The organism is Tabrizicola flagellatus (assembly GCF_046295235.1).
Lineage (GTDB): Bacteria > Pseudomonadota > Alphaproteobacteria > Rhodobacterales > Rhodobacteraceae > Tabrizicola > Tabrizicola flagellata_A.
On the sequence record NZ_JBKBLV010000032.1, the window covers coordinates 1 to 42,273 of the forward strand.

Genomic DNA, 42,273 nt, shown 5'->3' on the forward strand with positions numbered 1-42,273 from the left:
GGCTCTTGCCGACCTCTACGACGCGGGCGATCTGTCGCTGGTCCATGCCGCAGGGCTTCCCGAGGCCACCCGCAGCCATTTCGACGCCGAGGCGCGGATCGAGCGCGGCATCTTCGGCGCCGAGGCCTCGCTCAACGATGCCTCCGGCTGGCTCGGCCGCTGGCTGCGCGCCGTGGCACCGGGCGGCCCGATGCCGGCGCTGGCGGTCGGGGCGGTGCGCCCGGCCAGCCTGATCGGTGCGGATGCCGCGGTGGCCGAGACGCTGGCCGATCTGGTGCTGGCGCAGGGGCACTGGCTGTCCGACCTCCTCCAGCGGCGGCTCGCGACGGGTTTCGGCGCGCATGGCGCCCTGCAACGGCCGATTGCCGATCTGATCGGGCTGTCCGATCTGGTGCGGGGCAGGTTCTGGTCCACCGAGGATCAGGCGCTGCGGACCTATGCCGCAAGTGTCGAATACCCCGAGGGCAATCCCCTGTCCGGCCCGATGATGACCGTGGCGCAGACGGTCAAGGAGGATCTGGGCCTGCGCATCGCCACGGTCGATTTCCCCGGCTGGGACACGCATGTGAACCAGGCCGCCGATTTCCCCGCCCAGGTCGGCGCGCTGTCGCAGGCGCTGATGGCCTTCTGGCGCGATCTCGGGCCCTGGCAGCAGGATGTCTCGGTGGTGGTGATGAGCGAATTCGGCCGCCGGCTGGTCTCGAACTCCAGCGGCGGGACGGATCACGGGCGGGGGGGCGCGATGTTCGTGCTCGGTCCCCAGGCCAGGGGCGGGCGGATGGTCGGGCGCTGGCCGGGCCTCGCAAACGCGGCGCTGGACGAAGGCGCCGACCTTGCTGTGGTGACGGATTACCGGGACGTTCTGTCCGAGTTGCTGACTGGCCACATGCGCGCGGCGGACTTGGGGCCGATATTTCCGGGCCACGCGGCGCGGCCGCTGGGTCTCTGGGGGTGATGCGGCCCGCAGACGAGCCTGCTTGCGGGCACTCAACTTCTGGCAGATAGTCGGCTGGCTGGGGTCGAGGACGCATGAACCAAGCTGGCAAGCCTGAAATCGTGACCGCCGAACCCGCGCGGCTGGAATTCCGCGTGGTCGAGCTGATGAACCGGCTGCTCGACGTCAGTCCCGACACAATGGACCGCGAAATCGACGCGGTACTGCGCGAGATCGGCGAGGCCTTCGGCTTCGACCGCAGCTTCCTGTTCCGCCATGAGGAGTCCAGCGGTTACAGCAATACCCACGAATGGGTTGCAGACGGTGTGCCGGCGCTTAAGCCCGGGTTGCAGGGAAAGCCGGCCGACTGGAACCCGGACTGGCACCGCCAGTTCGTGGCGGGTCGCACCGTGATGGTGAGGGATCGCGACCAGTTGCCGGAGGGGTCGGCCGAGAGGGACTTCCTGATCGGCATCGGGGTGCGATCCACGCTCATGGTGCCCATGATGGACGGCTCGCGCCTTATCGGGGTAATCGGCTTCGACAGCGCCGAGCCGGACCGCGCGATGACCCGGGACGCGGTGTTGCTGCTGCGCTCGATCAGCCGGGCGATATCCTCGGTTCTGATGCGCAGCGATGCGGCTCGCGCCGAGGTCAACAGCCGCATCCACCTTGCCGCCACCCTGAACGCGCTGCCTGATCTGGTGATCGAGTTCGCCCCCAGCGGCGAGATTGTCGCCTGCCACAGCGACAAGCTGCCCTGGCTGTCCAGCCTCGTCCGTGCCGGCATTGGCTGCCCGGTGCACGAGATCCTGCCCGAGCCCCTGGCGAAGGTGCTGAAATCCGAGGTTTTCCAGCCCCTGCCTGAGGACAGCGTCGTGACCCGCCGGGTGGGAATGACAACTCTGGTCACCCCGCACCGATACGAGGTCTCGATCGTGCGAATGCAAAGCGCCAGCAGCGACGGGCGGCCGGGCAACCTGCTGGCTGTGATCCGCGACATCTCGGCGGCTGACCGCTCCAGCGAGATGCTGTCGTTCCGCGAGGGCCAGTTCACCGCCTTCTTCGAGATGAGCCCGCATGCGATTCTGGTCAACGATTTCGACACCGCGCTGGTTCTTGACGGAAACCGCGCCTTCCGCGAGATCTTCGGGCTGGATCCGCAGGCCGGCGGTGATGTCGATGTGCGACGGATCCTGCCGCAGGAAAGTGCCTGGGTGATCGAACAGTCGGTGGCCTCGCTCAAGGCGACCAGCAGCTACGGTCCAGTCGAAGCACGGTTCCGCCGCGCCGATGGAACGGCCTTCCCTGCCATCGTGCGCTGCTTTCTCAGCGTCGATCCCGACGGGCGGCGGCTGGTCTGGTCGCTGATCGAGGACGTGACAGAGGTGCGCGCAAAGGAGGCCGCGCTGCAGGCAGAAAGTCAGGCCCTTGCCGCGACGAAGGCGCGGCTCCTGGCTGCGATCGAGGCGCTCGACGACGGCTTTGCCATCTTCGATGCGGATGACCGGCTGGTCTTGTGGAACACGCCCTATGTCCGGGTGTTCAGCCGCATCGCTGACCTGATCTGCGAAGGCGCGCTTTATGATGACCTGCTGCGTGCCGCCATCGAGCGCGGCGTCTTCGGCGCAGAGGGCGAGCGGGACGAGGAAAACCTGCAACGCCGGTTGAACCGGCCGCTGACCGAGGTCTGGGACAACGAGGACAAGTTTGCAGACGGCCGCCTGATCTGGGTGCGCGAACGCGCCACGCCAGCGCGCGAGACGGTCGGATTGTACGAAGACGTCACCGCCCGCCGCCTGGCCGACCGGCGCCTTCAGCAGGTCGTCGACGGCGGCGAGATAGCGGTCTGGGACTGGGATGCCGGCCAGGGATTCAGCGCGATCAATGACCGTTGGGGCGCGATGCTGGGGCTGGACCAGACCGTGGGTCTCGACGCCCTGATCGACCTCATCCATCCCGAGGACCGGCTTGCAGTCGTCACTGTTCAGCGCCAGGTATTCCTGGAAGGCGACGACGACTTCTCGCTGCGCTGCCGTATGCGGCACGCCAGCGGCCGCTGGATCTGGCTTCTGACCCGAGGCCATGTCGCGCTTCGCTGGACTGATGGCAGCCCGCGCCGGATATCGGGGATCACGCTCGACGTCTCGACTCAGGCCGAGGCCGAACTCCGGCTGAGCCAGGTGATCGATGGCACCCAGGTCGGGACCTGGGAACATGACATGCGGACCGGGATCACCTTTGTCAGCGACCGTTGGGCCGAGATCCTGGGTTACGAGGCGGTCGAACTGAACCCGCTGCCGCTGCAAGGCTGGCTGGACATGCTGCATCCCGAGGATGCGGCGGCGCTGATTGCGCATGAACGCGAATGCTTCGAGACGGGTCAGTGGCAGGTGGAGCACGAGGTGCGCCTGCGGCACCGGCAGGGGCACTGGGTCTGGGTGCTGACCAGGGCGCAGGTGTCCGAATGGGACGAACTCGGCCGCCCGGTTCGTACCAGCGGCATCAACCTTGACATCTCGCCGGCCAAGGCGCTGGAATCCGCGCTGGCTCGCGAACGCGACACGCTCGCGCGCGTGATGGAGGCATCGGTCTCGGGTATCGTGGTGGTGGATGGAAAGGGCTGCGTGCTCTTCACCAACGCTGCCGCCGCCCGTGTCCTCGGGCGCTCTGTAAATGCTGGTGACAGCCTGCTGGCGCTGCTCGATTCGGCAGCGGTCTGCGGATTGTCGGACGAACCGCTGCATCCCGCAGATCTTCCGGTGGCCCGTGCCCTTGCCGGTCAGCCGGGCATGCACGAGTTGCGCCATCGCCTGATCTGGCCTTCTGGAGAAACCCGCTGCGTCGCGGTCACATCGGCCCGACTGTCTGCGGCGGAAACCGACCTTGCCGTGGTCTGCACCTTCACCGACATCACCGACGAGATGGAGGCCGAGGCCCGGCTGCGCGCCGCGATGACCGCTGCCGAGACCGCGAATCGCGCCAAGTCCAACTTCCTGGCCGCAATGAGCCACGAGATCCGCACGCCTCTGAACGGGGTCCTCGGCATGGCGACGGTGCTTTCCGGCCGGCTGTCGGATCCGACCGAACAGGCCATGGTTCGGGTCATCAGCGATTCCGGCGAGCATCTCCTTGGCGTCATCAACGACATTCTGGACCTCGCCAAGATCGAGGCGGGGCGCATGGTGCTGGACCCGCGGCCGATCCGACTGGCCGAGGTGCTGTTCCGCGTCACCGCCCTGCACCAGGTCGCCGCCGACGAAAGGGGTATCCGGCTCCAGGCGCACTGCATCGGGGGATCGGCCGAGGAGATCCGGCTCGGCGACGAGAAGCGGTTGATCCAGATCCTGCACAACCTGATCGGCAATGCGCTGAAGTTCACCGACCGGGGCGCGGTCCGAGTCGAGATCGATTGTACGGACAACGATGCGATCGTGATCCGGGTCAGCGATACCGGCATCGGCATGTCGCAGGCCGAGATCGCCCGCGCCTTCGATGAATTCTCGCAAGGTATGGGTGGATCGAGGCGCAGCCATGTCGGAACCGGCCTCGGCCTGCCCATCGTGCGGCGGCTGGCGCGGCTGATGGGCGGGGACGTGGCGCTGACATCGGTTCAGGGGCAGGGAGTGACCGCCCGCGTCTGGCTGAAGGTTCCCGTCCTCGACCGCTCCGCGGACCGCACTGGCGAGAGCATCGCGCTGCGCCTGCCCGGAGTTCGGGTGCTTGCGGCCGAGGACAACGCCACAAACCGCATCATCCTGCAAAGCATGCTGCAAGCCCTGGGGGTCGAGGCGGTGATCGTCGAAGACGGAACCGAGGCGATCGAGCGCTTCCGGAACGAAGATTTCGATGCCGTGCTTCTCGACATCGCAATGCCCGTGATGGACGGAATCGAAACCCTGGCTGCGCTGACCAGTCTTTCTCGCGCGCTTGGGAAACCCCTGCCACGCGCGGTTGCGGTGACGGCGAACGTGATGACGCATCAGGTCGAGGACTACCTTGGTCGCGGGTTCTCTGCCGTCGTGGCCAAGCCGATCCGGCTGGAAATGCTGGGCGCTGCGCTGGATCGCAGTCTCAAGCCAGCGTTGGGGTAGCGATCCGGCCAGGCCGGTCGCTGCTCAATCCCTGGCCACCGCCCGCGCCAGGGCGCAGAATCCCTCAAGCCCGATCTCCTCGGCCCGGGCAGTCGGCGGGATGCCGACGCCCTCCAGAAGCGTCCCGATTTCGGGGTGCAGGCCCTTCAGGCTGGCGCGCAGCATCTTGCGGCGCTGGTTGAAGGCCATGGCGGTGATCCGTTGCAGCACCCTGAAATCGCAAGGGTATAGCGGTTGGGGCAGGGTGGTCAGCTGCACGACGGCGGAATGGACCTTGGGCGCGGGGGTAAAGGCCTCGGGCGGCAGGGTCATCACGATCCGCGCCTCGCAGCGATACTGGGCCAGAAGAGCCAGCCGCCCGTAATGCTCGGTCCGGGGTCTTGCGACGATGCGCTCGGCCACCTCCTTCTGGAACATCAGCGTCAGGCTGGACCACAGGGGCGGCCAGGTCTCGGGCGTCAGCCAGCGGATCAGGAGTTCCGTGCCCACGTTGTAGGGCAGGTTGGCCACGATCTTGACCGGTGGCGTCAGGTGTTGCGCCAGGTCCAGTTCCAGCGCGTCGCCGTGCAGCACGGTCAGCCGCCCCGGATAGGCCGCCGCGATCTCGGCCAAGGCGGGCAGGGCGCGGGCGTCCTTCTCCACCGCCACCACGCGCCGTGCGCCCTCGGCCAGAAGCCCGCGCGTCAGGCCGCCGGGCCCGGGGCCGACCTCCAGCACGTCGCAGCCCGAAAGATCGCCCGCCGCCCGCGCGATCTTGGCGGTCAGGTTCAGGTCCAGAAGGAAGTTCTGTCCCAGCTGCTTCTTCGCCACCAGGTCATGCGCCCGGATCACCTCGCGCAGGGGCGGCAGCCCGTCGATCGTTCCCAAGTCCAGCCCCCCGCAGCAGTCGTCCTGCCGTCCTACAGCCTGGACCGGGCTTTGCCAATGTTACCCCAGCCAGCGCGCCTCGTTCGCCTCGATGGCGGCGATGCGCTCGTCGGTCCTGGGGTGGCTGAGGAGCCAGGCCGGGATGCCCTCGGCCCGGTTCTGCGTCAGCGCCTCGAGCTTGCGGAACAGGCTCTTCTGCGGCTCGGTGCCGATGCCCGACTTGATGAGAAGCGCCGAAGCCCAGGCATCCGCCTCGAACTCGTCACGCCGCGACAGCCGGGCCATCAGCGCGGTCGAGATCAGGTTGGCGATCCAGATGCCGATGAAGGGCAGGAACCGGTTCAGCACCGCCGACAGCATCACGAAGACCGCGTTCTGCCCGGTGAAGTCGATCATCCGCCGCCGCATGTGGCCCTGGGCGACATGGCCCATCTCGTGCGCGATCACGGATGCCAGCTCCTCGGGCGTCACCTCGCCCCGCGCCTTGCGGTTCAGGAACCCGCGCGTGAGGTAGATCCGCCCGTCCGGCGAGGCGAGGCCGTTGACCGCCTCCACCTCGAAGACGTTGACCTCGATTCCGGGAATGCCCAGCGCCGCGGCCATCCGGTCGGCCAGGCGCGTGATCGAGGGGTCGGTCAGGGGGCGCGAGTTCTGCTCCAGCATCTTCCGGGTGCGCCAGACCGAAAAGCGCAGCATCAGGAGCGCATAGCCGACGACGAGGATCAGGGGGAGAAGAAGCTTGCTCATCGCCGGAATATAGTCAGCCGTTCCGGTCGCGCAAAGCCGCCCGTCCCGGAGCGGAGCCGAACAGCCAGTAGCCCAGCACCACGACCGCCCCCGCGCCCCCGATCATCCCAAGCGCCGAGCCGATCGCCTCGTTCGCCGCTGCTATGTTTCCGGCGAAACCATAGCCCGCACCGACGTACAGGCCCGCCCAGACCGCTTCGCCCGCCATTCCGGCTATCGTGAAGCGCGGCCAGCCATAGCGCGCGGTGCCGGCGACCAGATTGACGTAAGGTCCCAGCGGGCTGAGCAGCCAGCGCGTCAGGAACACAGCGACCAGCCCCCGGCGGTCCATCATCGCATTGGCCCGGGCCAGCAGCCGGTCGCGCGCCGGGTCGGCCCGCAGCCGCGACAGGACCGCCGCCCCGACGCCCCGGCCCGCCCAATAGCCCAGCTGGTCCCCCGCGATCCCCCCGGCCGCGGCCGCCGCGAAGGCCTGCCAAAGCACCAGGTCGCCCGCCGCCGCGAAGCCCCCCGCCGTCAGCATCAGGATCGAGGCCGGGATCGGTAGCGCGAGGCACGACAGGAACGTCGTCGCCGCCAGCAGCCACAGCCCGTATTGCGGCACCAGGCCCAGCAGCCAGTCGGTCATTCGGTCGCCTCTTGCGCCTTCAGCCGGGCAATGGCCGCCTCGACCTCGGCGATCACCTCGGCCACCGGCACGCCGCGTGCCTTGGCGATCTCGGCCAGGGGCTGCGGGTGCCCCTTGACCTCGGGCGGGGGCAGGCCGGCCGCTGCGTCCAGCGCGCGCGGGTCCAGCCCCCAGGACCGCGCGACATAGCCCACGGTCATCCAGCCCTCCACGGGCACCTCGTGATGGGTGGCCCAATAGACGGTGAAGACCGTCAGCCGCCCGGCGAAGAACAGCGTCACCGCGCAGGCCATAAGGAAGGCCGTGCCCAGCACCGGCCGCGCGCGCCACAGGTCCAGAAACCGTTTCATCGCAACTCCCGGATGCCGCGCGCCAGCCCGTCCAGCGTCATCGGTACCATCCGTCCCTCGAAGATCTCGCGGATCAGCGCGGTGGACCGTGTATGGCCCCAGGCCCGCTCCTCGACCGGGTTGATCCACAGGTGATGCGGCCATTGCACGCGCAGCCGGCGCAGCCAGACCTCGCCCGCCTCGCGGTTCCAGTGCTCGTTCGCGCCGCCGGGATGGGTGATCTCGTAGGGCGACATGGCCGCGTCGCCGACGATGATCAGCCGCCAGTCCGCGCCATAGGTGCGGATCACGTCCCATGTCGGGGTCTGGTGGTCCCAGCGGCGGCGGTTGTCGCGCCAGAGGCCCTCGTAGATGCAGTTGTGGAAGTAGAAGACCTCCAGATGGCGGAACTCGGCCTTCGCGGCGGTGAACAACTCCTCCATCACCCGGACATGGGGGTCCATCGACCCGCCGATGTCGAGGAACAAGAGCACCTTCACCGCGTTCCGTCGTTCCGGCCGGGTCTGCACGTCCAGCCAGCCCTGTGCCGCGGTTGCGCGGATCGTTCCGTCGAGGTCCAGCTCCTCGGCCGCCCCCTCGCGCGCCCAGCGGCGCAACCGGCGCAGGGCAAGCTTCATCGTGCGGGTGCCGATCTCGGCATCGCCGTCGAGGTTGCGGAACTCGCGCCGGTCCCAGACCTTGACCGCGCGGCGGTGGCGGCTTTCGTCCTGCCCGATGCGCACGCCCTCGGGGTTGTAGCCCCAGGCGCCGAAAGGCGAGGTCCCGGCCGTGCCGATCCATTTCGAGCCGCCCTGGTGCCGGCCCTTCTGTTCGGCCAGCCGCTGGCGCAGCGTCTCCATCAGCTTGTCGAATCCGCCCAGCGCCTTGATCGCCGCGCGTTCCTCGGCCGACAGATGCCGCTCGGCCAGCTTCTCCAGCCAGTCGCGCGGCAGGTCCAGCGCCGCCAGGACCTGTTCGGTCGTAACCGCCTCGAGCCCCGCGAAGGCGCGGGCGAAGGCCCGATCGAAACGGTCGATGTGGCGTTCGTCCTTGACCAGGGTCAGCCGGGCCAGGTGGTAGAAGCCATCGGGGTCGTAGATCACCAGCCCCGCCGCCATGGCCTCGAGAAAGGACAGGAACTCGCGCAGCGAGACCGGCACCGCTTCCTCCCGCAGGGTCTGGAAGAACGGCAGGAACATGCGCTAGGCCCCGATGCCGTCCGGCAGGCCGGGCCGAAGCCTTGCAGGGCCAGACTGCGGAACTCTGACGGATTCCGCCCCCCGCGCCGCCATCAGACTCGCATCATCCGGTCAAGATAGATGGTCAGGAACAGGCCCATGACCGCGAAGATCAGCCCGTGGACGAAAGCGTATTGCAGGATGTCCGCCGTCTTGCCGCCCCGCGCCCTGGCCCGAAGGCCGCCAGCGATTGCGCCCACAAGAAATCCGCCGATCACGAACATGCCGCCCCATTTCCAGGGCGCTTCCCGTCTCGCGCCCTCTCAGCCCCGTTCGGCCCGCCCTGCCATCGCCGCAACGTTGCGCAGCCGGCTTTGCACCATGCCTTCCGAACCAAAGCCATAGCGTGCGTAGGGCGCGCTGTCCATGCGCAGCGCCGCCGCAGCGGCCGGATTGCCAAGCGCCTCCAGCGCCTCGGCCTTGACCAGCATCAACGAGGCGAGCAGCGCCGAATTGTCATGCCGCCGCACCACCGGAATCGCCCGGTCGGCAAGCCGCGCGGCCTCTTCGGGAAGGCCGCCGGCCAGAGCCAGCACGGCGACCTGCATATCGACATGGGCAAGATGAAGATCGGCTCCCGGCAGGCGGGAATAGATCTCGGCGGCGCGGCGGAAGGCGTCCTGCGCCCGCGCCGGATCGCTTGCGGCCATCAGGCGACCCAGCGCGAAATGGCTGAAGGCCAGCCGGTTGTCCTGCCAGCCTGCCGCCTCGGCCAGTGCCAGCGCCCTGATGCCGGCCGCCTTGCGCGCCGCGGGCGATCCGGTCCGACCCAGCGCCGTCTCGATCTCGCGGATCCAGTCCGGCGACGTTCCCGACCGCGCGACCGGCGCCGTGCCAAGTCGTGCTGCGACCTCCGCAAGGCTCATCCCGCTGGCGATCTGCGGCGAATAGGTCAGCCGCAGGATCGCCATGTCATAGCCGGTCAGGACCGAGTGGAAGTTGTCGTCGTTGAACACGCTGTCCGTCAGCCGGTAAAGGTCGTTCAGCGGGCCCAGCGCCTGGGCCAGTTCCTCGTGCAGGCAATCGCGGATCTCCTGCGCGCTGGTGTCGGCGGGAATGAAGATCGCCGCCCTCTCGCGCCGGGTGACCTGCGCCCAGTCCACCGCGTCGGTGCCACGCTTGCGGCGGAACTCGGCCAGCGAGCCGACGTTGGGCACGACGAAACAGGCCGCCGTCGGCGCCAGCCGGCGCAGTTCGGAACGGCCGGTGAATTCTACGGTGATCGCGGCCGGGCCGGAAGTCTGGGCGATGTCGATCCCCGCCTCGGAGCGCAGCCTGCCAAGCAGGGCCGCCAGATCGCGGGACGCGGTTGCGGGAACGGACCCGGTCATGGCCACGGTCACCGGCCCCTCGAAGCGGCTGAAGGTCTGCAGCGACCGACCGCTTTCCATCGCAAAGGTCAGGTCCATGAAGTCGCGGGTCAGCGAACTGCCGGTGTCCGCCACCGGTGCCAGCCGATAGCCGCCCGGCGCACCGAAGCCGACGCCCATCTCCTCGGTCGGGCCACCTTTCGAGACCTGGGCGGGTTCGCCACAGGCTGCTACCGCGCAGAGCGCGGCAAGAAGAAGGGGCAGGCGCATCGGCAGGACCTGTCTGGCAGCACCCCGGGGCAGCTTCGGGGCACGTCAAGTGTCCGGTCGCGGACGGCCCGGAGTCAATTCGGCAAAAACCGATGATTTTCCGCCTACTACCCATCGCGGTTGAAGTTGTGCGAGCCGCAGGATTTATCCTTATCGCTCACGCATTGTTACAGGCATGTCCGCCGCGGAGGGCCGGCGGCACAGAGCTTTCCGCCGGCGAGGTGATTCGGCTTGCGCCAGATCGCCCAAAGAATTACTAAGTAGATATATAACTAAAAGGAAATAAAATGAGCGATCCGCTGTCACGCACCTTCCTGGCGCTGGCCGATCCCACCCGTCGTGCCATCCTGGCTCAGATCGCCGATGGCGCGCAGTCGGTGACGGCGCTGGTCGCCGCGAACCGGCTGTCGCAACCCGGGATTTCCAAGCACCTGAAGGTTTTGGAAGAGGCTGGCCTGATCCGCCGCGAACGGGTCTCGCGGACCCGCCCCGTGCATCTGGATCCGCGGGGGCTGCAACTGGCCGGCGCCTGGATCGACCACTACCGCAAGTACTGGGAGGGCGCCTTCGACCGGATGGATGCGCTCATTGCCCGGCTGAACGAGGAGGCTGCGAAGAATGGACGACAATAGCGCAAATGCCCTGCGCCTATGGCGCAGCTTCGCCGGCCCGCCGGACCTCGTCTGGGCGATCTGGACCCGGCCCGAGCTGATCCGGCACTGGTTCGGCTCTTCCTTCGGGTTTCACGCGCATGATGTCGCCGTCGATCTCCGTCCGGGCGGCAACTGGTCGCTGCGCAACGTCAACGGCGCGATCACCGAACATGTCTGCGGCACCTATCACGAGGTCGAACCGGCCCGCCGGCTGGTCTATTCCTACCACTTCCGCGGCACCGACTTCTTCTCGGTGATCTCGGTCGAACTCGGCCCCGAAGGCGATGGCACGAGGGTCGATTTCCTGCAGACCGGCTTTCCCGACGCCCAGGCCCGCATCGACCATGCCCGCGGCTGGCCGAACGCGCTGAAGGTGATGGGCGAGGCGCTGCTGGCCATGCACGGGATCGGCACGCTCTGGCCGAAACTGCCCGAGACGCGCGATCTGGACGGCGTCGCCCGCGACCTTCAGGCAGCCCGCGCCCGCCTGTTCGGGGAGCCCGCCGAATGACCCATCCGAACCTTCTCGCCCTGGACCGCCACCTGGACGCCACCCCCGCCTTCGCCTTCGCGCTCTGGTCCGACCCGCGCCTCGTCTCGGCCTGGTGGGGGCCGGAGGGCCACCATCTCGCCACCTGCGACATCGACTTCCGCCCCGGTGGCACCTGGCGCTTCAACATGGAGAAGGACGGCCAGCCGCACTGGATCCACGGCACCTACCACGAGATCGTGCCGGACCGGCGGATCGTCCTTTCCTACCTGTTCCCGCAATTCGGCGTGCAATCCGTCATCTCCCTGCGCTTCGTGCCCGAAGGGCAGGGCACGCGCATGCAGTTCCTTCAGACCGGATTCCCGGACGAGGAAAACTGGCGCGGCCACCAGGGCGGCTGGCTGTCCAGCTTCGCGATCCTGGAAGACCTGCTCCTGCGCCTGCATGGCATCGGTTCGGTCTATCCGACCCTTCCGCCCGCCCGGATCTCGGGCCTCGCGCAAGACCTTGCCGAGGCGCGCCGTCGCCACGATGCCGATCTGCCGCGCGAGGTCGCGCCATGATGCCCCTCCGCGACCTCAGGGGCCGCCTCACGCTGCCCCGCATCGCCGCCTTTCCCGCCCAGCCCGTCCTTATACGCCGGGCCGATGTGACGATGGCCACCCTCGACAGCGAGGGCGCCGCGATCCTGGGCGAGGTGCTGGCCACCCTATCGCGCCACGGACTCACCGAGACCGGCCCGGCCTTCTTCCGCTACGACGTGATCGACATGGAGGGCATCATGCAGATGTCCTTCGGGGCGCAAGTCGCCCCCGGCACGCCCATCCCGCCGGGGCTCGAGGCCGACACGTTGCCCGCCGGGCGCTACATCACGCTGACCCACCACGGCCACCCGGACGAACTCTACGATGTCATGGTCATGCTGAACCTCTGGGCGCCGGCCCGGGGCCATGTCTGGGACATGCAGCCTACTCCAGAGGGCGAGCGCTTCGCCGCGCGGCTGGAGTTCTACCACGACGGGCCACCGACGCCCCCCGACGACTGGACCACCGAGGTCCGGGTCCGCCTGAAGGACTAGCGCTGCCCCCGCGCCATGAAGGCCAGCCGCTCGAAGAGCTGCACGTCCTGCTCGTTCTTCAGCAGCGCACCGTGCAGCCGGGGCAGGGCGTTCTTCGCATCCCCGCGCAGGTCCTCCGGCGCCAGGTCCTCGGCCAAGAGCAGTCGCAGCCAGTCCAGCACCTCGCTGGTCGAAGGCTTCTTCTTCAGCCCCGGCACCTCGCGGATCTCGTAGAACTGCGTCAGCGCGGCGGTCAGCAACCGGTCCTTGATGTCGGGGAAATGCACCCGGACGATGGCTGCCAGCGTCTCGGGGTCGGGAAAGCGGATGTAGTGGAAGAAGCAGCGCCGCAGGAAGGCATCGGGCAGCTCCTTCTCGTTGTTCGACGTGATGATGACCACCGGCCGCGCCTTCGCGCGGATGGTCTCGCCCGTCTCGTAGACGTGGAACTCCATCCGGTCCAGTTCCTGCAACAGGTCGTTCGGGAACTCGATGTCCGCCTTGTCGATCTCGTCGATCAGGAGGACCACCCGGCCCTCGGCCTCGAAGGCCTGCCAGAGCTTGCCCTTGCGGATGTAGTTGCGCACGTCGTGCACACGCGCTTCGCCCAGCTGGCTGTCGCGCAGACGGCTCACCGCGTCATATTCGTAAAGGCCCTGTTGCGCCTTGGTCGTGGACTTCACATGCCATTCGATCAGCGGCAGCCCCAGCGCCCCCGCCACCTGACGGGCAAGCTCGGTCTTGCCGGTCCCCGGCTCGCCCTTCACCAGAAGCGGCCGCTCCAGCCGGACCGCCGCATTCACCGCCAGCGCCAGGTCCTCCGGGGCGACATAGGTTTCCGTCGAGGCAAATTTCATCGCGCGATCAACAATCTGTTTCCCTGCCACCGGCAAACCCTACTCACGCCCGGAAAATGTCGCAACCGCTAGTGACAATCGTCCGGGCTTGCGATACATGCCCGCGCAACAGGAGCGCGTCCATGACAGAAGCCCACCTGTCGGAGCGATCCGGCACGAAGGAGAGAGTTTCGATGAAGGCCGAGGTTTTCCTGCCCGACGATTATCGTCCCGCCGAGGACGAGCCGTTCATGAACGACCGCCAGCTCGAATATTTCCGCCGCAAGCTGCTGACCTGGAAGCAGGAACTGCTCGAACAGTCGGCTGAAACCATCGACAGCCTGCAGGACTCGGCCCGCAACGTGCCCGACATTGCCGACCGCGCCTCGGAAGAAACCGACCGTGCGCTGGAACTGCGGACCCGCGACCGCCAGCGCAAGCTGGTGGCCAAGATCGACGCCGCGCTTCGCCGGATCGAGAACGGCGAGTTCGGCTATTGCGAGGTGACCGGGGAACCGATCAGTCTCAAGCGGCTCGACGCGCGCCCGATCGCCACGATGACGCTGGAAGCCCAGGAAAAGCATGAACGGCGCGAGAAGGTCCATCGCGACGACTGATGCGGTCGCGCGACGGTTTGCGTACTTGACGCCGGGCCCGAGGTCCGGCGTTGTCATGCCGGGGGTAAGCGATGTCCTTGATCGGTCAATCCGCAACCGTTGTCGGCGCCGGTGTCGCCGGTCTGGCCGTGGCGCGGGCGCTGGCGTTGCATGGGGCGCAGGTCACGGTACTCGAAAAGGCCGACGCGATCCGCGAGGTGGGGGCGGGTCTCCAGATCTCGCCCAACGGCGCCTGCGTGCTGCGCGCCCTTGGCCTTCAGGCCGCGCTTGATGCCGCCTCGATCCGCGCCGAGGCGGTGCAACTGATCGACGGGCCCACGGGCGAGACGGTCACCCGCCTTGACCTCGCCCGCCTGCGGCCCGGGCAGGGCTACCACTTCCTGCACCGCGCCGACCTGATCGCGCTGCTTCTGTCCGCCGCGCAAGAGGCGGGCGTGACCCTGCGTCTTCTGTCCCGCGTCGAGTCCGTGGTGCTGTCCGGCCCCCGGCCGGTCGTCGTGCTGGACGGGGGCGAGCGGATCGAGACGCCGCTCCTGATCGGGGCCGACGGTTTGCACTCCCAGATCCGCGCGGCGCTGAACGGGCCCGGGACGCCCTTCTTCACCCGCCAGGTCGCCTGGCGCGCGGTGCTCCCCTGCGAACCCGGCGCCGCGCCGGTGGCCGAGGTTCACATGGGACCGGGCCGGCACCTCGTCAGCTATCCGCTGCGCGCCGGTGCCCTGCGCAACATCGTCGCCGTGGAAGAACGCGCGAAATGGGCCGAGGAAAGCTGGACCCTGCGCGACGATCCGATGGATCTGCGGCTCGCCTTCGCGGGCTTTTCTCCGCGGGTCCGCGCCTGGCTCGACCGGGTGGAGGATCCGTGGCTCTGGGGCCTCTTCCGCCATCGCCTCGCCGAAACCTGGGTCAGGCCGATGGGGCAGGGCGGGGTTGCGATCCTCGGCGATGCCGCGCATCCGACGTTGCCCTTCCTCGCGCAAGGGGCCAGCATGGGGCTCGAGGATGCCTGGGTTCTCGCCGACAGCCTTGCGCGCCATGACACCCCGGCCGGCGCGCTGGCCGCCTACCAGGCCGCGCGCAGACCCCGCACCGCCCGCATCGTCGCCGCCGCCAATGCCAATGCCCGCGCCTATCACCTGTCGGGCCTGCCCCGGTTGATCGGCCATGCCGGCCTCAGGCTCTTCGGGCGACTCTCCCCCGGCGCTATGCTCGCCCGGTTCGACTGGCTTTACGGCCACGACGTTACGCAAAGCACCCCTTAGGCCCGGGTTCGCCTCGACTTCCCCCCATCCCGGCCCTCACCGCCCGCTCTTGCCCTTTCACAAATGCTCTCGGAGGGCCGGGGGGCGAAGCGCCCCCGAGGCCCGAGCCGGTTGGCGCTCGCGCCAGAGGCGAGACAAAAGCATTGCGCCGCAGGCGCTCAGCTCGGCACGGGTCCGCCAACCGGAATGCGGACCGGAAACCTTATAAATTCCCTGACCTCCGCAACCAAGACATTGATAGCAGGCGTGCAACGGGCTCTGTCCACCGTGGACACGCTCCGCTCAGGCTGCGATCTCCACCCAGACCGGCACATGGTCGCTCGGCTTGTCCCGCCCCCGCACCGCCCTGTCGATGCCTGCCCCCTCCAGCCGGTCCGCCACCTGCGGAGAGCACATCACATGGTCGATCCGGATGCCGTTGTTCCGCTCCCAGGCGCCTGCCTGGTAGTCCCAGAAGGTGTAGAGTCCCGGCGCCGCATCGCGCACCCGCACGGCATCCGTCAGCCCCAGATGCGCGATCCGCCGGAACGCCGCCCGGCTTTCCGGCAGGAACAGCGCGTCGGTCGCCCAGGCTTCCGGCTTCGCCGCGTCCACCGCCTGCGGGATCACGTTGTAGTCCCCCAGGCAGACGAACGGCTCCTCCGCTGCCAGCAGCTCGCGCACCCGCGCCTCCATCCGCGCCATCCAGGCCAGCTTGTAGTCGAACTTCGGCCCCGGTGCCGGGTTCCCGTTCGGCAGGTAGAGCCCGCAGACCCTGAGCGGTCGCCCGACCTCCACCACCGCCTCGATCCAGCGCGCCTGTTCGTCGCTCTCGTCCCCAGGCAAGCCCCGCCGCACATCGCTCAACGGCAGCTTCGACAGGATCGCCACCCCGTTGAACGACTTCTGCCCGTGCGTCTCGACCAGGTAGCCCAACCGCTCGAACGCTTCGCGCGGAAAGGCCTCGTCCACCGACTTGATCTCCTGCAGGCAGACAACATCCGGCGCGGCTTCCTCCAGCCAGACCCGCAAGGCCTCGATCCGCGCCTTGATCCCGTTGATGTTGAACGTCGCCAGCTTCATGCCCGGATCCTCCGCTTCCCGCGACCCTAGGCTCCCTCTGCGCCCGGCTCAAGCCGTCCGGCGCAAGGGCAGCGCGGCCGCCTCCAACCACATGGCATCCAGCCGGTCCAGTTCGGCCACGTCGAACCGCTCCACCTCCTCCCAGTAACGCCCCGAGGCCACCAGGTAGCCCAGCTCCGCCTCGCGCCGCAGCGCCGCCGCGACCACCGGCCCATTGCCGTGCATCGGTCGCGCACTGCCCACCTGGGTCCGGCCCAGGCGGGGGAACACCAGCCGCGATGGCCCGGTGGACAGGTTGACCATCGCACACCCCTGCCGCGCCGCCAGCAGCATCAGCCGCGCCGCCTTCGCCTCCAGACAGCGCAGCGTCACGTCCTGCCGCAACGGGTCGGGCGTCCCCGAGCCGTAGAAATGCGTCGGCCCCGACGCCGGATACTGCATGTCGCAGCCGAATACCGCGATGACCTCCGGCTTCAGTGCGTGCAATGCCCAGTAAGCGGCTGTGAATGCCATTGTTGCGCCGGCGTAAACAAAACCGCCGTATTCATTCTGCGCCGGCACGAACTCGGCTTCGGTCACGATGCGCTGGCCCGGTCCCGCAACCGCCTGCCGCTCTGCCGGAAAGTCATAAGGATGGATCGCTACGTCCCAGTCCGACCGGATCCGCCAGGCATTGTTGATTGCCAGCACCAGGTCGAACGGCTCGCGCGGCCAGCGCGCCGCCTCTGCCGCCATCGGCGCCGAGCCCAGCATCAGTACCCGCATGTTCGTTCCTCGCGCCGTGAGAGCGCTGAAGCTAGCGCGCTGCGGCGGCGCGGCGAGGGGCGCTACAGCGAAAAACTGGTTCCGCAGCCGCAGCTGGACTTGGCGTTGGGATTTTCGACCACGAACCGCGCGCCGATCAGCTCGTCGGTAAAGTCGATCACGGCATTCGCAAGGAAGGGCAGGCTGACCTGGTCCACCAGCACGCGCTGTCCGTCCTTTTCCAACACCAGGTCGTCGGCCGCGGGCTCGTCCAGGGTGATCGAATACTGGAATCCAGAACAGCCGCCGCCGTCCACCGCTACCCGCAGGGGGCGCGCCTCGCCCGTGGCCGCGGCAATCTCGGCCAGCCGGGCGAAGGCCCGGTCGGTCACCCTGGGAGGAAGCGTGAGTTCCATGGCTGTTCCCGTATCCATCGGCATCCGCCCCGAATATATGGAACCTGACCGTGCCTCACAAGGACAGCCCATGCTCGCCGCCTTCGCCTGCCAGCCCGATCAAAGCCGTGGGCGCCAGTGGCCCGAGCGGCTCTCTTCCTTCCGGTCGCCCTATCAGCGGGACCGCGACCGGATCATCCATTCCTCGGCCTTCCGGCGGCTGAAACACAAGACCCAGGTCTTCGTCGAACACGAAGGCGACTACTACCGCACCCGTCTGACCCATACGATCGAGGTGGCGCAGGTCGCGCGCACCATCGCCGGGGTCCTCGGCCTGAACACGGATCTCGCCGAGGCAATCGCGCTGGCGCATGACCTTGGCCACACGCCCTTCGGCCATACCGGCGAGGACGCCATGGAACGGCTCATGGCGCCCTATGGCGGCTTCGATCACAACGCCCAGGCGCTGCGCATCGTGACCCGGCTGGAACGGCATTACGCCGATTTCGACGGGCTGAACCTCACCTGGGAAACCCTTGAGGGCATCGCCAAGCACAACGGGCCCGTCACCGGCCCCAATGCCGACCGCAAGCATGACGGCCCGCTGCCTTATGCGCTGGCCGAAGTGAATGCCCAATGGGATCTCGAACTCGACAGCCACGCCTCGGCCGAGGCCCAGGTCGCCGCCATCGCCGACGACGTGGCCTATTCGCACCATGACCTGCACGACGGCCTGCGTTCGGGCCTCTTCACCGAGGCCGACCTGATGGACCTTCCTGTGACCGGCCCGGCCTTCCATGAGGTGGACCGCCTCTATCCGGGGCTCGAAAGGATGCGCCGCCGGCACGAGGCGCTGCGCCGGGTCTTCGGCCGCATGGTCGAGGACGTGATCGCCGTGGCCCAGAACCGGCTGGCCAGTGCGCAGCCCCGATCGGTGGACGAGATCCGCCACATGGGCACGACGGTGATCCGCTTCTCCAAACCCCTCTACCAGGATCTGAAGGCGGTGCGCAGCTTCCTCTTCCACCGCATGTATCGCGCGCCCTCGGTCATGCAGGAACGCGCGCGGGTCACGCGGATGATCGACGACCTCTTCCCGCTCTTCCTGCGCCAACCCGAACTCCTGCCGCCCGAATGGCAAGCGGACGTGGCCGCGGCCACCGACGAGACGCGGCTGGCCCGCGTGGTGGCCGACTATGTCGCCGGCATGACCGACCGTTTCGCGATTCAGGAACACGCCCGTCTCTGCGCCGGGCCGGCCTCGTACGACTAGATCAGGATCGCCGCAGAACCGCCTCTGCGGCTTGCCCTTTTCCAAATACTCTCGGGGGGTGCGGGGGGCGAAGCACCCCCGCTTCCGGCCTCAGTCCCGGCGTGCCGCCGCGACCCAGAGGCCGGCAAGGCCCAGCGACAGGATCACGTTCCACCCCGCCATCGAGATGCCGAACAGCGACCAGGCGATCTCGTCGCAGCGCACCACGGCCGCGACATCCTTGGTCGGATCCAGAAGGTCGGCGGTGGAAATACCGCTGATCGACCCGGCGGTGCAGGTGGCAAGACCTTCCCACCAAAGCTGCTCGACGCCCACATGGAACACCCCGATCGCCGCCGTGGCCAGCGCCGCCAGCGCGCCGGCCCAGGCCAGCCCCCGCCAGCCCGTCGCAAGCGCCAGGACCCCGATCAGGATCGCCGCCGCATGCGGCCACCGCTGGTAAAGGCACAGCTGGCAGGGGGCGAGCCCGCCGATGTACTGGAACGCGAAGGCGCCGCCAAGCATGGCCGCAGAGCCGAGGGTGGCGATCAGGATCAGGGTCGGGCGGGTCAGGGTCATGCGTCTGCTCTTCACGGATGCGCCGCGACCATAGGTGCGGGGCGCAGAAAGGGAAAGGGGCTTGCCTCCCGTCGCACGCAAGCGTGCATTCGCGCTTCCGAACCGACGGAGCTGCGGATAGGATTTGTGCCAGGCTCCCGGGGAACCTGGTTGAGGAATCATGAACGGCCGCGGGCAACCTGCTGATTCTTATTGGGTAAGCCGGATTGTCCACTGTGGACACATCGGCTGCGGGAAGGGGTGACGACATGGAATGGCGCGGGCGCAGGGGCAGCAGCAACATCGAGGACCGGCGCCGGATGGGCGGCGGCAGGGCTGGCCAGGTTGCCGGGATCGGCGGCGGCGGGGCGATCATCGTCTTCCTGATCGCCATGTTCCTCGGGGTCGATCCCAGCCAGCTTCTCGGCACCGGAGACACGTCCTCTTCGGGCGGGGCACCGGTCGAGTTGACGGCCGCGGACCAGGCCGAGGGCGAATTCGTCTCGGTCGTCCTGGGCGACACCGAGGAAATCTGGACCCGCGTCTTCCAGGAACAGCTCGGCCGGACCTACCAGCCCGCGACGCTGGTCCTCTTCAAGGAGGCCACCCGCTCGGCCTGCGGCGGCGCGTCCGAGGCGACCGGCCCGTTCTACTGCCCGGCCGACAAGAAGGTCTATCTCGACACTGCCTTCTTCACGACCCTGCACCAGCGGCTCGGCGCCGGCGGCGACTTCGCCGCGGCCTATGTGGTTGCCCACGAGATCGGCCATCACGTCCAGGACGAACTCGGGATCCTCGGCAAGGCGAACCAGATCCGCCAGCAGGTCAGCCAGGCGGAATCAAACGCGATCTCGGTCCGGATCGAGTTGCAGGCCGACTGCCTGTCCGGCATCTGGGCACGCGAGGCGGCGCAGACCCTGGGCGTGGTCGAGCGCGGCGACCTGGAAGAGGCGGTCAATGCCGCGCGCCAGATCGGGGACGACACGTTGCAGCGCAACGCCGGCCAGCGCCCCATGCCGCACACCTTTACCCACGGCACCTCGGAACAGCGGTCACGCTGGTTCATGATCGGGCTGCAATCGGGCCAGATGGCTGATTGCGACACGTTCCAGACCGACAACCTGTGACGCGTTGACGGCGGCGGGCCGAGGCGATAGACCCGCATGCGGTGGCCCGAGTGGCGGAATGGTAGACGCAGGGGATTCAAAATCCTCCGCCGCAAGGTTTGCGAGTTCGAGTCTCGCCTCGGGCACCACAATGGTCCACGGACGGGATCTGCACCGATTCGATCGCGTTTTTCGCGGCTTGCTCCATTTCGCGGAAATCAGCTTTTTTGCCCGCCGATCTGGAAACACCGCATGGCCATGAATCGCGCATCATGAATGGAACAAGCATTCAACTGTCGATCAACAGGCAGTTGAGCGGTACCTTCTCGCAGATTTGATGTGATACAATCCTGCATACACGCCTGGATTGAAATGCGCGCCTGTTCAGGATTTTGCGGTGCGTGTTTCGTGCTGCCATTTCGGTCTTTTTCGCGCCGATGTCGCCGCGCGCTCTGCTGGCAGCGAATGGAGCACACGTTTGGGCTGAATTCCGCCTGTGTTGCCCTTGTTTAACAACAATTTTCTGCTTTTCTCTGTCCCGGGCGGGACGGTATGCAGGATTGATCGTCCCGCGCCGTCCGCGGGGGTATCGTGTTACGGGAGCAGAGGGTCATGATGTCGGACGATGCCTTCCAGTCAGAGATCGACGGCCCGTCCTGGGAGCGGGCGCCACGCGCCACGCCGTGCTTTACCCCCGGCACCCTGATCACGACGCAGCGCGGCGAGGTCCCGGTCGAGCTGATCTCGGCCGGAGACCGGGTCGTCACCCGCGACAACGGCATCCAGACCGTGCGCTGGGTCGGCAAGACGCAGATGTTCCTGCACGACTTCCAGGCCGAGCCGCATCTCTTGCCGGTCTTCATCCAGCAGGGCTCGCTCGGAAAGGGCCTTCCCGAGCGGGACATGATGGTGTCGCCGAACCACCGTGTCCTCGTCACCAACAGCCGGGTTTCCGTGCGTTACAGCGAACGCGAGGTACTGGTCGCCGCCAAGCATCTGGCCGCGCAGGGGGTGCATACCGTGCAGTCCAGCGGCACGACCTACATCCACTTCATGTGCGACCGGCACGAGGTGGTGCTGTCGAACGGCGTCTGGACCGAGACCTTCCATCCCGATGACACCTCGCTGAAGGGGATCGGCAATGCGCAGCGGCTGGAGATCCTGGAATTGTTCCCCGAGCTCAAGACCGCGGCAGGACGAGCGGCATATGGCCCATCGCGCCGGATTCTGACCGATGCGGACGCCATGGGACTCGCTACATAATCAGAGATGCGGTAAAGAGAACGGCAACTATTTCCGGTAAATCGAGCGACCATAGCCACGATTTGTTGAAACTTGCCCGGTCCTGGCAAAGAGCCGGCATAGTTTTGACAAAAAGCGGTCAAAGGAGATGGCTAGGTTGCGCGGACGAGGCAGGGAGACTTAATTTATGTCGACCATCTACGGTGGCGGTGGCGGTGAAAGCATCGTCGGCGACAACGATGGCAATTTCAACGACCTGTTCTTCGGAAACAACGGAAACGACACGCTTCGCGGTCTGACAGCCAACGACACGCTTTACGGCGGCAACGGAACGGATCTGCTCTACGGCAATGACGGTCTGGATGTCCTGTCCGGCGATGCCTCGTCCGATACCCTGTATGGCGGCAACGATGCCGATCTCCTGTACGGAGGCACCGGGGACGACACGCTCTACGGCGATGCCGGAAACGACACCGTCTATGGAGACAATGGCGCCGACCGGCTGTTCGGCGACGACGGCCTTGACACCCTCTACGGTGGCGTCGGCGTCGATACGCTGTATGGCGGCAACGTTGCCGACCTTCTGTATGGAGGAAACGACGGCGACACGCTCTCTGGCGATGCCGGAAACGACATTGTCTATGGCGACGATGGCGCCGACCGCCTGTACGGCAATGACGGCCTCGACAGCCTTTTTGGCGGCGTAGGTAACGATACGCTGTACGGCGGCAATGATGCCGACCTGCTGTTTGGCGGTAACGACACCGACTCGCTCTTTGGTGATGCGGGCAATGATACGCTTTACGGAGATGCCGGTGCGGACCGGCTGGAAGGCGTCGACGGGAACGATCGGTTGTTCGGCGGCGACGGGGTCGACACGCTGTATGGCGGGGCGGGGGACGACACGCTGCAAGGCGGTGCGAACGCCGACGTCTTCTATGGCGGTGAGGGTCTCGATTTCGTGGACTACTCCGACTCCGGTGTCGGCGTTAACGTCAGCCTGACAGGCGGCACCCTGACCGGCGCCAATGGGGCAGCTGCCGGCGACTCCGGTTTTGGCGTCGACGGGATCATCGGGTCGAATTTCGACGATACCCTTGTCGGCTTCGACGGCTTCAGCTTCGATCCGAACGACGCCTACACCAACATCATCTATGGTGGCGCCGGCAACGACTTCATCTCGGGCCAGGATGGACCCGACAGCCTCTATGGCGGGGCCGACAACGACACCATCTACGGTGACGAGAACAACGACTTCCTGTCGGGTGATGCTGGCCGCGACCTCCTGTATGGCGGCATCGGCGCAGACACGCTTTATGGCGGCAATGACGCCGATACGCTTCGCGGCGAGGATGGCGATGACGTGCTGGCCGGGAATGACGGCACCGATCTGCTGTACGGCGGCACCGGCAATGACACGCTCTTCGGTGGCAATGACGCCGATACGCTTTACGGCGATGCCGGCAACGACCAGCTGACGGGCGACGGCGGCAATGACTTGCTCTACGGCGGGGACGGCAGCGACACCCTGAGCGGCGGAACCGGTCGCGACGTGCTTTATGGCGGCATTGGCCGCGACGTCATGTATGGCGAGGATGACGAGGACCAGTTCTTCGTCGGCTTCAACACCGCCTACACCGGCAACCCCGCGCGCAACGATGTGGCGCTGAACGAGTCCATCTTCGGGGGCAGTGGCGGTACCGACAATGACACGCTTACCGTCGACATCACCGGCTTCGGCTGGGCCCGGATCGAACTGACCTACGATCCGTTCAACCAGGAGAACGGGACGATCACCTTCTTCGGGCCCGACGGCGTAACCGTCGTCGGCACGCTGACCTTCACCGACATCGAGAACGTGGTGATCGTCTGCTTCACCGCCGGAACCCGCATCATGACCGAGCATGGCCCGGTCGCGGTGGAGGATCTGCGCGTCGGCGATCTGGTCGTCACACGGGACAACGGCTTGCAGCCGCTGCGCTGGATCGGCCGGCGCAGGCTGTCCCGTGCGGAGTTGCAGGCGCGTCCCCAGTTGCAGCCCGTGCGCATCGCGGCCAGGGCGCTTGGTGCTGCCAAGCCTGACCGGTCGATGCTGGTCTCGCCACAGCACCGCCTGCTGATCGAGGGGGCGCGGGCCGAGATGTATTTCGGCGAGGCCGAGGTGCTGGTGCCGGCCAAACATCTGGTCGGGCTGGCCGAGGTCAGCCGCGCGCTGCCGGCCGAAGGGGTCACTTACGTCCATATCCTGTTCGACCGGCACGAAATCGTGCTGTCCGACGGCATCTGGACGGAAAGCTTCCAGCCGGCCGAGCGGACCCTGTCCGCTCTGGATGCGGCGGCGCGGGAGGAAGTCCTTGACCTTTTCCCGGAACTCGCCGCCGGCGAGGATGTATTCCCGGCCGCGCGCCTGTCGCTGAAGGCGCACGAGGCGAAGGTCCTCCTGTCGCGCTGATCAGAGCGGGCGGCCGAGATAGGCTGCCCAGTCCTCTGGCGTGTCCAGATCGCGCAATGCCATGGTTCCTGGCAGGGGCAGCAGGCTTAGCCGGTCCCGGTGGGCGAGAAGGACCGACCGTCCCCCTTCGTCGCCTGTCACCTTTGCAAGCTCGGGCCAGAGATCGCGGGGAAAGATCGTCGGATGCCCCGGTTGACCCTCTGCCGTGCTTCCGCGCCAGATCTGCTGCGGTGCGGACCGAAACGCATGGATCAGCCCATCCAGCGCCTCGGTGGTGAAGTCGGGCATGTCGGCCGGCAGGATCATCAGTCCGGCCTCGATCCCAGGCTCTTCGGCCATGACCTCCCCCACGCCCCGCACCAGCGAGCGGGACATGCCAAGCTGTGCATCCGGCACCGGCACGATGCGAACCGACAGTCCGTCCAGCGCCGCCTGCCGCGTCCCGGCGTCGGGGGGCAGGGTGACCCAGACCGGCATCCCGGTCTTCAGGGCGGTCTCGGCGATCCGCCGCAGGATCGGCCGGTCGCCGATCGGCTGCAACAGCTTGTCCCGACCACGCATCCGGGTCGAGGCCCCGGCGGCGAGGATCAGAATGGCGACGGTGGGGTCCATGCCTGCATGCTTGGCACGGGCGCCCGGCATGTCAATGCGACCTCAGCCGCGCATCCGGCCGCCGTCGTCCCACAGAGGCGCGAGATGCACCCGCGCGGGGCGGCGTTCGCCGAGGATCTCGATCTCCAGCGCCAGCCCGTCCTGGACCCGGTCGGCCGGGATGAAGCCCTGCGCCACCGACTTGCCGGTCCAGTGACTGAAGCCCCCGCTGGTGCACCAGCCCACCACCGCGCCGTCCAGCCAGATCGGCTCCCAGGCCACGACATCGGCATCGGCGGCATCGACCACGATCGGCACCAACCTGCGCTTGGGCCCCTCGGCCTTTTCTCTCAGCGCGGCGGCCTTGCCGATCCAGTCCACGGGCTTGTTCCATGCGATGAAGCGGTCAAGGCCGGTCTCGGCGGGCGTGTAGTCGGGGCTGAACTCTCGGCCCCAGGAGCCGAACCACTTGTCCAGTCGCAGGGACATCATCGCCCGCATCCCGAAGGGTCGCAGGCCGAGGTCCTTGCCGGCGGCCGACAGCACATCCCACAGATGACGGACCGACATGTGGTCGGTGTAGATCTCGTAGCCTAGATCGGCGGTATAGCTCACCCGCTGCACGATGCAGTTGGCCATGCCCACGGTCATCCGCTTCACGTCCATGAACCTGAAGGCTTCGGCGCTGACATCCGACCGGGTGACGCGGGACAGAAGCTCGCGCGACTTGGGCCCCGCGATCTGGAAGCCGGACCGGGAATCCGAGATATTCTCGACCGTTACGCCCGGTTCTGCATGTTGCTCGAACCAGCGGCTGTGCCAGCCTTGTGCGCCGTAGCTGGCGGTCAGCTGGAACTCGGTCTCGGACAGGCAGGTGACGGTGAAATCGCCGATGATCTTGCCGCTTTCCGCCAGCATCGGCGTCAGCGACAGCCGCCCCGGCTGCGGGATGCGGCCCGCCATGATCCGGTCGAGCCAGGCCCGCGCGCCCGCGCCCGTGACCCGATACTTGCCGAAGTTCTGCACCTCGTTGATGCCGACGCCTTCGCGCACCGCCATCACCTCCTGCCGCGTCGCCTCCCAGGCGTTCGAGCGTTTGAAGGTCGGCGTCTCATAGCGCGGCTCGCCCGGGAGCGCGTGGTAGTTGACCACCTCCAGCCCGTATTGCTGGCCCCAGACCGCGTTCATGCCATCGAAGACCTGATACATCGGCGTGGTGCGGAACGGGCGGGCGGCGGGGCGTTCCTCGTTCGGGTAAGAGACGCTGAAGCGCATCTGGTAGTTCTCGATGACCTTCGGCACCGTGTAGCCGGGCGAGGTCCAGTTCCCGAAGCGCGCCACGTCGAAACCGCGCGGGTCGCGTTCCACCTCGCCGTGGATCATCCATTGCGCGAGCGCGAGCCCCATGCCGCCGCCCTGGCTGAAGCCCGCCATCACCGCGCAGGCCGACCAGTAGTTGCGCAGCCCCGGAACCGGCCCGATCAGCGGGTTGCCGTCCGGGGCAAAGGTAAAGGGCCCGTGGATCACCCGTTTGACGCCCGAGCGTTCCAGCACCGGGAAGCGGCGGTAGGCGAAGTTGACCGAGTCCTCGATCTTGTCGAACTGCTCGTTCAGAAGCTCGTGGCCGAAGTCCCAGGGCGTGCCGTCTACCGACCAGGGCTCGCAGGGTTTCTCGTAGAAGCCTATGCAGAGGCCGCGGCCTTCCTGCCGCAGATAGGATTCCCCGCCGGGGTCCATCACATGCGGGAACTCGCGGCCCGATTTCAGGATGTCCATGATCTCGGGGATGTCGTCCGTCACCAGGTATTGGTGCGCCATCGGCAACAAAGGCAAGTAAACCCCCGCCATTGCCCCGATTTCCCGCGCCCAGAGGCCGCCAGCATTTACCAGATGCTCGCAGGTGACGGTGCCCTTCTCGGTGACGACTTCCCAGCCGTCCTTCGTCGGGTTGGTCTCGAGCACGCGGTTGTGCAGCACGATCTCGGCCCCGCCCATCCGCGCGGCCTTGGCATAGGCATGGGTTGTCCCCGACGGGTCGAGGTGGCCGTCGAGCGGGTCATACAGCCCGCCGAGGATGCCATCGACATTCACCAGCCCGTCGGTCAGCTTGCGAATCTCCTCGGGCGACAGGATCTCGGTATCCAGCCCCATGTAGCGATGCTTGGCGCGTTCGGCCTTCAGCATCTCGAACCGGGCCTCGTTGTCGGCCAGCGTCACGCCGCCCACATGGTGCAGGCCGCAGGACATGCCGGTGATCGCCTCCAGCTCCTTGTAAAGCCGGATCGTATAGCCTTGCAGGGCGGCCATGTTGGTGTCGCCGTTGATCGTGTGGAAGCCACCCGCCGCGTGCCAGGTCGAGCCGCTGGTCAATTCGGACCGCTCGATCAGCATGACATCCGACCAACCCAGCTTGGTCAGGTGATACAACACAGAGCAGCCGACGACGCCGCCGCCGATCACCACCACGCGCGCATGGGTCTTCATCCCGGATCTCCGAAGCAGTCTGAACTTGAGCGTCAAGCTGACCGCGAGGGCGCGGCAAGGCCCGCTTATCCGCGACAGGAATCAGTCGCTTTTTGCAGTCATGGTTGCGGCCAGCCTCTGGCTTGCCGCGTGCAGGGGGGGCCAGAGCGCGCCGAAACCGGCCTCGCTCCATGGGGCGCTGCGTCCGCGTCCGTCTTCGAGTCTGGCTCCCGGGGTCAGTCTCGCGAGTGTTTCCGCCTTCACGGAAACACCGTTCAGAGTGACCACCGCAAGCCGCTCCCGCCGCCGCCGCACCCAGGGAAGGCGCGACTTGATCCGGGGCCAGACCGGTATCCGCGACAGGAACTCGCGCCGCAGCATGACCGCGCAATCCGTCGGAATGGCGCGGATCTGCCCGCGGCCAAAGGCGGAGATCACGATATCGTCGATGGCGGAATCGAGTCCCGGCGGCAGGGTGCCGGTTGCGAAATGCTGCGCGTATAGCCGTGCAAGGTTCGGATCGGCCGCCGAATGAAAGGCGAGAACCGAGGAGTTTCCGACCGGAAATCTTGCAGGGTTCCTCCGGACGCGGTCGAGAAACCAACGCAAGCTGCCGAAGCCCAGCCCTGCCGGGGGCAGCATCAGCAGATTGTCCGGTCCCGCGACATGCGCGGCGATGCGTCCCACGTCGCCGATGATGATACTGTCCAGATCCAGATACACGCATGTCGTATCGGCCGAGGGCTCGACGGCCAGAAAGACCGACAGTTTTGCGCGATAGCCGAAGGTCTGGAACTCGGCTGCGTCAAATGGGGCCGGAATCAGCTTCTGCAACACCCTTCCGTCGACGCCCTCTCGCAGCCGGTCGGTCATCAGGACAACCCCGGCAAGTCCGGGCGAATGCCTGTGGGCGGCCTCGACCAGGGCATTGACGTGGGCGGGTCCGTAATGGCTGCCCCAGAGCGCCAGCACTAGCACAAATTGCTGTGATGGTGCCATGGCCCCCATTACTTTTCCGGGATCAGGCCCTTGGGCGCAAAGCGCAGGACCACCAGCAGCACGACCCCCAGCGTCAGAAGCCGCATGTGCGACGCGGTGTCCTGAAGGTGGGTCTTCAGCGGCCCTGCCGGCAATCCCGAGGTCAGGATCGCCATCACCTGCGGCCCAAGGAATTCGACCGCCAGATACAGCCAGCCGATCAGCAGACCGCCGAGGATCGCGCCCCAGTTGTTGCCGGACCCGCCGACGATGACCATCACCCAGATCAGGAACGTAAAGCGCAGGGGCAGGTAGGAGGGAGGGGTCAACTGGCCCTCCATCGAGGTCATCATCGCCCCCGCCAACCCGACCACGGCCGAACCGATGATGAAGATCTGCAGATGGCGGAACTTCACATCCTTGCCCATGGCCGCCGCGGAAACCTCGTTGTCGCGGATCGCGCGCACCATGCGGCCCCAGGGGCTGTTCAGGGCGCGCTCGCACCCCCAGACCAGCAGCGCCAGGACAATGCCAAACATGGTGGCGTAAAGCAGCTTGACGAAGATGGTGGACGCGGTGACCGGATCCAGGTTCATCGCCGCCACGGGCTCGAGGAACACTGGATTGAGCTGCAGGTCCACCTCTTTCGGCACCGGCCACGGGCGGGGCAGGTCGATCAGGTTCTTCACCCCCCGGGCCAGCCAGTCCTCGTTGCGCAGCACGGTGACGATGATCTCGGCGATACCCAGCGTTGCGATGGCGAGGTAATCCTCGCGCAGGCCAAGAGCGATCTTGCCGATCACCCAGGCGGCAGCGGCGGCCATCAGCGCGCCCACTGGCCAGGCGATGAGCGAGTTCCACCCGAGCCCGCCGATGTTGCCAGCCTGCGCGGGGTTGTTCGCCTCGACCGCGGTCACGGCCGGGTCCAGGATCATCCGGTAGATGAAGAATGCCACCACCAGATACAGCGCCAGCGCCAGCGTGCGGCTGGTGCCGGGGGGCAGCTTCCGGTACAGCCAGGTGGCCAGGCCGATGGCCAGCGCCGCGAAGGCCAGCGCCTCGACGATCTGCGGCCCGCCGGCCGCCCATCCCTCGGGCACGGGCTTGGACGAGACCAGAACCACCGCCAGCCCCCCCAGCGCGACCGACCCGACGATGCCGGTCGAGAACAGGCCGGCATAGCCCCACTGGATGTTCACGCCGATTGCCATGATGCAGGACAACAGCGCGAGGTTCAGGATGTTCAGTGACAGGTTCCAGCTTTGCAGCAGGCCCGTGAGGATGAACAGCAGCGCCACGCCGGCGAACATCAGCAGGTTGCGATAGCGCGACATGTCATTTGCCTCCGAAGATGCCCTGCGGGCGGAACAGGAGCACGATGATCAGGATGCCGAACGAGACCGCGACCTTGTAGTCGGTTGACAGTGCCTGATAGAGACCGTCGCCCAGCCAGTCCGGTGGCAGCAGGTAGCTGAAGATCTTGCGCCAGGCGTTGGTGACGATCAGTTCCGAGAAGGCGACGATGAAGCTGCCGACAACGGCGCCGAGCGGGCTGCCGAGCCCGCCGACGATCGCTGCGGCGAACATCGGCATCAGCAGGCTGAAATAGACGACGCCGCGGTATGACTTGTCCAGGCCATAGAGCGTACCCGCGATGCAGGCGAGCGCCCCCGCGACGATCCAGGTGATGGTCACCACGCGCTCGGGGTTGATGCCGGACAACAGCGCCAGGTCCTCGTTGTCGGCATAGGCACGCATCGACTTGCCGGTGCGGGTGCGTTGCAGGAACCAGAAGAGCGCGACGCAGCAGATTGCCGCCGCCGCGACCGAGATCGCCTGCGTCGTCTTGATCGCCAGGGGCTCGGCCAGTCCGGTTGCGGCCCGGAAATCCTGCGGGTTCAGGAGCATGCGCGCCCCGTCGCTGAAATTCTGCTCCGAGGTTCCGATGATCATGCGGACAAGACCGTTCATCACGAACATCACCCCGGTCGAGACGATGACGACGATGATCGGCTTGGCCCGCTGCTTGCGGTAAAAGCGATAGACCACCCGGTCGGTCGCCAGGACCATCGCGATGGTGACAAGGATGCCCAACGGCAGGGCCAGGAGCGCGGTCGGCAGAGGCCCCGCGCTGATCCCCATCGACTGGAACCACCAGGTGAAGAGGATCACGAAGGCTGTCCCGAAGGCCATCGTGTCGCCATGGGCGAAGTTCGAAAAGCGCAGCACGCTGAAGATCAGGGTGATGCCAAGCGCCCCGAGCGCAAGCTGGCTGCCATAGGCAAGACCAGGAACCACGATGAAGTTGAGAAAGGCCGTAAGGGCGTTCAGAAGGTCCATCGGGTCACGCGGCAATCAGTGGAATTCTTGGTCATCGTTCAGCCGCCATCCGCCATGCAGGTGCCCGAGCCGGTGATGGCCACCGCGCTGTCGCCCATGGCATGGGCCGTGAACAGGATCTCGCCGTTGGAAAAGATCGACACCAGGCCCGACACGCCGTTCTGCGGCGGGATCACGATCGAAACCTCCCCGCCTGCGTCGATCGTGGAGGTCTGGTAGCCTTCCCAGGCCTGGCCCTGCCAGGAAATCCGCCGGACATCGCCGGCCTCCTGGATCAGGAACGGATCGCCGGCGAACGGCTCGCAGGTGCCGCCGCCGCATTGGCGGTCTATATTGCATTCGAACCCGGCAAGGGAAACGGACGGGATCAGGGCCAGCATGGCCGAAAGCGCAAGGCGCGTCATCGTCAACCTCCCAGGAAAGACTTGCGAACGTCGGGGTCGGCCAGCAGGGCCTTGCCGGTATCGGTATAGCGGTTGGTGCCCTGCACGAGCACATAACCCTTGTCCGCGATCTCCAGCGCCTGACGGGCATTCTGTTCCACCATGAGGATGGAAATCCCTGTGCGGGCGATCTCGATGATGCGGTCGAACAGTTCGTCCATAACGATGGGGGAAACCCCGGCGGTCGGTTCGTCCAGCATCAGGACCTTGGGCTGGGTCATCAGCGCCCGGCCCACCGCGACCTGCTGGCGCTGGCCGCCCGACAGCTCTCCGGCCTTCTGATACCGCTTTTCACGCAGGATCGGGAACAGGCCGTAGATCTGCTCCATCGTGTCGCGGATGCCCTCGTCCTCGCGGATGAAGGCGCCCATCTCCAGGTTTTCCTCCACCGTCATGCCGGTGAAGATGTTGTGGGTCTGCGGGACGAAACCCATGCCCTTGCGCACCCGAGCCTGGGGCGTGAGAGAGGTGATGTCCTCTCCCATCAGCCTCACGCTGCCCTGGCGCAGTTTCAGCATCCCGAACACCGCCTTCATCGCGGTGGACTTGCCCGCGCCGTTCGGACCCACGATCACCGCGATCTCGCCGGGTTCGACGGCCAGCGTGCAGGAATGCAGGATATCGACCGCGCCATAGCCGCCGGTCATGTTCTCGCCGATCAGGAAGGGTTCAGCCATGCGCGGCCTCCTCCTTCAGCTTGTTCTTCAGGCCCCGGCCCAGATAGGCCTCGATCACCCGCTCGTCGTTCTTGACCTCGTCCACCGTGCCCTCGGCCAGCACCTTGCCCTCGGCCATGCAGATCACCGGATCGCAGAGCCGCGCGATGAAATCCATGTCGTGCTCGATCACGCAGAAGGTATAGCCGCGTTCCTTGTTCAGGCGCACGATGGCATCGCCGATCGTGTTCAGAAGCGTCCGGTTCACGCCGGCGCCAACCTCGTCCAGGAACACGATCTTGGCGTCGACCATCATCGTCCGGCCGAGTTCCACCAGCTTCTTCTGCCCGCCCGAGATCATCCCGGCCTTCTGGTCGGCGATGTGTGAAATCGTCAGGAACTCCAGAACCTCGTCAGCCTTCTGACGGATGCGTTCCTCTTCCTCGGCCACCGCCCCGCGCGAGAAGAGCGCGTTCCAGAGCTTCTCGCCCGACTGGCGCGGCGGCACCATCATCAGGTTTTCCCTAACGGTCATGCTGCCGAACTCGTGCGCGATCTGGAAAGTGCGCAGAAGGCCCTTGTGGAACAACGCGTGCGGCGGCAGGCCGGTGATCTCCTCGCCATCCATGAACACATGGCCGGAGGTCGGCTGATAGCGTCCCGCGATCACATTGAAGAGTGTGGTCTTGCCCGCGCCATTCGGACCGATCAGGCCGGTGATCGTGCCGGTCTTGATTTCCAGCGATGCGCCGTCAACGGCATGAAAGCCGCCGAAATGCTTGTGCAGCTTCTCGACCCGGATCATGTCCTTCCCCTGTCGCGGCTCGTCTCGCCCATGGCGGCGGCCTTCTCTTGGGCAACGGCCCGGGGAGTTCCCGGGCCGCGCCGTTTCATCCGATCTGCGGGCGGATCAACGGAACTGGACGGTCTCGTACTTGCCGCCCTTGACCTCGAACTGCTTGTAGCGTCCGGCGGATTCGCCCGGCCCGATCAGTGTCACGCCCGAGGCGCCGTCATAGTCGATGGCGGTGCCAGCAGCGATCAGTTCCAGCGCCTTGCCAAGCTCGCCCGGAAGGATCTTGACGCCCGATCCGTCGGCCGGCCCGTTCGCGATTTCCAGGATCTTTTCCTTGAATACGGCCGGATCGGTCGAGCCCGAAGCCTCCATCGCCAGCATGATCAGCGCGGCGGCGTCATAGCTTTCCGGAGTATAAGGCGAGGTCGCATCGAAGGCCGGATCGTTGGCCTTGCCCATTTCCTGCAGGACCGCAGCGCCGGGGCTGTCCGACTGGGCAACCTGGCCGTAGGACCCGTCCAGCGCGGGACCGATTGCCGCGGGCAGCGAGTCACCGACCATGCCGCCCGGCAGGCCGAAGGTCGTGAAGGCGCCGGTGTCCAGCGAAGCCTGGATGATGCCCTTGCCGCCCTGGTCCAGATAGCCCGCCACGACCAGCAGGTCGCCACCGGCTGCCGCCAGCGCCGCGACTTCGGCGGAGTAGTCCGCCTTGCCGTCATCATGGGCCGCGTTGATCGTCACGACACCACCCTTGGCGGTGAAGGCATTGGCAATGGATTCGGCCAGGCCCTTGCCATAGTCCGAGTTTGAATAGGTCAGCGCGATGGACTTGACGCCCTTTTCCATCAGGATGTCGGCCATGACTTCGCCTTCGCGCGCGTCGGACGGCGCGGTGCGGAAGAACAGCCCGTTGTCCGGGTCGGCAGTCAGCGCCGGCGAGGTGGCCGAGGGCGAGACCATCACGATGCCGTTCGGCATGGCGACGTTGGTCAGCACCGCGCGGGTGACGCCCGAGCAGTCGCCGCCAATGATGGCCTTGACCCCTTCTGCGGTAATCATGCGCTCGGCCGCGGCGGTCGCTGCGGCGGCGTCGGTGCAGGTCGAGTCACCGCGGACCGAGGTATAGGTGTTCTTGGCCTTGCCCGAGGCGTTCACTTCGGCCATCGCGGCTTCGGCAGCATTGGCCATGTGGCTGGTCAGCGATTCGATTGGCCCGGTGAAACCGATCAGGATGCCGATCTTCACGTCCTCGGCAGCCGCGGCCCCAGCCATCAGCGCGCAGGCCGAAGCGGCCAGCAGAAGTTTCTTCATTTGTTGTGTCTCCCATGTTGGATCGAAATCCTGGCGCAGAGCGTAGAGAGGCGCCATGCAAAAGGGAAGCCCCTTTTTGTCGACACAGAGTCGGCAGGATGGCGCCGCCAAACCGGGCGTGAAGGCTGATCGCCAACCGATAGGCGCAGGCTCTTCGGACTTCAAGCCATAAGTCACATCCTCGTGGCAGGGGCGGTCCGAACTGCGACTACGATGCTATATCTCCTGCGAGATCACCCAGTAGTTGCGCCACGGAGGTTTGGATTGCTTGCAACCCGGAAACTGCTTTCCCTCGTCATGGCGCTGGTCGCGCCATCTGTCCACGCATCGACCGTCGATACCTCGGCGGGTGGCCTGTCGATCTCCAGGGTGATCGGAGGTCTTGAAGAGCCTTGGGCCATCGCCTTCCTGCCGGACGGGACGGCGCTGGTCAGCGAACGCGGGGGGCGGCTGCTTAGGGTTGCGGACGGCGCAGGACAGCCCATTGCCGGAGTGCCCGAGGTGATGGCGGAAGGGCAGGGTGGATTGCTGGACGTGATGGTGCCGGCGGATTTCGACCAGACCCGGGAGGTCTGGCTCAGCTTCGCTGCGCCTGCTGGTAGAGGCGGGGCCACGGCGGCAGGTGTCGGACGGCTCTCGCCGGACGGGCGGCAGCTGGAGAATTTCCGCATTGTATTCTTCGGCGAACCCTATCGCGGCGGGCGGCACTTCGGGTCGCGGCTGGTCGAGATGCCGGATGGGGCGATTGCCCTGACCACCGGCGACCGGGGGACCGGGCCGGCGGGGATGCAGGCGCAGGATCCGAAACTGTCGGCAGGCAAGGTGATCCTGCTGTCGCGCGAGGGCAAGCCGGCCGTCGCGGTCGAGGGCTGGACGCCCGGGATCCTGTCGATCGGCCACCGCAACATCCAGGGCGCGGCGCTGGACCTTTCGGGACGGCTGCTGACCGTCGAACACGGCGCGCGGGGCGGGGACGAGCTGAACGCGCCCGAGGCGGGCAGGAACTACGGCTGGCCGGTCATTAGCTACGGGATCGACTACAACGGGGACAGGATCGGGACCGGCACCGCGGCCGAGGGGATGGAGCAGCCGCTGCATTACTGGGACCCCTCGATCGCGCCCTCGGGGCTGATGGTCTATTCGGGCAGGCTGGTGCCGGAGTGGCGGGGGGACATCTTCTTCGGCTCGCTCAACAGCGACTTCCTCGGCCGGCTCGATCCCGACGCCCCGGCCGCCACCGGCTTTGCCGAGGAGCGGATCAGCGCCCCCGAGACCGGCCGCGTCCGGGACGTGGTCGAGGCGCCGGACGGGTCGATCTGGTTCCTGTCGGTGCTGGACGGGGCGGTCTACAGGATGGCGCCGGCCGAATAGTGTCCACGGTAGACAATCCGGCTAACGCAACTCATATCAAGGACTTGCCGTTTTCTGTTAACCTGGTGTTAACCCCTGTCCGACGCCTCAGATCGACAGCCTGACCGGAACGGCGCCGGGAATGCCTTGCGTGCCGCGTTCACGGTAGGGCGTGGTGCTGTAGTGGCTTCGGTAGCACTTGGAGAAGTGCGACGGGCTGGCAAAGCCGCAGGCCAGCGCCACGTTGATAACGCTCATGTCGGTCTGCATCAGCAGGTTCCGCGCCTTTTGCAACCGCAGTTCCATGTAATACCGCTTGGGGCTGCGGTTCAGATAGCGGCGGAACAGACGCTCCAGCTGGCGGGTGGACATGCCCACCTCCTCGGCCAGATCGGCGGGCGACATCGGATCCTCGATGTTGCCCTCCATCATCTGAATGACCTGGCTGAGCTTGGGATGCCGCACACCGATCCGCGTCGGGATCGACAGTCGCTGCGTGTCCTGGTCGGTGCGGATGGTGGAATAGATCAGCTGGTCGGCAACCGTGTTGGCCAAATCCTCGCCATGGTCGGCGGCGATGATCTTCAGCATCAGGTCGATCGAGGAAATCCCGCCCGCCGTCGTCCAGCGGTTGCCGTCCATGACATAGACCGACTTGGTCAGCTTCACATCCTCGAATTCCTCGGCGAAGCCATCCTGGTTTTCCCAGTGGATCGTAGCCTTCTTCCCGTCGAGAAGCCCTGCCTTGGCCAGCGCGTGCCCTCCGGTGCAGATGCCGCCGATGGTCACGCCGCGCCGCGCCTCGCGCCGCAGCCAGTTCACCACCCCCCGCGTCGTGGTGCGCTGGATGTCGATCCCGCCGCAGACCAGGATCACATCCTCGCGGTCCAACTCCTCCAGTCCCATGTCAAGGCAGAACACCGCACCGTTGGAGCAGGCCTTCTCGCTGCCTTCGCCCGCCAGCACCCAGGTGTAGAGCGTCTCGCCCGCGACGCGGTTGGCCAGGCGCAGGGGTTCGATCGCGCCGGCGAAGGAGATCATGGTGAACTTGTCGAGCAGCACGAAGACGAACCGGCGGGCGGCGGTCTGTTTCTGCGTCGGGGTGGCCTTGAGCGGCGCGAGCGTCATTTCTGCGACCTGTTCATGTCGTTTGTGGGCCATCGAACCGCAATTTCCGCCCCTCCGCAAGGGCCGAAAGCCGCGGTTTTCGCCCAATCGCCCTTTGCAAAGGCGGAAACGGGGGCGTATATCGCAGGCCGACTGGATGACCGACCGGAGAAGCAGGATGACCAAGGGATGGACGAAATCGGCCTGGCGCGCGAAGCCGCGGATCCAGATGCCGGATTATCCCGACCAGGGGGCGCTGAACGCGGTCGAGGCGCAGCTTGCCAAGTATCCGCCGCTGGTCTTTGCCGGTGAGGCGCGGCGGTTGAAGAAGGCGCTGGCCGAGGCGGCCGAGGGCAAGGCCTTCCTTCTCCAGGGCGGCGATTGCGCCGAGAGTTTCGCCGAATTCAGTGCCGACAACATCCGCGACACCTTCCGGGTGATGCTGCAGATGGCGGTGGTGCTGACCTATGCCGCCAAGGTTCCGGTGATCAAGGTGGGCCGCATGGCCGGCCAGTTCGCCAAGCCGCGCTCTGCCCCGACCGAGGTCATCAACGGGGTGGAACTGCCCAGCTACAAGGGCGACATCATCAACGGCTTCGACCCCACGCCCGAGGCGCGGATCCCCGATCCGAACCGGATGCTGCAAGCCTATACCCAGGCGGCGGCCAGCCTGAACCTGCTCCGCGCCTTCAGCACCGGCGGTTTCGCCGATATCCACCGGGTGCACAGCTGGACGCTGGGCTTTGCCGAGCATGACAAGGCCGAACGCTACCGCGAGATGGCGAACCGCATTTCCGATGCGCTCGACTTCATGAACGCGGCCGGGGTGAACAGCGACACCGCGAACGAACTGTCGCGGGTGGATTTCTATACCAGCCACGAGGCGCTGCTTCTGGAATATGAAGAGGCGCTGTGCCGGGTGGATTCGATCACCGGGCAGCCGGTGGCCGGCAGCGGCCACATGATCTGGATCGGCGACCGCACCCGCCAGCCGGACGGCGCGCATGTGGAATTCTGCCGGGGCGTGCTGAACCCGATCGGGCTGAAATGCGGGCCCACGACCACGGCCGAGGATCTGAAGGTGCTGATGGCCAAACTGAACCCCGAGAACGAACCCGGCCGGCTGACGCTGATCGCGCGGTTCGGCGCGGGCAAGGTCGGCGACCACCTGCCGCGGCTGATCCGGACCGTGCGCGAGGAAGGCGCGAATGTCGTCTGGTCCTGCGACCCGATGCACGGCAACACGATCAAGGCGGCCTCGGGCTACAAGACGCGGCCCTTCGACAGCGTGCTGCGCGAGGTGCGCGAGTTCTTTGCCATCCACAAGGCGGAAGGCACCGTGCCGGGCGGGGTGCATTTCGAGATGACGGGCCAGGACGTGACCGAATGCACCGGCGGCCTGCGCGCCGTGTCGGACGAGAACCTGGCCGACCGCTATCACACCGCCTGCGATCCGCGGCTGAATGCCTCGCAATCGCTGGAACTGGCTTTCCTCGTGGCCGAGGAACTGTCCTCGCACCGCGAGGCCGCGCGGCGCATCGCGCTGTAACGGGTGGGGCAGGAGATGAATGGGGCGGCGGGGCGACCTGCCGCCCCTTCTTCATGCGGGATCGGGAGCTTCAGTCGCTGACGTGGACCAGTCCCAGATGACCGAGCCGCCGGATCGGCCGCACGGGCGCCGGTTCGGTGGCCTTGGGGCTTGCGGACGATTGCGGGGGCAGCGCCGCGTCGCGCCAGCCTTGCAGCTGAAGCTTGCCATGGTCCGGGGCGTCGGCGACGAAGCCCAGCACGCCGAGCAGGGGCCGGCAGTCGGCCTTATCGGCCAGCGGCAGCAGCAGGAGGCGCGCAACGAGGCCGCGGGTGGGCATCCGGTCGAGGCCGAGGTCGAGCTCGACCACGGCGGGGGCCGCGAAGGCCCGTTCGACCATCAGGCCAAGCTGGGGACGCGACTCGACGGTGAAGAGGCAACTGAGCGGCAGGCCGCGCAGGTCGATGCCGGCAAAGTCGGCCAGCCGCGAGCCGGCGATGCGCACCTGCACCAGACCGCGCCCGATCCGTTCGGCCAGGAACACCCGGTCGAGGGCGCCGCCCAGCCCCCTCGGGTCGATCGCCGCGCGGTCGGGCAGCTTGCCGTCGCGGCGCAGGCTTTCCCAATAGGCCCGGACTTGCGCCAGCCCGTCGAACACCGGTTCGTGCCGGGGCAGGGGCGGGGGACGGAAACGATCGAGGAAACGCGGGGTCATCACACTCTCCACCAGCCGGGCGCGCGGGTCTTGCAGCGGAAGGGTCCGCTGCGTCATGAAGGAAGCCTAGCGCGGATCGCGAAGATTCGGCCGAAAATCTAATCAAATGGTAAATACCGCACGCGGCGGTTGAATGGGGCCCGCATGATCTCGATGACAGGTTTTGCCGCGCGGCGGGGTGCCGGGGCCGGTTTTGGCTGGGTGTGGGACCTGCGGTCCGTGAACGGCAAGGGGCTGGATCTGCGGCTCAGGGTGCCGGACTGGATCGAGGGCCTCGAGGCAGCGATCCGGGCCGAGCTGCAGAAGGCGATCCCGCGCGGCAATGTCAGCCTGACGCTGAAGGTCGCGCCGGAGGAGGGGGGCGCTGATGCGGGCTTTCCGTTGAACGAGGCCGCGCTTGGCGCGGCGCTGGCCTCGCTGGCGCGGGTCGAGGCGGCGGCGATCGCGGCGGGTGTCACCCTGCGCCAGCCCACCGCCGCCGATGTGCTGACCCTGCGTGGCGTGATCGAGCAGGGCGGGCAGGAGACCGACACCGCCCCCCTGCGCGCGGCGCTTCTGGCCGATCTGCCGGCGCTGCTGGCCGATTTCGCCGCGATGCGCGCGGCCGAAGGCCGGGCGCTGGCGCAGGTGTTGTCGGCCCAGCTCGACCGCATCGCCGCGCTGACCGCCGAAGCGCAGGCCGAGACCGTGACCCGCGGCGCCACCCAGGCCGAGACCTTGCGCGAGGCGCTGGCGCGGGTGCTGGCCGCGACCGATGCGGTGGACGAGACCCGCCTCGCCCAGGAACTCGCGCTGATCGCGGTCAGGACCGACGTGACCGAGGAACTCGACCGCCTCACCGCCCATGTCGCCGCCGCCCGTGCGCTGGTGGCCGATCCCGCCCCGGTGGGCCGCAAGCTGGATTTCCTGATGCAGGAATTCATGCGCGAGGCCAACACGCTCTGTTCCAAGGCGCAGTCCCTGGCACTGACCCGGATCGGCCTTGACCTGAAAACCGTCATCGATCAGATGCGCGAGCAGGTCCAGAATGTGGAATGACCGATGACCAACCAGTCACCGCGGCGCGGGCTTCTCCTGATCCTTTCCTCGCCCTCGGGCGCGGGGAAATCGACGCTGAGCCGGATGCTGATGGCCTGGGATCCGACGATGCGCTTTTCGGTTTCGGCCACCACCCGCAAGCCGCGACCGGGAGAGGTGGACGGCCGCGAATACCATTTCCGCAGCCGAGAGGAGTTCCTGGCCCTGGTCGCGGAGGGCCAGATGCTGGAACATGCCGAGGTCTTCGGCAACTTCTATGGCTCGCCGCGCGCGCCGGTCGAGGCGGCGATGCAGGCGGGCACCGACACGGTCTTCGACATCGACTGGCAAGGCGGCCAGCAGATCAAGCAGGCGATGCGCGGCGACGTGGTGTCGGTCTTCATCCTGCCGCCCTCTATCGCCGAGCTTGACCGCCGCCTGCGGGCCCGCGCCCAGGACAGCGACGAGGTGATCGCCGGCCGCATGGCGAAAAGCCGCGACGAGATCAGCCATTGGGCCGAATACGACTATGTGCTGGTCAACGACGATCTCGACCGCACCTTCGAGAACCTCAAGACCATCCTCACCGCCGAGCGGCTGAAGCGCGAACGGCAGCCCGGCCTGTCCGCCTTCGTCCGCAGCCTGAACGAGGAGTTCGACGCCAGATGATCTATGCACTTGACGGGATTGCACCGACGATCGACCCCTCGGCCTGGGTGGCCGACGAGGCCACGCTGATCGGCAAGGTGGTGGTCGAGGCCGATGCCTCGGTCTGGTTCGGCGCGCAGGCGCGCGGCGACAACGAGGAAATCCGCATCGGTGCCGGGACCAACGTGCAGGAAAACTGCGTCCTGCACACCGACATGGGCTATCCGCTGGTGATCGGCGCCAACTGCACCATCGGCCACAAGGCCATGCTGCACGGCTGCACCATAGGCGAGGGCACGCTGATCGGGATGGGCGCGACGATCCTGAACGGGGCGAAGATCGGCAAGGGCTGCCTGATCGGTGCCTGTGCCCTGGTCACCGAGGGCAAGGAGATCCCGGACGGTAGCCTGGTGATGGGCGCGCCGGGCAAGGTGGTTCGCCAACTGGACGAAGGCGCGCGGGCGCGGCTTCTGGCTTCGGCCTCGGGCTATCAGGCCAATGCACGGCGGTTCAAGGCCGGATTGAGGCCGGTCTGATCCGCCTCAGCCTTCCTCGACCAGTTCGATGGTGATGCCCTGCCGGGCCGCATGGCTGCGCAGTTCGCGCAGCACGATCTGTCGGTTGGGCAGTTTCGGCGCCACCACACGCAAGGTCTTGCGGTAATCCTGCGCCCCCAGCCGTTCGATGATCTCCAGCGCGTCGAACGTGTTGCAGAACAGCGGGGCAACGACCAGTTCCAGCGCGGCCGGAAACGGCAGGTAGCCGTCCAGTTCGTCCAAGGGTATCGAGGCGAACTCCTCCGGCCGCAAGCTGCCTTCGGCCGCTCTCGCCTCCGGAATCCCGATCACCAGGCACCTGAGCTTTTGCGACATGACTCCCCAATCTCCTAGTGAGCGCCGCCAAATCGTCAGACAGAAGGACTTTCGCCGGGGACGACCACTGTTCCGGACAAGGGCCGGTTCCGCACCGCGTTACGTTTACTGCCGGGAATTTACTGGTATTCCTGCGCATGACAAGGGTCGCAATACACGCAGGGGTGGAGAGATGCGCGCATGACCGAGGTCGAGATCTCGAGGCTTCTGGCCGGCTTGCCCCTGCCGGCGATGCTGATCAGCGATGGCGAGCGGGTGCAGGCCTGCAACGCCCAGGCCCTGGCGCTTCTGGGCGAGGGGATCGTGGGTCGGCATCCTGCGATCGCCGTGCGCGCGCCGGGGGTGCTGGAGGCGATCGGCCGGGTCGGGCCGGAGACCCCGCCGCAGGAGGCGCGGATGTCGCTGCGCCGCGAGGGGCAGGAGCAGGTGTTCCAGGTCACCGTGTCTTCGTTGCGCGAGGGGCTGGTGCTCTGCGTGTTCCGCGACGTGACCGAGGAGGAAAAGGCCGGCGAGATGCGGCGGGATTTCGTCGCGAACGTCAGCCACGAACTGCGCACGCCGCTGACCGCGCTGATGGGCTTCATCGAGACGCTGAAACACGCCGCGAAGGACGACCCCAAGGCGCGGGAGGTGTTCCTGGGCATCATGGAGGCCGAGGCGGGCCGGATGAACCGGCTGGTGCGCGACCTGTTGCAGCTGTCCCGGGTCGAGGCCGAGGAACGGGTGCGCCCGAAGGAGCCGGTGGCGCTCAAGCCGCTGCTGGAGGGCGTGATTTCCTCCCTGCGCGGGGTGGCGGAGAAGACGGGAGACCGGGTGGAGCTTGTCGGGGACCCGGTGACGGTGCCGGGGGATCGCGACCAGCTGGTGCAGGTCTTCACGAACCTGGTGGAGAACGCGCTGAAGTATGGGCGCGCGGGGCAGGTGGTGCGGGTGTCCCTGTCGCCGGAGGAGACGGTGCGGGGGCCGGCAGTGCGGGTAGAGGTCGCGGACGAAGGGGAGGGGATCGACCCGGTCCACCTGCCGCGGCTGACCGAGCGGTTCTACCGGGTGGACACCCACCGCTCGCGCGAGATGGGGGGGACGGGGCTGGGGCTGGCCATCGTGAAGCACATCGTGAGTCGCCACCGGGGGTGGCTGCGGGTGGAGAGCGTGGTGGGCGAGGGGAGCCGGTTCTCGGTCATCCTGCCGCTGGGGTGAGGTGGGGGCCGCAAAGGCGACGGCTGTCCACGGTGGACATTTTCGGATTATGGTTTGAAAGCAAGGGGTTGGGCGTGGGCGTTAGGGGTTTGTTAAGGGGGTGGTTAATGTGCGTAGG

42 protein-coding genes and 1 tRNA gene are annotated in these 42,273 nt (G+C 66.9%); 19 read left to right on the top strand and 24 right to left on the bottom strand.

Annotated elements, in window-relative coordinates; all coding sequences use genetic code 11:
* Both ACK4IU_RS13890 and ACK4IU_RS13895 read left to right on the top strand, forming a co-directional pair.
* Nucleotides 1–955 (top strand): DUF1501 domain-containing protein (locus ACK4IU_RS13890; RefSeq protein WP_409736216.1); only part of this gene is annotated, 955 nt, incomplete at its 5' end.
* Between the two features lie 101 nt (nt 956–1,056).
* Nucleotides 1,057–5,028 carry a PAS domain-containing protein gene (locus ACK4IU_RS13895; protein ID WP_409736218.1) on the top strand — a complete coding sequence of 1,324 codons (3,972 nt, stop codon included), beginning with the start codon at nt 1,057–1,059 and terminating at the stop codon, nt 5,026–5,028.
* A 24-nt stretch (nt 5,029–5,052) separates the two neighbouring features.
* Here ACK4IU_RS13895 and rsmA read toward each other — a convergent pair whose 3' ends face one another.
* The 7 genes from rsmA to ACK4IU_RS13930 all read right to left on the bottom strand — a co-directional run bounded on the left by rsmA (nt 5,053) and on the right by ACK4IU_RS13930 (nt 10,417).
* Nucleotides 5,053–5,895 carry a 16S rRNA (adenine(1518)-N(6)/adenine(1519)-N(6))-dimethyltransferase RsmA gene (gene rsmA, locus ACK4IU_RS13900; RefSeq protein ID WP_409736220.1) on the bottom strand — a complete coding sequence of 281 codons (843 nt, stop codon included), beginning with the start codon at nt 5,893–5,895 and terminating at the stop codon, nt 5,053–5,055.
* Between the two features lie 60 nt (nt 5,896–5,955).
* Nucleotides 5,956–6,642, bottom strand: coding sequence for a M48 family metallopeptidase (locus ACK4IU_RS13905; protein WP_409736222.1), 687 nt, complete (start codon nt 6,640–6,642; stop codon nt 5,956–5,958).
* Between the two features lie 13 nt (nt 6,643–6,655).
* Entirely contained in the window at nt 6,656–7,270 is a 615-nt protein-coding gene (locus ACK4IU_RS13910; RefSeq protein ID WP_409736224.1) for a DedA family protein, read from the bottom strand.
* Complete coding sequence (locus tag ACK4IU_RS13915; protein ID WP_409736226.1) at nt 7,267–7,620, bottom strand: hypothetical protein; 354 nt, start codon at nt 7,618–7,620, stop codon at nt 7,267–7,269. Before ACK4IU_RS13915 ends, ACK4IU_RS13910 begins: the two co-directional genes overlap by 4 nt.
* On the bottom strand, nt 7,617–8,798 hold the full coding sequence (locus tag ACK4IU_RS13920) for a vWA domain-containing protein (protein WP_409736228.1): 1,182 nt from the start codon (nt 8,796–8,798) through the stop codon (nt 7,617–7,619). The genes ACK4IU_RS13915 and ACK4IU_RS13920 overlap by 4 nt, the downstream gene beginning before the upstream one ends.
* Before the next feature lie 92 nt (nt 8,799–8,890).
* Nucleotides 8,891–9,061 carry a hypothetical protein gene (locus ACK4IU_RS13925; RefSeq protein WP_409736230.1) on the bottom strand — a complete coding sequence of 57 codons (171 nt, stop codon included), beginning with the start codon at nt 9,059–9,061 and terminating at the stop codon, nt 8,891–8,893.
* 39 nt (nt 9,062–9,100) lie between these two features.
* Complete coding sequence (locus ACK4IU_RS13930; RefSeq protein WP_409736232.1) at nt 9,101–10,417, bottom strand: DUF2927 domain-containing protein; 1,317 nt, start codon at nt 10,415–10,417, stop codon at nt 9,101–9,103.
* A gap of 287 nt (nt 10,418–10,704) precedes the next feature.
* Between ACK4IU_RS13930 and ACK4IU_RS13935 the strand changes: the two genes are divergently transcribed.
* From ACK4IU_RS13935 to ACK4IU_RS13950, 4 genes are read left to right on the top strand one after another with little or no spacing between them, the layout of a single operon-like run.
* Nucleotides 10,705–11,049, top strand: a complete 345-nt coding sequence (locus ACK4IU_RS13935) for an ArsR/SmtB family transcription factor (protein ID WP_409736234.1) — start codon at nt 10,705–10,707, stop codon at nt 11,047–11,049.
* Complete coding sequence (locus ACK4IU_RS13940; protein ID WP_409736235.1) at nt 11,036–11,581, top strand: SRPBCC domain-containing protein; 546 nt, start codon at nt 11,036–11,038, stop codon at nt 11,579–11,581. The genes ACK4IU_RS13935 and ACK4IU_RS13940 overlap by 14 nt, the downstream gene beginning before the upstream one ends.
* A complete protein-coding gene (locus ACK4IU_RS13945) occupies nt 11,578–12,123 on the top strand; it encodes an SRPBCC domain-containing protein (protein WP_409736237.1) in 546 nt (181 codons plus the stop codon). The genes ACK4IU_RS13940 and ACK4IU_RS13945 overlap by 4 nt, the downstream gene beginning before the upstream one ends.
* Complete coding sequence (locus tag ACK4IU_RS13950; RefSeq protein ID WP_409736239.1) at nt 12,120–12,638, top strand: GyrI-like domain-containing protein; 519 nt, start codon at nt 12,120–12,122, stop codon at nt 12,636–12,638. Before ACK4IU_RS13945 ends, ACK4IU_RS13950 begins: the two co-directional genes overlap by 4 nt.
* On the opposite strand, the gene ACK4IU_RS13955 is transcribed toward ACK4IU_RS13950, so the two are convergent.
* The gene (locus ACK4IU_RS13955) at nt 12,635–13,474 is read right to left on the bottom strand and encodes an AAA family ATPase (RefSeq protein ID WP_409736241.1); all 840 of its coding nucleotides are present in this window, start codon (nt 13,472–13,474) and stop codon (nt 12,635–12,637) included. The genes ACK4IU_RS13950 and ACK4IU_RS13955 overlap by 4 nt on opposite strands.
* 173 nt (nt 13,475–13,647) lie before the next feature.
* On the opposite strand from ACK4IU_RS13955, the gene dksA reads away from it, so the two are divergent.
* Together dksA and ACK4IU_RS13965 are read left to right on the top strand one after the other, a co-directional pair.
* A complete protein-coding gene (dksA, locus tag ACK4IU_RS13960) occupies nt 13,648–14,070 on the top strand; it encodes an RNA polymerase-binding protein DksA (protein WP_409736290.1) in 423 nt (140 codons plus the stop codon).
* A gap of 71 nt (nt 14,071–14,141) precedes the next feature.
* On the top strand, nt 14,142–15,332 hold the full coding sequence (locus ACK4IU_RS13965) for an FAD-dependent monooxygenase (protein WP_409736243.1): 1,191 nt from the start codon (nt 14,142–14,144) through the stop codon (nt 15,330–15,332).
* Between the two features lie 282 nt (nt 15,333–15,614).
* Here ACK4IU_RS13965 and xth read toward each other — a convergent pair whose 3' ends face one another.
* The 3 genes from xth to ACK4IU_RS13980 form a co-directional block, all read right to left on the bottom strand.
* A complete protein-coding gene (gene xth / locus ACK4IU_RS13970) occupies nt 15,615–16,394 on the bottom strand; it encodes an exodeoxyribonuclease III (protein WP_409736245.1) in 780 nt (259 codons plus the stop codon).
* A 48-nt stretch (nt 16,395–16,442) separates the two neighbouring features.
* A complete protein-coding gene (locus ACK4IU_RS13975) occupies nt 16,443–17,159 on the bottom strand; it encodes a hypothetical protein (protein WP_409736247.1) in 717 nt (238 codons plus the stop codon).
* Between the two features lie 62 nt (nt 17,160–17,221).
* Nucleotides 17,222–17,554, bottom strand: a complete 333-nt coding sequence (locus ACK4IU_RS13980; RefSeq protein ID WP_409736249.1) for a HesB/IscA family protein — start codon at nt 17,552–17,554, stop codon at nt 17,222–17,224.
* Nucleotides 17,555–17,624: 70 nt separating this feature from the next.
* Between ACK4IU_RS13980 and ACK4IU_RS13985 the strand changes: the two genes are divergently transcribed.
* Entirely contained in the window at nt 17,625–18,806 is a 1,182-nt protein-coding gene (locus ACK4IU_RS13985) for a deoxyguanosinetriphosphate triphosphohydrolase (RefSeq protein WP_409736251.1), read from the top strand.
* A gap of 90 nt (nt 18,807–18,896) precedes the next feature.
* Here ACK4IU_RS13985 and ACK4IU_RS13990 read toward each other — a convergent pair whose 3' ends face one another.
* Nucleotides 18,897–19,358, bottom strand: a complete 462-nt coding sequence (locus tag ACK4IU_RS13990; RefSeq protein ID WP_409736292.1) for a disulfide bond formation protein B — start codon at nt 19,356–19,358, stop codon at nt 18,897–18,899.
* Nucleotides 19,359–19,612: 254 nt separating this feature from the next.
* Here ACK4IU_RS13990 and ACK4IU_RS13995 point away from each other — a divergent pair, with 254 nt between their 5' ends.
* From ACK4IU_RS13995 to ACK4IU_RS14010, 4 genes are all read left to right on the top strand, one after another.
* Entirely contained in the window at nt 19,613–20,470 is an 858-nt protein-coding gene (locus ACK4IU_RS13995; protein WP_409736252.1) for a neutral zinc metallopeptidase, read from the top strand.
* Nucleotides 20,471–20,514: 44 nt separating this feature from the next.
* A tRNA-Leu gene (locus tag ACK4IU_RS14000) sits at nt 20,515–20,598 on the top strand.
* 466 nt (nt 20,599–21,064) lie between these two features.
* Nucleotides 21,065–21,712 carry a Hint domain-containing protein gene (locus ACK4IU_RS14005; RefSeq protein ID WP_409736254.1) on the top strand — a complete coding sequence of 216 codons (648 nt, stop codon included), beginning with the start codon at nt 21,065–21,067 and terminating at the stop codon, nt 21,710–21,712.
* Between the two features lie 166 nt (nt 21,713–21,878).
* Nucleotides 21,879–24,143: a Hint domain-containing protein gene (locus ACK4IU_RS14010; protein WP_409736256.1), complete on the top strand. Its 2,265-nt coding sequence runs from the start codon at nt 21,879–21,881 to the stop codon at nt 24,141–24,143.
* Here ACK4IU_RS14010 and ACK4IU_RS14015 read toward each other — a convergent pair whose 3' ends face one another.
* The 9 genes from ACK4IU_RS14015 to ACK4IU_RS14055 all read right to left on the bottom strand — a co-directional run bounded on the left by ACK4IU_RS14015 (nt 24,144) and on the right by ACK4IU_RS14055 (nt 33,721).
* Nucleotides 24,144–24,755: an NTP transferase domain-containing protein gene (locus ACK4IU_RS14015; RefSeq protein ID WP_409736258.1), complete on the bottom strand. Its 612-nt coding sequence runs from the start codon at nt 24,753–24,755 to the stop codon at nt 24,144–24,146.
* Between the two features lie 42 nt (nt 24,756–24,797).
* On the bottom strand, nt 24,798–27,218 hold the full coding sequence (locus tag ACK4IU_RS14020; protein ID WP_409736260.1) for an FAD-dependent oxidoreductase: 2,421 nt from the start codon (nt 27,216–27,218) through the stop codon (nt 24,798–24,800).
* An 81-nt stretch (nt 27,219–27,299) separates the two neighbouring features.
* Entirely contained in the window at nt 27,300–28,070 is a 771-nt protein-coding gene (locus tag ACK4IU_RS14025) for a hypothetical protein (protein ID WP_409736262.1), read from the bottom strand.
* 134 nt (nt 28,071–28,204) lie between these two features.
* A complete protein-coding gene (locus tag ACK4IU_RS14030; RefSeq protein ID WP_409736264.1) occupies nt 28,205–29,509 on the bottom strand; it encodes a branched-chain amino acid ABC transporter permease in 1,305 nt (434 codons plus the stop codon).
* A gap of 1 nt (nt 29,510) precedes the next feature.
* Complete coding sequence (locus ACK4IU_RS14035) at nt 29,511–30,515, bottom strand: branched-chain amino acid ABC transporter permease (RefSeq protein ID WP_409736266.1); 1,005 nt, start codon at nt 30,513–30,515, stop codon at nt 29,511–29,513.
* A 38-nt stretch (nt 30,516–30,553) separates the two neighbouring features.
* Nucleotides 30,554–30,919 carry a hypothetical protein gene (locus ACK4IU_RS14040; protein ID WP_409736268.1) on the bottom strand — a complete coding sequence of 122 codons (366 nt, stop codon included), beginning with the start codon at nt 30,917–30,919 and terminating at the stop codon, nt 30,554–30,556.
* A gap of 2 nt (nt 30,920–30,921) precedes the next feature.
* Nucleotides 30,922–31,635 (bottom strand): ABC transporter ATP-binding protein, encoded by a 714-nt coding sequence (locus ACK4IU_RS14045; RefSeq protein WP_409736270.1) that lies wholly within the window; start codon nt 31,633–31,635, stop codon nt 30,922–30,924.
* Nucleotides 31,628–32,419, bottom strand: coding sequence for an ABC transporter ATP-binding protein (locus ACK4IU_RS14050; RefSeq protein ID WP_409736272.1), 792 nt, complete (start codon nt 32,417–32,419; stop codon nt 31,628–31,630). The genes ACK4IU_RS14045 and ACK4IU_RS14050 overlap by 8 nt, the downstream gene beginning before the upstream one ends.
* A 105-nt stretch (nt 32,420–32,524) precedes the next feature.
* Complete coding sequence (locus ACK4IU_RS14055) at nt 32,525–33,721, bottom strand: ABC transporter substrate-binding protein (RefSeq protein ID WP_409736274.1); 1,197 nt, start codon at nt 33,719–33,721, stop codon at nt 32,525–32,527.
* Between the two features lie 264 nt (nt 33,722–33,985).
* Here ACK4IU_RS14055 and ACK4IU_RS14060 point away from each other — a divergent pair, with 264 nt between their 5' ends.
* On the top strand, nt 33,986–35,092 hold the full coding sequence (locus tag ACK4IU_RS14060) for a PQQ-dependent sugar dehydrogenase (RefSeq protein ID WP_409736276.1): 1,107 nt from the start codon (nt 33,986–33,988) through the stop codon (nt 35,090–35,092).
* Nucleotides 35,093–35,179: 87 nt separating this feature from the next.
* Here ACK4IU_RS14060 and ACK4IU_RS14065 read toward each other — a convergent pair whose 3' ends face one another.
* Entirely contained in the window at nt 35,180–36,199 is a 1,020-nt protein-coding gene (locus ACK4IU_RS14065; protein ID WP_409736294.1) for a GlxA family transcriptional regulator, read from the bottom strand.
* A gap of 157 nt (nt 36,200–36,356) precedes the next feature.
* Between ACK4IU_RS14065 and ACK4IU_RS14070 the strand changes: the two genes are divergently transcribed.
* Entirely contained in the window at nt 36,357–37,727 is a 1,371-nt protein-coding gene (locus ACK4IU_RS14070; protein WP_409736278.1) for a class II 3-deoxy-7-phosphoheptulonate synthase, read from the top strand.
* A 70-nt stretch (nt 37,728–37,797) separates the two neighbouring features.
* Here the strand turns inward: ACK4IU_RS14070 and ACK4IU_RS14075 are convergent, their stop codons facing one another.
* On the bottom strand, nt 37,798–38,421 hold the full coding sequence (locus ACK4IU_RS14075) for a PAS domain-containing protein (RefSeq protein ID WP_409736280.1): 624 nt from the start codon (nt 38,419–38,421) through the stop codon (nt 37,798–37,800).
* A gap of 144 nt (nt 38,422–38,565) precedes the next feature.
* Between ACK4IU_RS14075 and ACK4IU_RS14080 the strand changes: the two genes are divergently transcribed.
* The 3 genes from ACK4IU_RS14080 to ACK4IU_RS14090 are packed head-to-tail and all read left to right on the top strand — an operon-like array spanning nt 38,566 to nt 40,622.
* On the top strand, nt 38,566–39,459 hold the full coding sequence (locus ACK4IU_RS14080) for a YicC/YloC family endoribonuclease (protein ID WP_409736282.1): 894 nt from the start codon (nt 38,566–38,568) through the stop codon (nt 39,457–39,459).
* 3 nt (nt 39,460–39,462) lie between these two features.
* On the top strand, nt 39,463–40,107 hold the full coding sequence (gene gmk, locus ACK4IU_RS14085) for a guanylate kinase (protein ID WP_409736284.1): 645 nt from the start codon (nt 39,463–39,465) through the stop codon (nt 40,105–40,107).
* On the top strand, nt 40,104–40,622 hold the full coding sequence (locus tag ACK4IU_RS14090) for a gamma carbonic anhydrase family protein (protein ID WP_409736286.1): 519 nt from the start codon (nt 40,104–40,106) through the stop codon (nt 40,620–40,622). Before gmk ends, ACK4IU_RS14090 begins: the two co-directional genes overlap by 4 nt.
* A gap of 6 nt (nt 40,623–40,628) precedes the next feature.
* Here ACK4IU_RS14090 and ACK4IU_RS14095 read toward each other — a convergent pair whose 3' ends face one another.
* Entirely contained in the window at nt 40,629–40,934 is a 306-nt protein-coding gene (locus ACK4IU_RS14095; RefSeq protein ID WP_160147710.1) for a hypothetical protein, read from the bottom strand.
* A gap of 204 nt (nt 40,935–41,138) precedes the next feature.
* On the opposite strand from ACK4IU_RS14095, the gene ACK4IU_RS14100 reads away from it, so the two are divergent.
* The gene (locus ACK4IU_RS14100) at nt 41,139–42,155 is read left to right on the top strand and encodes a sensor histidine kinase (RefSeq protein WP_409736288.1); all 1,017 of its coding nucleotides are present in this window, start codon (nt 41,139–41,141) and stop codon (nt 42,153–42,155) included.
* Nucleotides 42,156–42,273 lie beyond the last annotated feature (118 nt).

What these genes read in the sequence shown, in the direction of transcription:
- ACK4IU_RS14035 (WP_409736266.1), bottom strand. Translation starts at nt 30,515, where the DNA reads ATGGACCTTCTGAACGCCCTTACGGCCTTTCTCAACTTCATCGTGGTT.
- ACK4IU_RS14080 (WP_409736282.1), top strand. Translation starts at nt 38,566, where the DNA reads ATGATCTCGATGACAGGTTTTGCCGCGCGGCGGGGTGCCGGGGCCGGT.
- ACK4IU_RS14030 (WP_409736264.1), bottom strand. Translation starts at nt 29,509, where the DNA reads ATGTCGCGCTATCGCAACCTGCTGATGTTCGCCGGCGTGGCGCTGCTG.
- ACK4IU_RS13955 (WP_409736241.1), bottom strand. Translation starts at nt 13,474, where the DNA reads ATGAAATTTGCCTCGACGGAAACCTATGTCGCCCCGGAGGACCTGGCG.
- ACK4IU_RS13975 (WP_409736247.1), bottom strand. Translation starts at nt 17,159, where the DNA reads ATGCGGGTACTGATGCTGGGCTCGGCGCCGATGGCGGCAGAGGCGGCG.
- ACK4IU_RS14065 (WP_409736294.1), bottom strand. Translation starts at nt 36,199, where the DNA reads ATGACGCTCGCGCCGCTCAAGGCCACCCCGACGCAGAAACAGACCGCC.
- ACK4IU_RS14015 (WP_409736258.1), bottom strand. Translation starts at nt 24,755, where the DNA reads ATGGACCCCACCGTCGCCATTCTGATCCTCGCCGCCGGGGCCTCGACC.
- ACK4IU_RS13925 (WP_409736230.1), bottom strand. Translation starts at nt 9,061, where the DNA reads ATGTTCGTGATCGGCGGATTTCTTGTGGGCGCAATCGCTGGCGGCCTT.
- ACK4IU_RS13915 (WP_409736226.1), bottom strand. Translation starts at nt 7,620, where the DNA reads ATGAAACGGTTTCTGGACCTGTGGCGCGCGCGGCCGGTGCTGGGCACG.
- ACK4IU_RS14010 (WP_409736256.1), top strand. Translation starts at nt 21,879, where the DNA reads ATGTCGACCATCTACGGTGGCGGTGGCGGTGAAAGCATCGTCGGCGAC.
- ACK4IU_RS14020 (WP_409736260.1), bottom strand. Translation starts at nt 27,218, where the DNA reads ATGAAGACCCATGCGCGCGTGGTGGTGATCGGCGGCGGCGTCGTCGGC.
- ACK4IU_RS14070 (WP_409736278.1), top strand. Translation starts at nt 36,357, where the DNA reads ATGACCAAGGGATGGACGAAATCGGCCTGGCGCGCGAAGCCGCGGATC.
- ACK4IU_RS14090 (WP_409736286.1), top strand. Translation starts at nt 40,104, where the DNA reads ATGATCTATGCACTTGACGGGATTGCACCGACGATCGACCCCTCGGCC.
- dksA (WP_409736290.1), top strand. Translation starts at nt 13,648, where the DNA reads ATGAAGGCCGAGGTTTTCCTGCCCGACGATTATCGTCCCGCCGAGGAC.
- ACK4IU_RS14055 (WP_409736274.1), bottom strand. Translation starts at nt 33,721, where the DNA reads ATGAAGAAACTTCTGCTGGCCGCTTCGGCCTGCGCGCTGATGGCTGGG.
- ACK4IU_RS14100 (WP_409736288.1), top strand. Translation starts at nt 41,139, where the DNA reads ATGACCGAGGTCGAGATCTCGAGGCTTCTGGCCGGCTTGCCCCTGCCG.
- ACK4IU_RS14045 (WP_409736270.1), bottom strand. Translation starts at nt 31,635, where the DNA reads ATGGCTGAACCCTTCCTGATCGGCGAGAACATGACCGGCGGCTATGGC.
- ACK4IU_RS13965 (WP_409736243.1), top strand. Translation starts at nt 14,142, where the DNA reads ATGTCCTTGATCGGTCAATCCGCAACCGTTGTCGGCGCCGGTGTCGCC.
- ACK4IU_RS13985 (WP_409736251.1), top strand. Translation starts at nt 17,625, where the DNA reads ATGCTCGCCGCCTTCGCCTGCCAGCCCGATCAAAGCCGTGGGCGCCAG.
- ACK4IU_RS13995 (WP_409736252.1), top strand. Translation starts at nt 19,613, where the DNA reads ATGGAATGGCGCGGGCGCAGGGGCAGCAGCAACATCGAGGACCGGCGC.
- ACK4IU_RS14075 (WP_409736280.1), bottom strand. Translation starts at nt 38,421, where the DNA reads ATGACCCCGCGTTTCCTCGATCGTTTCCGTCCCCCGCCCCTGCCCCGG.
- ACK4IU_RS13930 (WP_409736232.1), bottom strand. Translation starts at nt 10,417, where the DNA reads ATGCGCCTGCCCCTTCTTCTTGCCGCGCTCTGCGCGGTAGCAGCCTGT.
- ACK4IU_RS14040 (WP_409736268.1), bottom strand. Translation starts at nt 30,919, where the DNA reads ATGACGCGCCTTGCGCTTTCGGCCATGCTGGCCCTGATCCCGTCCGTT.
- ACK4IU_RS13945 (WP_409736237.1), top strand. Translation starts at nt 11,578, where the DNA reads ATGACCCATCCGAACCTTCTCGCCCTGGACCGCCACCTGGACGCCACC.
- ACK4IU_RS14050 (WP_409736272.1), bottom strand. Translation starts at nt 32,419, where the DNA reads ATGATCCGGGTCGAGAAGCTGCACAAGCATTTCGGCGGCTTTCATGCC.
- ACK4IU_RS14005 (WP_409736254.1), top strand. Translation starts at nt 21,065, where the DNA reads ATGTCGGACGATGCCTTCCAGTCAGAGATCGACGGCCCGTCCTGGGAG.
- ACK4IU_RS13905 (WP_409736222.1), bottom strand. Translation starts at nt 6,642, where the DNA reads ATGAGCAAGCTTCTTCTCCCCCTGATCCTCGTCGTCGGCTATGCGCTC.
- ACK4IU_RS13950 (WP_409736239.1), top strand. Translation starts at nt 12,120, where the DNA reads ATGATGCCCCTCCGCGACCTCAGGGGCCGCCTCACGCTGCCCCGCATC.
- xth (WP_409736245.1), bottom strand. Translation starts at nt 16,394, where the DNA reads ATGAAGCTGGCGACGTTCAACATCAACGGGATCAAGGCGCGGATCGAG.
- ACK4IU_RS14025 (WP_409736262.1), bottom strand. Translation starts at nt 28,070, where the DNA reads ATGACCGACCGGCTGCGAGAGGGCGTCGACGGAAGGGTGTTGCAGAAG.
- gmk (WP_409736284.1), top strand. Translation starts at nt 39,463, where the DNA reads ATGACCAACCAGTCACCGCGGCGCGGGCTTCTCCTGATCCTTTCCTCG.
- ACK4IU_RS13940 (WP_409736235.1), top strand. Translation starts at nt 11,036, where the DNA reads ATGGACGACAATAGCGCAAATGCCCTGCGCCTATGGCGCAGCTTCGCC.
- ACK4IU_RS13980 (WP_409736249.1), bottom strand. Translation starts at nt 17,554, where the DNA reads ATGGAACTCACGCTTCCTCCCAGGGTGACCGACCGGGCCTTCGCCCGG.
- ACK4IU_RS13935 (WP_409736234.1), top strand. Translation starts at nt 10,705, where the DNA reads ATGAGCGATCCGCTGTCACGCACCTTCCTGGCGCTGGCCGATCCCACC.
- ACK4IU_RS13920 (WP_409736228.1), bottom strand. Translation starts at nt 8,798, where the DNA reads ATGTTCCTGCCGTTCTTCCAGACCCTGCGGGAGGAAGCGGTGCCGGTC.
- ACK4IU_RS13910 (WP_409736224.1), bottom strand. Translation starts at nt 7,270, where the DNA reads ATGACCGACTGGCTGCTGGGCCTGGTGCCGCAATACGGGCTGTGGCTG.